The organism is Micromonospora sp. DT233 (genome assembly GCF_049841815.1).
In the GTDB taxonomy this organism is placed as follows: Bacteria; Actinomycetota; Actinomycetes; order Mycobacteriales; family Micromonosporaceae; genus Micromonospora.
The window spans coordinates 114,780-172,450 of record NZ_JBNCLB010000011.1 but is presented as its reverse complement, the minus strand read 5'-3'; the positions used below and the strand labels follow the sequence as shown (position 1 = coordinate 172,450).

The 57,671-nt window shown below is 73.4% G+C and carries 22 protein-coding genes (2 of these 22 cut by a window edge); 19 read left to right on the top strand and 3 right to left on the bottom strand.

Annotation, left to right across the window (positions count from 1 at the left end):
* Nucleotides 1-1,001, top strand: partial view of a glycoside hydrolase domain-containing protein gene (locus ACLQ2V_RS21810; protein ID WP_425720400.1) — the 3' portion only. The gene continues 697 nt to the left of window position 1, outside the view; only the last 1,001 of its 1,698 coding nucleotides appear in the window; the start codon falls outside the window, past its left edge; the stop codon is at nucleotides 999-1,001.
* 53 nt (nucleotides 1,002-1,054) lie between these two features.
* Nucleotides 1,055-2,134: an N-acetylmuramoyl-L-alanine amidase gene (locus ACLQ2V_RS21805; protein ID WP_425720399.1), complete on the top strand. Its 1,080-nt coding sequence runs from the start codon at nucleotides 1,055-1,057 to the stop codon at nucleotides 2,132-2,134.
* 99 nt (nucleotides 2,135-2,233) lie between these two features.
* On the opposite strand, the gene ACLQ2V_RS21800 is transcribed toward ACLQ2V_RS21805, so the two are convergent.
* Complete coding sequence (locus tag ACLQ2V_RS21800; protein WP_425720398.1) at nucleotides 2,234-4,870, bottom strand: Hsp70 family protein; 2,637 nt, start codon at nucleotides 4,868-4,870, stop codon at nucleotides 2,234-2,236.
* A gap of 106 nt (nucleotides 4,871-4,976) precedes the next feature.
* Here ACLQ2V_RS21800 and ACLQ2V_RS21795 point away from each other — a divergent pair, with 106 nt between their 5' ends.
* Nucleotides 4,977-5,642 (top strand): response regulator transcription factor, encoded by a 666-nt coding sequence (locus ACLQ2V_RS21795; protein WP_425720397.1) that lies wholly within the window; start codon nucleotides 4,977-4,979, stop codon nucleotides 5,640-5,642.
* Between the two features lie 4 nt (nucleotides 5,643-5,646).
* Nucleotides 5,647-8,049, top strand: coding sequence for a hypothetical protein (locus tag ACLQ2V_RS21790; RefSeq protein WP_425720396.1), 2,403 nt, complete (start codon nucleotides 5,647-5,649; stop codon nucleotides 8,047-8,049).
* A gap of 41 nt (nucleotides 8,050-8,090) precedes the next feature.
* On the opposite strand, the gene ACLQ2V_RS21785 is transcribed toward ACLQ2V_RS21790, so the two are convergent.
* Together ACLQ2V_RS21785 and ACLQ2V_RS21780 are read right to left on the bottom strand one after the other, a co-directional pair.
* On the bottom strand, nucleotides 8,091-9,149 hold the full coding sequence (locus ACLQ2V_RS21785) for a sensor histidine kinase (protein WP_425720395.1): 1,059 nt from the start codon (nucleotides 9,147-9,149) through the stop codon (nucleotides 8,091-8,093).
* Between the two features lie 72 nt (nucleotides 9,150-9,221).
* Entirely contained in the window at nucleotides 9,222-9,788 is a 567-nt protein-coding gene (locus ACLQ2V_RS21780) for a sigma-70 family RNA polymerase sigma factor (RefSeq protein ID WP_425720394.1), read from the bottom strand.
* A gap of 240 nt (nucleotides 9,789-10,028) precedes the next feature.
* Between ACLQ2V_RS21780 and ACLQ2V_RS21775 the strand changes: the two genes are divergently transcribed.
* The 15 genes from ACLQ2V_RS21775 to ACLQ2V_RS21705 all read left to right on the top strand — a co-directional run.
* The gene (locus ACLQ2V_RS21775; protein WP_425720393.1) at nucleotides 10,029-11,504 is read left to right on the top strand and encodes a glycosyltransferase family 2 protein; all 1,476 of its coding nucleotides are present in this window, start codon (nucleotides 10,029-10,031) and stop codon (nucleotides 11,502-11,504) included.
* Nucleotides 11,505-11,586: 82 nt separating this feature from the next.
* Nucleotides 11,587-12,822 carry a hypothetical protein gene (locus tag ACLQ2V_RS21770; protein WP_425720392.1) on the top strand — a complete coding sequence of 412 codons (1,236 nt, stop codon included), beginning with the start codon at nucleotides 11,587-11,589 and terminating at the stop codon, nucleotides 12,820-12,822.
* Between the two features lie 119 nt (nucleotides 12,823-12,941).
* Nucleotides 12,942-15,161 (top strand): hypothetical protein, encoded by a 2,220-nt coding sequence (locus ACLQ2V_RS21765; RefSeq protein ID WP_425720391.1) that lies wholly within the window; start codon nucleotides 12,942-12,944, stop codon nucleotides 15,159-15,161.
* A gap of 12 nt (nucleotides 15,162-15,173) precedes the next feature.
* A complete protein-coding gene (locus tag ACLQ2V_RS21760; protein WP_425720390.1) occupies nucleotides 15,174-18,767 on the top strand; it encodes an AAA family ATPase in 3,594 nt (1,197 codons plus the stop codon).
* A gap of 177 nt (nucleotides 18,768-18,944) precedes the next feature.
* The gene (gene eccCa / locus ACLQ2V_RS21755; protein ID WP_425720389.1) at nucleotides 18,945-22,913 is read left to right on the top strand and encodes a type VII secretion protein EccCa; all 3,969 of its coding nucleotides are present in this window, start codon (nucleotides 18,945-18,947) and stop codon (nucleotides 22,911-22,913) included.
* Nucleotides 22,910-24,850, top strand: a complete 1,941-nt coding sequence (locus tag ACLQ2V_RS21750; RefSeq protein WP_425720388.1) for a hypothetical protein — start codon at nucleotides 22,910-22,912, stop codon at nucleotides 24,848-24,850. Before eccCa ends, ACLQ2V_RS21750 begins: the two co-directional genes overlap by 4 nt.
* Before the next feature lie 60 nt (nucleotides 24,851-24,910).
* Nucleotides 24,911-26,314, top strand: a complete 1,404-nt coding sequence (gene eccD / locus ACLQ2V_RS21745) for a type VII secretion integral membrane protein EccD (protein ID WP_425720387.1) — start codon at nucleotides 24,911-24,913, stop codon at nucleotides 26,312-26,314.
* Between the two features lies 1 nt (nucleotide 26,315).
* Nucleotides 26,316-27,695: a type VII secretion protein EccB gene (eccB, locus tag ACLQ2V_RS21740; protein WP_425720386.1), complete on the top strand. Its 1,380-nt coding sequence runs from the start codon at nucleotides 26,316-26,318 to the stop codon at nucleotides 27,693-27,695.
* A 96-nt stretch (nucleotides 27,696-27,791) separates the two neighbouring features.
* Nucleotides 27,792-28,103, top strand: a complete 312-nt coding sequence (locus tag ACLQ2V_RS21735; protein ID WP_425720385.1) for a WXG100 family type VII secretion target — start codon at nucleotides 27,792-27,794, stop codon at nucleotides 28,101-28,103.
* A 52-nt stretch (nucleotides 28,104-28,155) separates the two neighbouring features.
* Complete coding sequence (locus tag ACLQ2V_RS21730; protein ID WP_425720384.1) at nucleotides 28,156-28,446, top strand: WXG100 family type VII secretion target; 291 nt, start codon at nucleotides 28,156-28,158, stop codon at nucleotides 28,444-28,446.
* 86 nt (nucleotides 28,447-28,532) lie between these two features.
* Nucleotides 28,533-28,913 (top strand): hypothetical protein, encoded by a 381-nt coding sequence (locus tag ACLQ2V_RS21725; RefSeq protein ID WP_425720383.1) that lies wholly within the window; start codon nucleotides 28,533-28,535, stop codon nucleotides 28,911-28,913.
* A complete protein-coding gene (locus ACLQ2V_RS21720; protein WP_425720382.1) occupies nucleotides 28,913-31,594 on the top strand; it encodes a hypothetical protein in 2,682 nt (893 codons plus the stop codon). Before ACLQ2V_RS21725 ends, ACLQ2V_RS21720 begins: the two co-directional genes overlap by 1 nt.
* 66 nt (nucleotides 31,595-31,660) lie before the next feature.
* Nucleotides 31,661-32,086 carry a YbaB/EbfC family nucleoid-associated protein gene (locus ACLQ2V_RS21715; protein ID WP_425720381.1) on the top strand — a complete coding sequence of 142 codons (426 nt, stop codon included), beginning with the start codon at nucleotides 31,661-31,663 and terminating at the stop codon, nucleotides 32,084-32,086.
* On the top strand, nucleotides 32,083-32,418 hold the full coding sequence (locus ACLQ2V_RS21710; RefSeq protein WP_425720380.1) for a hypothetical protein: 336 nt from the start codon (nucleotides 32,083-32,085) through the stop codon (nucleotides 32,416-32,418). Before ACLQ2V_RS21715 ends, ACLQ2V_RS21710 begins: the two co-directional genes overlap by 4 nt.
* A gap of 48 nt (nucleotides 32,419-32,466) precedes the next feature.
* On the top strand, nucleotides 32,467-57,671 hold the 5' portion of the coding sequence (locus ACLQ2V_RS21705) for a hypothetical protein (RefSeq protein WP_425720379.1). Its footprint extends 3,922 nt past the window's final position; 25,205 of the gene's 29,127 nt are visible here — the first part of the coding sequence; its start codon is at nucleotides 32,467-32,469; its stop codon lies off the right edge, out of view.

Below are 57,671 nucleotides of genomic sequence, written 5' to 3'. Positions count from 1 at the left end.
CCAACCTGACCGCGACCTGGGTGACCAACCAGACCAACAACGGCTGGCACCTCACCCCGATCGAGCTCGACAACCAGGCGCCGTGCGGCACCCGCACGCCGAAGATGTCGTACGACCCGGCCACCGCCCGGTCGCAGGGGGCCACCCGGGCGACCGCCGCGGTGAACGCGGCCAAGGCGCTGGGCATCCCCGCCGGCAGCGCGATCTACAACGACATCGAGCAGTACCCGTCGAGCGCGTCCTGCACGGCGGCGGTGCTGTCGTACCTCTCCGGCTGGACCGAGCGGCTGCACACCCTGGGCTACCTCTCCGGCATGTACTCCAGCGGCTCCTCCGGCGTGAAGGACGTCTGCAACGCCTACAACGACACCCGCTACACCCGCCTCGACCACCTCTGGATCGGCTGGTGGAACGGCGTGGCCGACACCGACGCCGGCAGCTACTGCGCGGACGCCTACTACGCCAACCACCAGCGCATCCACCAGTACACCGGTGACACCAGCGAGACCTGGGGCGGCGTGCAGGTCTACATCGACCGCAACTACCTCGACGTCTCGACCAGCACCATCCCGGACCCGCCGCCGTCGCAGGGCTTCAGCGTGACGATCGACAACACCACCTCGGGGGCGTTCACCGCGAGCGCGAACTGGGGCACCTCGACGTACTCCAGCCAGCGCACCGGCCCCGACTACCGCTACGCCAGCCCCGCCGCCGTCAGCGACGTCGCCTGGTACGCCGCGAACCTGCCCACCACCGGCAGCTACGAGGTCTCGGTCTGGTACCCCGCCGTCGCCGGCTACAACACCTCGACCCCGTACGTCGTGGCCGCCACCGGCGGCACCCAGACCGTGCGGGTCAACCAGAGCGCCAACGGCGGCCGGTGGGTCTCCATCGGGGTCTTCACGCTGGCGGCGGGGGCCGGCAACAAGGTGGGCGTGAGCCGGTGGACCAGCACCACCGGCTACGTCATCGCCGACGCGGTCCGCATCACCCGGGTCTGAGCGCCCGGCACCGAGCCCGGCACACCCCTTACATCCGCAGTCGAAAGGCATCGATGTCCAGTTTCGGTAACTCCGCCATGCGCCGCCGTACCCTGCTCGCCGCCGCGACCGGCGCGCTGGCCGCGCCCCTGCTCCTGGGGGGCCCCGCGCAGGCCGCCCTGCCCAAGGTCTACATCGACCCCGGCCACGGCGGCACCGACCCCGGCGCGGGCGGCAACGGCCTGCAGGAGAAGAACCTCACCCTCGCCATCGCGCTCCAGGTCCGCGACATCCTGCTGGCCAACTACAGCGTCGAGGTACGGATGTCCCGTACCACCGACATTACCCGCAGCCTGGCCTACCGCACGGACGACGCCAACGCCTGGGGCGCGAGCATCTTCGTGAGCGTCCACATCAACTCCGGCGGCGGCACCGGCTTCGAGAGCTACCGGTACACCACGGCGGGATCGGGGGACATCGGCCTGCACAACGCCCTCCACCCGCGGATCATCGCCGCCATGCGGACGGTCGGCTCGGTGACCGACCGTGGGCAGAAGAGCGCCAACTTCCACGTGCTCCGCGAGACCACCATGCCGGCGGTCCTGACCGAGAACCTCTTCATCGACTCGGTCGCCGACAGCAACCTGCTCAAGCGCGCCGACTTCATCACCGCCGTCGCGCGCGCCCACGCCCAGGGCATCGCCGCCTACCTGGGGCTGGGCAGCACCACCCCGCCGCCGACGTCGTTCAGCACCATCGTGGACAACGCCACCGCGGGCCGCTTCACCGCGAGCGCCAACTGGTCCTCCTCGGCGTACTCGGGGCAGCGCTACGGCACCGAGTACCGCTTCGCCAACCCGGTGCTCTCCAGCGACGCCGCCTGGTTCAAGGTGAACATCCCGGCGTCGGGCAACCACCGCGTCGACGTGTGGTACCCGGCCGACGCCGGCTACAACAGCGCCGCCCCGCACGTGGTGGTCACCGCCGCCGGCACCCAGACGGTGAACGTGGACCAGCGCAGCGGCGGCGGGGCGTGGCGTTCGATCGGCACCTTCAACCTCGCCGCCGGCGACCGTGACCTGGTCGGCGTGAGCCGCTGGACCAACGCCGCCGGTTACGTCATCGCCGACGCGGTGCGGGTCACCCGGGTCTGAACCGCCCCGCCGTCCCGTGCTGAGCAGGGCGGTGCAGCGGCCCGGTGAACGAGGACGCCGACCCCGGTGCGGGGGGTCGGCGTCCTCGTCGTCGCCCGGTCAGCGCCGGAACATCATGTGGGTCGGCCACTTGTTGTCCGACGGGCACGGCAGGGTCTTCAGCTTCTTGTCCGACCCGGAGATGCTCAGGCACCGGTCGGTCTTCAGGTTGCGGTACGCGACCACCGCGCCGGAGGGTGCCGCCCCGCTGGCCGGGCGCGGGTAGGCCACCCGCTGCCAGGTCTGGAAGGGATTCGGGTTGGCGCACGGCAGGGTGTAGACGGAGCCGTCGTCGCCGCTGTCGAGGCAGAAGCCCGTCAGCTCGTCGAGGAGCCGGTACCAGCCGGGGCCGGGGACGGTGTCCCTGCTCAGCAGCTTCCCCTCCCGCCACCGCTGGCTGGACCCGCCGCTGCATCGGGCGGAGAAGGCATGCCCGCCCAGGGCCACCCCGTTGACCGCCACCGCCGGGTTGTCGTCGCTGTCCGCGCAGAGCCCGGTGGCCACGTTGCGCAGCACCCCGGTGGTGGGGGGAGCCGGCTTGCCCCGCGTCGGGGTCGGGCGGGCCGGGGCCGGGGGCGAGGGCGAGGGTGACTTCGACTTGGTCGGGCTCGCCGCGAACGGGGCGGGCCTGCTGGCGGAGGGCCGGCTGGGCTTCGGCGTGGTCGGGCGGGCGTCGTTCGAGCCCGCGGGGCCGGGCAGCGCGACGGTGGTGGCCGCGCCCTCGGGGATCCGGACCTCGAACTCGGAGATCGAGTAGCCGCCCGACCGGGCGGTGCCGTGCATCCGGACGTAGCGGCCGGTACCGGCGACGGTGAGGTGCTGGGTGCCGCCCTTGCCGGTCGTGGTGGACCAGACGCGGGTCCAGTTCGCGGCGTCGGCGGAGACTTGGACCTCGAACGCCGTCGCGTGGGCGTCCGCCCAGTGGATCGAGATGCCGCACACGTCGGCCCTGCTGCCCAGGTCGACCTGGAGCCACTGCGGGTCGCCGGGGCCGCTGCTCCAGCGGGTGGCGGGGTCACCGTCGACCACGTTGCCGGCCGGGAAGGCGAGGCCCTTCGTCGACGAGGCGGTCGCCGGGCGGTAGAGCGCCGCGTTCGTGCTGCCGCAGTCGTCGGAGCCCTCGCCCCAGAGCTGGGGCAGGGCCACGTAGGCCCCCGCCGCCAGCATGGCGAGGATCACCACGATCGCGGGGAGCAGGACGTAGCGCGAGCGTGTTCGACTCCGGGCCGTCGCCGGCACCACCGGGCCGGGCGTGGGCACGGTCGACTCGTCGGAGTCGTCGGCCGGTGCGGCGTGGGCCTTGAGGGCTCTCGACGGCAGCGCGCCGACGGCGGGTCGCTGCGGTGCGGGCGCGGCGGCTCGCTTGGGGGCGGGCGCGGGCGCGGCTCGCTTGGAGGTGGGCGCGGGGGCGGCTTGCTCGGGGGTGGGCGCGGGGGCGGCTTGCTCGGGGGTGGGCGCGGGGGCGGCTTGCTCGGGGGCGGGCGCGGCGGCGGCTTGCTCGGGGGCGGCAGCCGGCGCGGGAGCGGGAGCGGGGACGGCCGGGGCGGCCGGGGCGGCGGCGGCCGGGGCGCGGCGGGTCGCCAGGGCTTCCGCGCTGAGCATGGCGGCGCCCAGCGCGACCGCGTGCTTCGGATGGGTGTTGATCAGGATGGGCAGCCGCAGGGTGTCCCGCAGCACCTCGCCGACCAGCGGGATCTGCGAGGAGCCGCCGACGAGCAGGACGGCGGTGAGGTCCTGCGGGGTGATGCCGGCGTTGGTCAGGGTGCGCCGGAACGCCTCGACCGTGGCGTCCAGCGACGGCGTGATCGTCTTCTCGAAGGTTTCGCGGGTGATGGTCACGCGCCGGACGCCGTCGGGCAGGGCCACCGAGACGTCCGCCTGCAGCCGGGTGGAGAGCGCCTCCTTGGCCAGCACGCACTCGCGCTGGACCGCCGCCAGCAGCGCCGTGGTGCCCGGATCGGCCGGGTCCAGCCTGTTGATCGCGCCGCCCAACTGGCGGTTGACGTGGTCCAGGATCGCCTGGTCGAAGTCGGCGCCACCGAGCCATTCGATGCCCTCGGGGATGCCGACGATCTCCAGGCCACCCTTGCCGTTGCGCACGACCGCGCTGTCGAAGGTCCCCCCGCCCAGGTCGTAGACGGCCAGCAGGCCGTCGGCGGGCAGGGGGTGGGTGGAGCAGTAGTAGGTCGCCGCGGCCACCGGCTCGGTGACCGTCTGGATCGTCGGCTGGCCCGGCTCCGCGCCCTCGGGTCGCGGCAGGCCCGCCAGGGGCGGGATGGCGGCGAACTGCTCCCGCCGGTAGGGGCCCCAGACCGCCGGGTGGGTCAGCACGATGTGGTCGGGCGGCCCGCCCCGGTCCTGGGTCACGCTCTCCATGACCGAGCTGAGCAGCGCGGCCATCAGGGCGGTGGGGGAGTACGGCGCGCCGGCGAGGATCATCGGCGTGGGGTCGCCGAGGCGACGCTTGAACTCCCGGGCCACCCGGCTGGAGTCCTCCCGACCGAGGCGGTCGGCGGCCTCGCCGGTGAGCAGCCTGCCGTCCTCGTGCAGGTATGCGGCCGACGGGCTCACCACCGCCTGCCCGCCGAGCCGCACCATGTCCAGGGCTCCGGCCTGTGCCACCGCCGCGGCGGCGAAGCTCGTGCCCAAATCGACGCCGACCCCGTACATCCAGCCACCCTCGTCCAAGATCGTCACCGTGTTCCATAATCGAGCGCGCTCCCACCGATCAAGGCGCACCCTGCACGATACGTCGCTACGACGGTAGCTCCGCGGTGACGGGTGCCGATGCCAGGAGGTCAGCATGGAGGTCGCGGTCGCCGACGACGGCGCACTGTTCCGGGAAGGGCTGCAACTGCTGCTCTCCGCCGCCGGCCACGAGGTCGTCGGCTGCGTGGAGGACGGCGACCAACTGCTCGACCTGCTGGCCGATCACCCGGTCGACGTGGCCATCATGGACATCCGGATGCCACCGGGCCTCGACGGCGGGTTGGACACCGCCCAGCGGGTCCGCCGGGAACACCCCGACGTGGGCTTGCTGCTGCTCTCCCAGCATGCCGAGGCCCACTACCTCTACCGGCTGCTGGAGATCGGCACCGAGCGGATCGGCTATCGCCTCAAGGACCAGGTGGCCGGGGTCGCCGTGCTGGCCGACACGCTCGTGCGCATCACCGCCGGCGAGCTCGTGATCGAGCCGGCCCTGGCGGGGAAGCTGGTCGACCGGCCCAGCCCGCAGGCCCGCGACTCGCTGGCCGGCCTCACCGACCGGGAGCGCGCCGTGCTGCGGCTGATGGCCGAGGGCCGCTCCAACACCGGAATCGCCACGGAGCTGTTCCTTTCGGTCAAGTCGGTCGAGAAGCACATCGCCAGCATCTTTACCAAATTGAAGCTCTCCACCGAGCCCACGGCGCACCACCGCCGCGTCCTGGCCGTACTGGCGTACCTGCGGTCGGACCGGACGGCGGGTTAGGCGCGTGCCCGCCAGCCCGTCCGCGTACCCGCCTCGCAGCGACGGGCCGTTCGCCGTCCTGGCCCGGCTGATCCCGACCGACGAGCTGCCCGCCGTCGGCCTGGGCGGCGGTGCCGGGTCGCACGACGGTCCGGACGACGGTCTGGGCGGTTACCGGCTGGTGGTGTGGAAGCTGGTGCGGGACCTCGGCCGCGCCTACGGGGTGGGGTACGCGGCGCTGTGGGTGCCGGCCGGCGACGACGACGGCGGCCCCGGGTGGCACCCCGTCGTCGCCTGGCAGCGGGGGCCCCGGGAGGAGGGCCCGGCGTTGCCGGACCGGGCCGACGACCCCGACGAGTTGCTGGCCACCGCCGGCGTCGCCGCGACCGTGGACGTGCGCGACGGCGGGGCGCGGCACGGAATGCTGGTGCTGGCCGACCGGGAGCGGCCCGAGCCCTGGCCCGAGCCGGCGACCCTGCTGGGCGAGACGGCGGTCTGCGTCGGGCTGCTGCTGCGCCTGACCCGGCACCGCGCGGCGGCCACGGCCGCCCGGATCCGGGCCGACCGGGCGGCCCGGCAGGCCGACGTCGTACGGCTGGAGCTCTCGGCGGTCCAGGCCGTGGAGCGGGACCGGCTCGCCACGGCGGTGACCGCTACGCCGGACCGGCAGCTACGGCAGATCCTGGCCCGTGCCGACGCCCTGGGCGAGGCGCTGACCGCCGAGGCGCCCGAGGCGGAGGCGATCGCCGCCACCATCCGCGCCGGCCTGCACGAGATGATCGAGGGCTTCCGGACCGTGGTGCGCGGCGTGTATCCGCAGGTCCTGCGGGGCAGCGGGGTCGCCGCGGCGTTGGAGGAGATCGCCGCGGCGCTGGCGGTGCCGGTGGTCTTCCACGGCGAACTCGGCCGGCGTCAGGGCTGGGAGATCGAGTCCACCCTCTACCAGGCGGCCGCCTCGGCGGTGGTGGCGCTGAACGCCTCGGGCGGCGACGAGCCGATCTCCGTCGAGCTCTCCCGCGACGGCGACGTGCTGGTGATCCGGGCCTCTCGGGCCCGGGTCGACCCCGTCGGCGTCGCCGCCGTCCTGCGGGACGACTCCCGGCGGCTGGCGGCGCTCGGCGGGCGGCTCACGATCGACCGGGCCTCGGACGAGGCGGCGGCCGACCGGGCCTCGGACGAGGCGGCGGCCGTGGTGGACATCCGGCTGCCGGAGCGGTTCGGCCGGGGGCGGCCCGAGCCGGCGCGGCCCCCCGCATCGCAGCCGGCCGGGGCGGCCGCGCCGGCCGGGCCCTCGGGTGACGCCACCGCGAACGACGCCACCCCCGCCGCCTGCGTGCGCCACCTGCTCGCCCAGTTGGCCGAGCGCGGGGCGGCCTGCGCGCGGAGCGTGCCGGTGCGGGTCGCCCTCGCCCGCCAGGACCGCCGGGCCCGGGTGCTGGTGCTCGGGGCGCAGGCGGAGCAGCTGCTGCGGATGCTGTGCGACCTCCCCGAGGGCGACGACCGGGTGGCACCGGGGCCGTCGTGCGCGGTCCCCACCTGGTACGAGCACGGGCCGTACCGGCGGATCACGCTGGAGCCGGCGGGCGGCGGGCGCGGGGTCCGGCTCCCCGACGCCTCCGGGGTCGCCTGGCCGCAGGCCGTCGCCGGCCTGGACCGGCTCCTGGTCGAGGTCCCCTCCGACGCGCTGCGCGGGCTACGGCTGCTGCACCGCCGCGACCGCGTCGACGCCGACCTCGCGATGCGGCTGCGCCGCTGGTCGGAGGAGCCGTACGGGCTGCCCGACGCGGTCCTGCTGGCGCTGGGCGGCCCGGCCAGCACGGCGGAGTCGGAGTTGCTCACCGTGCTGCGGGCCCCCGACCGGGGCGACTTCTCACCGGTGGTGGTCTGCGCGATGCGCCAGGGCGCCGCCGGGAGCCCCGGGTCGCGGCAGTGGCTGGCGACGATGAGCGACGCGGTCGTCGACTGGCAGCCGACGCCCGAGGGCGTACGTGCCGTCGACGAGGCGTTGCGGCTGCGGCTGCCGGCGTCGAGCGGGGCGCTGGCCGCCCGCTGGGCCCTGCGCGCCCTGTTGGCCCGCCGTGCCGTCGGTGGCTGGGAGGACGAGTTCGCGCACGCGGTGGAGGCGGCCGTGGCGGGCGCGTACGAGGTGGCGGAGCTGGACCTGTTGCAGGCGTTGCAGGGGCGGGTCCGGCTGCCCCGGGGGCACGACGACGCCCTGCGGCTGCTCGGCGCGCACGGCCCGGACCCCCGGTCCCGCCTTGGCCTGCCCGGCGACGCCGACGCGGAGCAGGTGCGCCGGGCAGCGGGCCGGGCGCTGGCGGTGTGGCGGGCCCAGTCCCTGTCGCCCGAGTCGCGCCCGCAGGTGCGCGGCACCTGCGCGCTGCTGGTCCGCGCCTGCGAGCGGCTGCTGACCGACGGCGACGGCTGACCGGCGGCGACCGACCGGCGGCGACCGACCGGCCACTTGGCTCAGATCGTGACGAAACCGGTTACCCGGGTGCCCTCGCCCGGCCCGGACCGGACGCTCAGCGTGCCCCCGACGGACTCCAGCCGGGCGGCGAGGTAGCGCAGCGGCATCGGCCCGCCGGTGGCGAAACCCGGCCCGGTGTCGGCCACCTCGAAGCACAGGCCCTGCACGGTGGTGCGCAGCGTCAGGGTGACCTCGGCCCCCGGGGCGTGCTTGTGGGCGTTGCTGATCGCCTCCAGGCAGGCCAGGTAGACGGTGCTCTCCACCTCCGCCGGGTAGCGTCGGCCGGTCAGCAGCGGGTCGACGTCCAGGGCGACCGTCTCCAGCGGGTCCAGTCGGGACCGCAGCGCGGCCACCAGGCCGTGTTCGGCCAAGGGCCGCGACAGCAGCCCCGTCGCCGTGGTGTGCAGGACCTCCTCGGTGCTGGCGAGGAGCTGACGCAGCCGGTCGAGGTGGTGGACGGCCTCGGTCGTGCTGCCCGCCCCGAGCTGGTGCTCGACCATCGCCAGCGACATCTGCAGCGCCACCATGTGATGCTGGGCCCCGTCGTGCAGGTCGCGCTCCAGCTGGTAGCGCTGCCGCTCGATCTCCCCGGCGGCCCGCGACCGGGCGTCGGCCAGCAGGGCGATGCTGCCGCCGGTCAGCCTCCGGGCGTCGGCGGCGCGCAGCTGGGCATCGATGTCCGACAGCAGCAGGCCGGTGGCGGTGCGCAACTCGGGCCACCGGCGCAGCCGCTCGCCGGCCCGCGGCGGCGCTACGGTGACCTCGGCGAGGAAGCGCTCGTCGTCGTAGAGCCGGATCGACGCCCCGTCCCGGCGGGCCGCCCGGTCGGCGTCGGGACGGTCCCAGTGGTATTCCCGCACGTCCTCCCGGGCCGCCGGCGCGCCCGGGTCGTCGGCCGGCGGAAGAGCAAGCCACAGGTCGATGCTGACCGACTCGGCGTCCAGGCACTCGCCGAGCGCCCGGACCAGGGCCCTGGCCTGCACATCCGGCGGCGGGGGCCCCGGCAGGGCGTGCACCGCCTCCACCACCCGTGCCACGTCCTGGGGCGGGCCCGGCACGGGGGCGGCTTCTTCGACTCGCTCCGGCGGGCGGCGCACCAGGCCACTATAGGCAGCGGCCGTCCCCGCCGCTCAGGCGGCGACGAGGACCCGCTCGCCCCGGTCGGGCGGGTCGGCCAGGGCCGCCCGGACCGCGCGTACGGCGTAGTGCACCCGGCTCTTGACCGTCCCCACCGGGACGCCGAGCGCCGCGCTGACCTCGGCCGCGGTCCGACCCTTCAGGTACGTCTCCACCAGGGCGTCGCGGTGCTGCGGCCACAGCCCGTTGAGGACCTGCTCGACGAAGACGGCGTTCACCACGTCGGTCGTCAGGTCCGGCGCGGCCACCGCACCGGCGTTCTCGATCTCCACCTCGGTCGGGCGGGCCTTCTGCGCGCGGTACCCGTCCATCACCAGGTTGTGCACCACCCGGCGCAGCCAGCCCAGCACCGAACCACGGTCGTCGGTGAGCCGGTCGATGTGCGTCCACGCCCGCAGGAACGCCTCCTGCACGACGTCCTCGGCGCGTGCGGTGTCGCCTCCGGTGAGCTGCTGCGCGTACTTCAACAGGGACCGCTGGTAGGTGCCCATCAGGTCGTGGAGGCGACGGTCGCCGTCCCCGGCGCTCGCCCGTCGCGTGCTCTGCACTCGTTCGGTCATGCCCCCGACGATGCCGCCGACCAGCCCTCTTTCGATACAGGGCCGTCCCTGATCGGGTGGGGGGCCACCCCTGGAGGTGGGGAGGGTTATCCCTACCCTGCGCCCCGTCGCGCACTCCGCCGGGCGGACGGTGAACCCGGTGCCACCGCGCCACCGTGACCCAGGTGGACGACCGGAGAAGCACCGCGTCACGGCCGGCACCGCGCCGGCGGTCGCGACGCCCCGACCGAAGAGGTGGGCATGCAGGACACCGACCTACCCATCATGGGTACGCGGGACACCGACCTTCCCACCGTGGGCCCGCAGGAGGCCGATTTTCCCAGCGTGGGCATCGGGATCACGACGCACAACCGGGGCGTCGTGTTGCGCAGGGCGCTGGAGGCGATCCGTAAGCACGCGCCCTCCGGCGCCGCGATCGTCGTGGTCGACGACGCCAGCGCCGAGCCGGTGGAGGAGGCGACCTTCCGCTTCGACACCAACGTGGGCATCGCGCGGGCCAAGAACAAGTGCCTGGAGCTGCTGGTCGAGCAGGGCTGCACCCACCTGTTCCTCTTCGACGACGACTGCTGGCCGCTGGTCGACGGATGGGAACGGCCGTACGTGGAGAGCCCAGAGCCGCACCTGATGTACATGTTCATAGACACCCCGATGGGCCGGCTCACCGACTCCACGGAGATCTACCGCGACGAGCGGCACCGGGCGTACACCCATCCCCGGGGGTGCATGCTCTACTTCGAGCGGCGGGTGCTGGACCGCGTCGGCGGGTACGACACCCGGTACGGGCGGTGGGGCTACGAACACGTCGACATCTCCAACCGGATCTACAACGCCGGCCTGACCTCGTTCCGCTTCGCCGACGTGGTGGGCAGCGAGGAGCTCATCCACAGCTGCGACGAGCGCCGCAGCGTCGGCTCCAGCGTCTCCGACGCCGAGCGCTTCCACCTGGTACGGGCCCTCAAGACGCGCTCCGAGGCGAGCTACCGGTCGGCGGAGTACCGCGAGTTCCGTCCCCGGGCGGTGGGCGCGGCGGCGACGAACGGCGTGGTCCTGACCACGTACCTGACGGCGCAGCCTGACCCGCAGCGCGGCGTGACCTGGACGCCGGACTACCACCAGCTCGACGAGCTGCGCGAATCCGTCGAGCGGCACGGCCGCCGGCTGGTGGTGCTGCACGACTGCCTCGACGTCGCCGACACGGAGCTGGTGACGCACGTGCGGGTGCCCGCCGGCGGCGCGGGCGGCTCGCCGTACTTCCACCGCTGGCTCTGCTACTGGCGCTACCTGCGCGAACACCCCGAGATCGACCAGGTGTGGTGCGTCGACGGCACCGACGTGGAGCTGCTGCGCGACCCCTTCCCGGAGATGGACGACCGGCTGTACCTGGGCGACGAGGAGAAGCCGCTGTGCATCCCGTGGATGGTGTACCAGCACGGCGGCAGCCCCACCCTGTTGGAGTTCATGTCGGCCAACCGCGGCATGCACCTGCTCAACGCCGGGATCGCCGGTGGGCGGCGGGAGACCGTCCTGGAGTTCTGCCGCGACGTCTTCGACTTCTGCGTCTCCCACGCCCGCGAGGTCGGCAGGGTCGACATGGGCCCGTTCAACTACGTCGCCCGCACCTGGTACGCCGGGATGATCGTGCACGGGCGGCAGGTCAACACCATCTTCCAGAAGTACGACCGCACCAGCACCGAGTCGTGGTGGCGGCACAAGTAGCCGACGACATCCGCGCCCCGGTGAACCCTGCCGGTCGCCGGGGACGTGCCACAGATGGACCAGGGCGGGGGAGAGGAGGGAGGTGACCGTGGACGTGGAGCTGTCACCGGACACCGAGCGGGACGACGACCGTGACGAGGTGGCCGAGGGAAACCTGCACGTGCTGTTGCTGCGGCTCTCCGGAACCTTGCAGGACGGGCTGCTCACCGGCCTGCGCGACTGGCTCGCCGAGGGCCGTCGCGCGGAGGTCGCGCAGGCGGTGGCCTTCGAGGCGGTCTCGCAGCCGCTGCAACTGGCCGCCGACGAGATCGGGCTGCTGCGGGTCGAGCTGCTCCGGGGCGGCGGGGACCCGGAACTCGCGCTGGCGCTGGAGGAGCTGCGCGGCGAGCGGGCGCCGACCCCGTGGCAGTTCCTCTCGGCCCTGCCCGACGGCGAGGACGACCCCGACCTGGTGACCCGGCCGCTGGACCGTACCGCCGAGCCGTTGGCCAACCTCGACCCGGTGGAACGGGCGCTGGTGGCCGAGGCGGCGGGCCTTCCCGGCGTACGCGCGCTCTGGCAGGCGTGGCGGATGCCGCCGCCCGCGCGGCCGTGGCAGCAACCGGTGCGCGTCGCGGTGGTCAGCGTCGACGACGCCGTGGCGGCGATGCCCGCGCTGGCCGTCCGGCTGCGTCGGGTCATGGCCGACGCGGGCGACCCCGACGCCCAGGTGGAGGTCTGCTGGCCGGGGCTCGACGTGCCGTTCTACCAGACGTCGGCCCGCACCTGCGGGGCCCTGCTGTGGGCGTCACGGCCGGCGGTGCCGATCACGACCGCCCGGGTCTTCGACGGGGTGGACCCCGTCCGGGGCCCCTGGTTCACCACGAACCGCCCCGTGATCGCCGAGGGCGTCGAACGCGACCGGCTGCTCGACGCCCTGCGCTCGGCCGTGGTGATCACCTGGAGCAGCGCCGCGATGACCGACGTGCTCAGCCCCGAACGCGGCGACGTGGTGCCGCTGCACCTGCGCACCGACGGCTGCTGGGTCTGGAGCGACGCGAGCACCTACTACCTGGAGAACTACGGCCTGGCCCCCGATCCGGAGCTGACCGCGTACCTGAGCGGGTCGGCGCCCGGGGAGCCGCTGGACGAGATCTCCGTCCACCGCGTGCTCGTGCACCTCTTCGCCGGAACCTCCGGTGAGGCCGTGTGGCGGCCGCCGGACCCCGAGCCCGACGCCGACGCGGCGGATCCAACCGCCGCGTCGAATCCGTGGCGGTCGAAGGATCCGCCTGCGGTCGACCCGTGGGCCGGGGCGGAAGACCCGGTGCCTACGTGAGCCAGCTTCCCGCGAATGTGACCGTGCGACCGCCGGGCCGACCGCCCCTGCCGACGTCGTGGGGGCGTCCGAGGGTCAGGGCGGGTGCGGAGGCGGGCGCGAACGGTGCGGACCGCAGGGTGGGGCGGTACCTGCGGCAGGCGTCGCAGGCGGTGGGGGCCGCGCTGACCCGGATCCGGGCGGCGGACGCCGACTCCCGGCTGCCGGCGCTCGCCCCGGGGCCGTGGGAGACGCCGGGATCGGTCACTCCCGGCCCGGCCGGCTGGTTCAGCCTCGCGGTCGAGGCCGACGAGACCGGCTTCCGGCTCGACGGCCGGTCGCTCACCCCGGTCGAACTCGCCGCCCTGGTCTGGCGCTGCCCCCGCTGGCGGGGCCGGCCGGTGCTGCTGGTCACCCAGCCGGCCGCACCGGCCGCCGGCGCCGGGCCGGTGCTGCGCCAGTTCTCCGTCGAGCTGGGCGCGCCGGTCTACGCCTCGGACGCGGGAGTCCGCTTCACCTTCGGCCGCGCCCTGGCCGACCGGCTGTTCTGGTGCTGGAGACCCGGCGACGAGGACGACGAGCCGGAGCCGGTCGGCCCCGTGCTGCCCGCGCCGGGGCCACCCCGCGTGCGGCACCGCCCCGAGCGCGGAACGCTGCTGGAGGCGATCGTGGCCCCGCCGGCCGGCGGTCCCGATGCGATCCCGCTGGCCGTCGGCACCGACGCGAACCCGCTGCCGGGGGTGCAGCCCCTGACGATGGCCCCGTTCGAGCTTCCCGGCCTGAGTTTCGACATCCGTCCGGTGGCGTTGCCGGCGTTCGAGGCGCCCCGGCCGGACCTGACCGCCAAGCGCCCGTCGATCGCCGCCGACCCGATCGCCGCCGGGACCGCCGAGGCCGCCGACATCGACCCGCCGCCCCGCCCGGTGGCGATGTCCGATCTCGACCCGGTGGCGTCGTGGCCGCCGGCACCGGCCCGCCCGGCGGCGGTGCCCGGTGCCGAGCCGTTGGCGGCGCCGCCGCGTCCGGAGGCGGGTTTCCGCCCGGCCCCCGTGGCGGCGGAGCCTTCGCTTACCGCGACAGGGCCCGACCCGGCCGCGCCGCGGAGCAGGCAGCGGAGCGCCGCGTCCCCGGTGCCGTCCGCCACCGCCTCGCCCGGTCCTGCGGGAGCGATCCGCCTCGACCCGGCCGCGCTGCGGCTGCTCTCGCAGGTCGCACCGACCGGGACCGGGCCCGCCGAGCCGGTCGCACCGACCGGGTCCGGGCCCGCCGAGCCGGTCGCACCGACCGGGTCCGGGTCCACGCCGCAACGGCCGGTCGCACCGGCCGGGCCCGGGTCCACGCCGCAGCGGCCGGTGGGTGCGACGGGCATCGGGCCGACCGGCCCCGACCAGGCCGGGCCGAAGGCGACCACGGACCGGCCGGCCGGTGCGAACGGTGCCGGCCCCGCGCGGCACCGGCCGGTGGGTGCGACGGGGATCGGGTCGGCCGGCCGGGCGTCCGCCGGCGCGACCGGGCCGACGCCGGCCGAGCGCGGCCCGGCGGCGGCCCCCTGGGTGCCCGTGCGGGCCCGGACCGAGGACGGCGACCGCGAGCGGATGCGCGCGTCGCTGGGCTGGAAGTTCCAGTCGCACTCGCGCAGCGTGTCCCGGGCGCTGTCGCTGCATCCCGGCTTGCGCGGCGCGGCCGGCCCGCACGACGGTGTGGCGGGGCTCGTGGCGGTCCTGGCCCTGCTGGACACCGGCGGCGAGCGGGTCAACCGCGTCCTGCGCGGTGCGGGCCCGCCCGACGAGGAGACCCACCTGCTGGCCCGGTGCGCCTGCGCCGGGCTGGTGCAGCTTCCCGCCGTGGGCGCGCCGGTCTTCGGCGTGGCACCGGACGGGCTGGACGTAGGCACCCTGTACCGCCCCGGCGAGGTGGTGGTCGAGCCGGCGTTCACCCAGGTCTCGCTGAGCAGCGGTGCCGCCGACGCCGGACCGCTCTTCGCCATCTGGTCGGCCACCGCGCGCCGACTCGACCAACTGCGTACCCCGCAGGAGCAGGCGGCCCGCGGCGGGCAGGCGATGTTCGCCGCCGGCTGCCGCTTCGTGGTGCTCGGCGTCGAGGCGGCCGGACCGACCGGAGCGCCCTGCGTGCTGCTGCGCGAGCTGGTCTTCGACCGCCGCGACAGCGCGCTCGACGAGCGGGTGGTCGGCCGGCTGCGCGCCGCCCTCGCGGCCCGCCGCGAACAGGCGCGGGCCGCGACCCCACTGCCGTGGCCCCTGGGCGTCGACGCCGGGGGCCGCCGCTTCGCGACCGGGACCGACCCCACCGGCGTGCGCCGTCCCACGCCGGGACGTACCGACGGCCATGACGGCGCGTAGAGGAGTGCATCCGTGACCACCAGCGTGCTGTCGGTGTCGGCGAGGGACACCGGGTGCCTGACCGACATCTCCCGGGCCCTGGCCTCGGCGACGCCCGGCGACACCGTGGCGGTGCGCCCCGGCGTGTACCGCGAGGCCCCGCTCTTCCACCGGGACATCGTCCTGGTCGCCGAGGACGGCCCCGGCACCGTCACGATCGAGGTGCCGCCCGGCGGGGCGGTGCTGGTCGCCGGCGGGGAGGTCCTGTTCCGGGACATCGCCATCCGCGGCGGCGGCGAGCAGTTGCCGCTGGTGCAGGTCGCCGCCGGTCGGTTGCGGCTGGAGAACTGCTCGGTCGACGCCGCCGCGCCGGCCGCCATCCACGTGCGCGGCGGCGCGGTGGAGATGGCCGGGGGCGCCGTCAGCAACTCCGGGGGCGCGGGCGTCGTCTACGAGGCCGGGTCCGGTGGTTACACCGGCGTACGCCTGCACGACATCGCCCGCAGCGGCGTCATGACGGCCGGCGCCTGCGACCCCGTGTTCCGGGACTGCACCTTCACCGGGATCGGGGAGGTGGCGCTGCTGGCCGTCGGTGCGAGCACCCCCTGCCTGGAGGGGTGCCGCATCGACGAGGCCGGGCAGTACTCGATCGTCGCGCAGCAGCGCAGCCGCCCGCGGCTGACCCGTACCGTCGTGACGGGCGGCGAGGTGGGGCTGCTGGTCTGCGACGAGGCGACGCCGGTGGTGGACGGGTGCGAGTTCCTGGACGCCCGGGTGCACGCCGTGGTGACGATGGGCGAGGCCGCGCCCGCGCTCTCCGGGTCGCTGATCGCCCGTTCCCGAGGCCACGGCCTGCACTGCATGGGCAACTCCGCGCCGCGCCTGAACCGCTGCGAGATCCGCGACTGCGCCGCGCCCGGGGTGCTGGCCACCGACACGGCCGCACCGCAGCTGACCGGGGGCGCGATCATCGGCTGCGCCGACGCCGGCGTGTTCCTGACCGGCCGCTCCGGCGCGCGGCTGACCGGCGTCACCGTGCGGGACAGCCCCGTCGGCGTGGCCGTCGAGGAGGAGGCCGTCCCGCACCTGACCGGCCTGGCCATGGAGGCGATCCGGTACGGGCTGCACGCCACCGGCGGCGCCGGCCGGTTCGAGGACGGTCACGTCGCCGGTGCGAGCGCGGCGGGTGCCCGGGTCGCCGGCACGGCGGCGCCGGTGCTGTCGAACTCCCGGTTCATCGGCTGCCGCATCGGCGTGGAGGTGGCCGAGAACACCCGCCCCGAGCTGACCTCCCTGTCGGTGGAGGACTCCGGCGGCGCGGGCGTGCTCACCGGCGGGCCCTGCACGGTGACGGTGTCGCGCAGCCGGATCAGCGGCAACCGGGGGCCGGGGCTGCGCACCGGGGCCGGCAGCGCCCTCGACGCGACCGACTGCGAGATCGTGGGCAACCACGGGCCGGGGATCCTCGTGGAGACCGACCGGCCGGTGCGGCTGCGCGGCGGGGTGATCCGGGGCAACGGCGGCGTCGCGGTGGAGGCGCCCAGCCCGCGAGCCGCCGTGGAGGTCGTCGACGTCGACACCGGCCACAACGGCGTCCCGGTTGCGCAGCGGCCCGCCGCCCGACCGCCGGCCGCGCGCTCCGCCACCCCGGCCCCCGAGGTGGAGGCGGACGACGACGCGGAGCTGTGGTCGGGGTGGGGCGAGCCGGCACCCGAGGAGAGCCCAACGTCTGCGGCGCCGGCCACGGGCGGCGACCCGCGCCCGGCCCCGCCACGGGAACCGGCCGACGCCCGGCCGCCCACCGACTGGCCATCCGCAGGCGGGACCACCGGGGGCGGGGGAGCCGGGGGCGGGGGAGCCGGGGGCGGGGGAGCCGGTGGCGGTGCCGGTGGCGGTGCCGGTGGCGGCGGCGGGACCGGCGGCGGCGGGACCGGCGGCGGCGGGACCGGCGGCGGGTCGGCCGCCGACGCCGGGCCGGTCGACGAGGTGGCGGCCCTGCTGACCGAGCTGGAGGCCCTGGTCGGGCTGGCCGGGGTCAAGCGCGAGGTGGCCACCCTGGTCGGGCTCAACCAGATCGCCAAGCGGCGGCGGGAGGCCCGGCTGCACGTGCCGCCGATGTCGCGGCACCTGGTCTTCGCCGGGCCCCCCGGCACCGGCAAGACCACGGTGGCCCGGATCTTCGCCCGGATCCTGGCCACCCTCGGCGTGCTCTCCGGCGGTCAACTGGTGGAGGTGTCCCGCTCCGACCTGGTCGCCGAGCACGTCGGCGGCACGGCGGTCAAGACCACCGCGAAGTTCGAGGAGGCGCTCGGCGGGGTGCTCTTCATCGACGAGGCGTACACCCTGACGACGGGCGGCGGCCAGCACGACTTCGGCCGCGAGGCCGTCGACACGCTGGTGAAGCTGATGGAGGACCACCGCGACGAGGTGGTGGTGGTGGCCGCCGGGTACGCGCCGAACATGCGCACGTTCCTGGCCGCGAACCCCGGCCTGGAGTCGCGCTTCTCCCGGACCATCCAGTTCGACAGCTACTCCGACGACGAACTGGCGACCATCGTCGATCGGCTCTGCCGGACCCACCACTACGTGCTGGAGTACGAGACCCGCCAGGCCCTGGTGCGGCACTTCGGCGGGTTCCCCCGCACCGAGACGTTCGGCAACGCGCGGGTGGCCCGGCAGGTCTTCGAGGACATGCTGGGGCAGCAGGCGTACCGGCTGTCGAACAACCCGCAGACCCCGGACATCGAGCTGGCCCGCCTGCTGCCGGAGGACCTGGGCGACGCGGCGGTCGAGCAGACCGAGCCCGCCGGCCGCCGGCAGGCCGTCGACGAGCTGCTCGGGCGGCTCAACGCGATGGTCGGGCTGGACGCGGTCAAGCGGGAGGTGACCGACGTGATCGACCTGATCACCTCCACCGAGGCGCGCAGCCGGGCCGGCCTGCCCACCCCGACGATCTCCCGGCACCTGGTCTTCGCCGGCCCGCCCGGCACCGGCAAGACCAGCGTGGCCCGGCTCTACGGGCAGCTGCTCAACGCGATGGGCGTGCTGCGCACCGGGCAGCTCGTCGAGGTCTCCCGGGCCGACCTGGTCGGCCAGTACGTCGGGCACACCGCCGCCCGGACCACCGAGGTCTTCGACCGGGCCCGCGGCGGGGTGCTCTTCATCGACGAGGCGTACGCGCTGGCCGGTGAGGGCAACGACTTCGGCCGGGAGGCCATCGACACGCTGGTGAAGCTGATGGAGGACCACCGCGACGACGTGGTGGTGATCGCGGCCGGCTACACCGGCGACATGCGGCGCTTCCTGGCCAACAACGTCGGCCTGGCCTCGCGGTTCAGCCGGCAGATTCCGTTCGACTCGTACACCGCCTCGGAGCTGGTGTCGGTCGTGCAGACGCTGGCCCGCGACGGCGGCTTCGAGTTCAGCAACGACAGCATCCCGCTGCTGTACCGGCACTTCGACGCGCTGACCCGCGACGAGAGCTTCGGCAACGGCCGGTACGCCCGCCAACTGCTGGAGCGGGCCATCACCAAGCAGGCCAACCGGCTGCGCGCCGAGGCCGCGCCGACGATCGAGGACATGCGCCAGCTCTGCGCGGCGGACGTGCGGGCGGTGCTGGCCGGCTGAGACACCCCGACGCGACCCGGCGCCGACCGGCTGAGGCGCGCCGCCCGACCCGACGCGGGCGGCGCCGGCCCCGGTCGGCCGGCGCCGCCCGCGCCCGCGCGTGCCCCTCGCACCGGCGGACTTCGACGAATCGACCGGCGGGGTAAACCCTGCGGGCCCCTCAGCCGTGCTCCTAGTGTGAGCACCACACCTTTCCGGCGGCCGGCTCGCCGCAACGGACCCGAGCTCCCGCACGGCGAGATCGCCCTGCAGGAGCCGCCGGTGGTCCCGGAGGTCCAGGCCGCCGGGTTCCGCTCGGTCGCGATGATCCTGCCGACGCTGATGATGTCCGGCGGCATGATGTTCATGTTCTTCGGGCGCGACACGCTCAACAGCCCGCTCGGCATGGTCATGATCGTGATGATGGGCGGCGGCATGGTCGCCATGATCGTCATGCAGATGACGATGAGCTCCGGCAACCGCAAGGACCAGATCAACGGCGACCGCCGCGACTACTTCCGTTACCTGGCGCAGACCCGCCAGCAGGTCCGCACGTACGGGGAGAAGCAGCGCGACGCGCTGGCCTGGCGGCACCCGCACCCGGAGTCGCTCTGGTCGCTGGCGATGACCAGCCGGCTCTGGGAGCGCCGCCCGACCCACCCGGACTTCTCCGAGATCCGCATCGGCACCGGCTCGCAGCGCCTGGCGGTGCGCATCACGCCGGTGGAGAGCAAGCCGGTGGAGGACCTGGAGCCCGTCTGCGCCAAGGCCCTGCGCCGCTTCATCAAGGCGTACGCGACCCTGCCCGACCAGCCGGTGGCGCTCTGCCTGTCGGGCTTCGCGCACGTGCGCATCGGCGGCGACCGGGAGGTGGCGCTGGGCATGGTGCGCGCCATGCTCGCCCAGCTCGCCACCTTCCACGCCCCCGACGAGCTGCGCCTGGCGGTCTGCGTCGGCGACGAGCAGGCCCCGCAGTGGGAGTGGATGAAGTGGCTGCCGCACGCCAAGCATGCCACCGAGACCGACGCGGCCGGCCCGCTGCGGCTGAGCGGCGGCACGCTGGAGGAGGTGGAGCGGCTGCTGGGGGCCGACTTCGCGGCCCGCTCCCGGTACGACGACTCCGCCCAGCCCTCACGCGACGAGCCGTTCGTCGTGGTGGTCTGCGACGGCGGCGTCATCCCGCCGGGCGCCCGGCTCGTCGTCTCCGGCTACCGCAACGCGGTCCTGATCGACTTCGACGGGCGGGGCGGCTCGGGCGACGAGCAGATGCTCGACCTGGACGTCAGCGCCACGGACGTGCACATGGTGGAGCGCGACCACGTGGGTCGGGAGGTGCGCACCCGCCTCGCCGCGCCGGACGGCCTGGACCCGGTGCGCCTGCGGGCCCTGGCCCGGATCATGGCCCGGCACGGCACGAAGGTCACCGGTGAACAGCCCGCCAGCGGGCTGAACGCGGTGCTCGACCTGCCCGACCTGCTGGACATCACCGACCTGGACACCTTCGACCCCACCGAGCTGTGGCGCGGGCGGTCGCCCGCCGACCGGCTGCGGGTGCCGATCGGGGTGGCGGCGGACGGGTCCGCGATCGAGCTGGACATCAAGGAGTCCGCCGAGGGCGGGATGGGCCCGCACGGCATGCTGATCGGCGCGACCGGGTCGGGCAAGAGCGAGCTGCTGCGTACGCTGGTGCTGGCCCTGGCCGCCACCCACTCCTCGGAGACGCTCAACTTCGTGCTCGTCGACTTCAAGGGCGGCGCGACGTTCGTGGGCCTGGACCGGCTGCCGCACGTCTCCGCGCTGATCACCAACCTGGCCGACGAGGCCGCGCTGGTGGACCGGATGCAGGCCGCCGTGCACGGCGAGCTGGTGCGCCGCCAGGAGTTGCTGCGCCGGGCCGGCAGCTTCAGCTCGCTACGCGACTACGAGAAGGCCCGCGCCGACGGCATGGACCTCGACCCGCTGCCCACGCTCTTCGTCATCGTCGACGAGTTCAGCGAGCTGATCGCCGCCAACGCCGACTTCATCCAGCTCTTCGTCATGATCGGTCGCCTCGGCCGGTCGCTCGGGGTGCACCTGCTGCTGGCCTCCCAGCGGCTCGAGGACGGCCGAATCCACCAGCTGGAGGGGCACCTGTCGTACCGCATCGGGTTGCGCACCTTCTCCGCCATGGAGTCCCGGGCGGTCATCGGCGTGCCGGACGCCTACGAGCTGCCCGGCGACCCGGGCAACGGCTACCTGCGCTCCAGCGTCACCAGCATCACCCGCTTCAAGGCCGCGTACGTCTCCGGCCCGCACCGCATCCGCGGCGCCAAGCTGCACCAGGCGGTGATCGCCAGCCAGGTCGTCCCGTTCACGGCGCGCAGCCTGCCGGCGACGGCGCCGAAGCCGACGCCGGACCAGCCGGAGGAGCTGATCGACACCGGCACCACCGTGCTGCACGCGCTGGTGGAGCGCCTCGTCGACCAGGGGCCCCCCGCCCACCAGGTGTGGATGCCGCCGATGGAGCACGCGCCGACGCTCGACGACGTGCTCCCGCCGCTGCTGCCCGATCCCGAGCACGGGCTGCGCCCGGTCGACACCGGCCGGCAGACGTACCTGCGGGTGCCGCTGGGCCTGATCGACAAGCCGTTCGAGCAGATCCGCGACCTGCTCGTGGTGGACCTGGACGGCGTCGGCGGCCACGTCGGCATCGCCGGTGGGCCGCAGAGCGGCAAGAGCACCCTGCTGCGCTCGCTGCTGTGCGGGCTGGCCCTGACCCACTCCCCGCAGCAGTTGCAGTTCTACTGCATCGACTTCGGCGGCGGGGCGCTGGCCGGGCTCGCCGCCCTGCCGCACGTCGGCGGGGTGACCGGCCGGCACCAGCCGGAGCGGGTGCTGCGCACGGTGGCCGAGGTCCGGTCGATCCTGGTCGACCGGGAGCGCCGCTGCGCGGAGCTGGGCATCCACGGCCGGGACGCGTACCGGCAGGCCCAGGCGGCCGGGAAGATCCCGCAGGACCGCTTCGGCGACGTCTTCCTGGTGGTCGACGGATGGTTCACGCTGCGCCAGGAGTTCGAGGCGGCCGAGGAGGTGGCCCGCGACATCGCGGGGCGGGGGCTGAACTACGGCATCCACATCATCTGCTCGATGGGCCGCTGGTCCGAGCTGCACATGTCCATGCGGGACAAGGTCGGCACCCGGCTGGAGCTGCGCCTGGGCGACCCGGTGGAGTCCGGCATCGACCTGCGGGCGGCGGCGCAGGTGCCCCGCCGGCCCGGTCACGGCCTGACCGAGTCGAAGCTGCACTTCCTCGGCGCGCTGCCGCGCATCGACGGCGTGCAGTCGCCCGAAGGGCTGGACGCCGCCACCGAGGAGCTGGTGTCGGCGGTGGTGGAGAACTGGCCCGGCGAGCGGGCCGCCGAGGTGCGCACCCTGCCGGTGGCGCTGCCGGCGGCCGACCTGCCGACGCCCGAGGTGGGGCGCATCCCGATCGGGATCGACGAGGACCGGCTGGCCCCGGTGTGGCACGACTTCCGGACCATGCCCCACCTGACCGTGCTGGGGGACACCGAGAGCGGCAAGACCAACATGCTGCGCCTGGTGGCCCGCGCGATCGCGGCGAGCCACACCCCGGCGCAGGCCCGGATCATGGCCGTCGACTACCGGCGGCAGCTCTTCGACGACATCCCCGAGGCGTACCGGCTGGGCTACTCGGTCTCCGCCGACAGCACCCGCAACACCATGGGGGAGGCGCTCGCCGGGCTGGCGCAGCGGGTGCCCGGCCCGGACATCACCCCGGAGCAGCTGCGCGCCCGCGACTGGTGGCGCGGTCCCGAGCTGTTCGTCCTGGTCGACGACTACGAACTGCTCGCCGGACACGACAACCCGCTGGCCGGGTTGATCCCGCTGCTGCCCCAGGGCGGCGACATCGGCCTGCACGTGATCGTCGCGCGGGCCGCCGCCGGGGCGATGCGGCTGTCGATGGACCCGCTGCTTCGGCGCATCCAGGAGCTGAACACTCCGGACGTGGCGCTCTCCTGCCCGCCGAACGAGGGCCCGCTGCTGGGTAACACCAAGCCCCGGGCCCTGCCGCCGGGCCGGGCGCTGCTCTGCACCCGGCGCGGCGGCCGACTGATCCAGACCGCACTGGTGCCGGTGCCCGCCGCCCACACCGGCGCCGACCGATGACCCGCCCGGCGACCCGCCCCCGCCGACCGGCCGCACCGCCCGGCGCGGTGGTCACGGTGGCGTCCGGGCCGACGGTCGGCGCACCGCCCACCGCGCCGCAGCCCGCCGCGCCCCCTGCGGCGGAGACCACGGCGCAGGAGCTGGCCCGGCGGTTGCGCGCCGCGGCCTGCCTGCCGGGGCCGTCGGCCGTGCCCACCGCCTGGCCGTACGACCCGGCGCTGCTGGGCTGGCTGCGCGCGCTGACCTACCCCGGCCTCTACACCTGGGCGACCGAGGAAAACCTGGCCCGCCGCTGGATCGGCGGGGACATCTTCCACACCCGACAGGCGCCCGCCGCGCCGGGCTTCCTCACCGGCGTCGACCTGCGCCGCCTCCCGCCGCACCTGGTCGCGCCGCTGCTGCGGCGGATCAGCATGACCCGCCCCGCCCCGGACGCCGCCGACCTGACCCCCGAGGCCCTGGCCACGGAGCCCGGCCGGGTCAGCAGGCACGCCCGCACCGGGGCCGCCCGGCGCTGGGGGCAGCCGGCGCAGGCGCCGCCGCTGCCTGCGACCACCGTCATCCCGCACGTCGCGCACGGCATCTGGCTCGGCCGGGCGCTGCCGCCGGGCAACAGCTTCTGGGCCAACTACGGCACCGCCGCCGCCCACTACGCCGGCCAGGTCGACTTCGTGCTCTGGACCGACATCCCCCGCGCCCGCTTCGACGCGGCCCGGACGACCCCGCCCGCCCCGCCCGGCCGGCCCGATCCGCTGGCCCCGGCCCGGGACCTGCTGACCTGGGCCGACACCCACGGCATCCACCTGGTCAACGTCGCCGAGGTGTTCCACGCGGGCGCGCCGATGACCCTGCACACCCCGTACGCCCTGGAGCTGGGGCGACGCTCGCCGCAGTCCTTCGCGGCCGCCAGCGACCACCTCCGCGTCGAGGTGGTCCACCGCTTCGGCGGCCTCTACGCCGACGGGGACCTGATCCTCGTGCCCGAGCCCGAGGCCCCGCCGAAGGCCGAGGCAACGGCCGGCACGGACGACCGGGCCGCCCCGATGCCCGGGGCCGATCCGACAGCCGGCAGCGAGCCGAGCTCGGGCGGCGGGGCCGGCTACCGGCTGTTCCGGGGCCGGTGGCAGGGCCCGGCGGACGCCGACGGGCCGGCCCGGCTGCCGGAGCTGTTCGACCGGGTCGCCGCCGCGCCGCACGGCTTCACGCTGCACGCGCTCACCGACCGGATCGTCCTCAACGACCTCGTCCTGGCCCCGGCGGGGCACCCCGCGCTGGCCCTCTGGCTGGAGGGCGCACGCTACAACTACCTGCGCGACCAGCGGGCGATCTTCTCCCACGCCGACCCGGCGCAGGCCGGGCCGTGCCCCGTCGGGGAGCCGGCGGCCTGGACCTGGGCGGTCACCCCGGTCCGGACCGGCCGGCTGCACCACTGGCTGCTGGGGCGGCTGGGCATCACCGCCGCCGACCTGGTCAAGCCCGCACCCGCCGTACGCGGACACAGCGACCTGAGCTGGTTGCCGCCGGTGGCCGGCGAGCCGGCGGTGCCCTGCGACCAGGCGGATCCGCTGCCGACGCTGATGGCCTGCGTCGACCAGCTGCGCTGGCAGTTCCTGTCGCGTGGCGGCGACCTGGCCCTAACCGCCGTCGCCCCGCTGGTCCGAGGGCTGCCCGACCCGGACGCCGGGTGGACGGCGCTGCTGCTGGCCTTCCCGGAGCTCAGCGCCGATCTCGGGGCGGTCACCTCGGTCACCGACCGACGGCGCAACCACGACCGGAGCCTGGACGTCGTGGAGCTGCCGCCGGAGGCGGAGGCGCTGCTGGACCGGGCCGTCGAGCCCCGCTCCTGGTTCGGCTCGGCCGCCGGCACCGGCCGGGAGTGCTGGTTCCTGGGGGAGCGGACCGTCCCGGTCCGGCTGCGCAGCGCCACCACGCGATGACGTCGCCGGGCCGTCGACAGAGTCGGTGAACTCCACACGAGGGGCAGGCGTGCTAGAGATATGAGCCAGGATCGCGGGGACCTCTGTCGACTGCTGGTCGTCGGACCGACCAGCCAGGTCGACGTGAGCCTACCCACCCACATCCCGCTGGCCGACATGATGCCGGCCCTGCTGGGCGCGCTCGGGCCCGACCTCGCCGACCGGGGGCTGGAGCACAGCGGCTGGATCGCCCGCCGGCTCGGCGGGCCGGCGCTGGACGAGTCCCGCACCGTCGCCGACCTGGAACTGCTCGACGGGGAGATGGTCTACGTGCGCCCCCGCACCGACCAGATCCCCCCGCTGGCCTACGACGACCTCATCGACGGCGTCTCCGCCGGCCTCAAGAAGCGCGCCGGGCTGTGGCGTCCGCAGACCACCCGGACGGTCGCGCTGCTGCTCTTCGCCGCCTCGCTGGCCATCGGCCTGGTCACCATGCAGCTGTGGCGCGACCACGGCAGCCGTACGCTGCTGCTGGCCGTCTCGGCGCTGCTCTGCGCCGCCGGCGCGTACGGCGTGGCCCGCAAGCTGGCCGACCGGGCGCTGGCCGGCATCCTCGCCGCCGCCAGCGTGGGCGCGGCGGTGCTCGCCACGGTCGACGTGGTCGCACAGCGGCTCACGGAGGTCGACGCGGGTCCGGCGCTGGCCGGGCTGGCCTTCGTGGGGTCCACCGTCGGCACGGTCGTGGCCCTGGCGCTGTGGCTCCTGGTCGGCCCGCCCGCCGGCAGGTGGCCGGTCATCGTCGGGCTGACGTTCCTGTGGCTGCTCGGCACGGTCGCGGTCCTGCTGCGCGCGCAGGCCGGCCTCGACTGGACCTCGGTCGCCGCGGTCCTGGTCATGGTCACCACGGTGCTGCGGCTGGCCGTGCCGGCGGCCACGTTCAAGCTGGCCGGGTTCACCCTGCCGGAGATGCCGGTCGAGCCGGAGGAGCTGCAGAAGGACATCGACCCGCACCCGGCGGCGGACGTGCTCGACGGGGCGGCCCTGGCCGACCACTTCATGACCGCCCTCTACGTGGTGCTGGGGCTGGTCTCCGGGGCCGCGATGGCCTGGCTGGTGCTCGTGCCCGGCTGGTCCGCCCCGCTGGCCGCCTGGCTGGCCGCCGCCGCCCAGGTGCTGGTCACCCGGCCGATGACCAGCACCTGGCACCGGCTGGCGCTGGCCGGGCCGGCGCTGGCCGCGATGGCGCTCTGGTGCGTGACCGCGGTCACCGACCGGGGTTCCTCGGCCGCGACGTCGGCCGTCGTCTTCTGCGTGGCCCTGGCGCTGGTCTGCGCCCTGGCCGCCCGGGTGGCGGGCCGGCGGCGGTTCAACCCGATCTGGGGCCGGCTGGGCGACTGGACGCACACCCTCGCGGTCGCCGGGCTGGTGCCGGCGGCCGTGGTGACCATGGGTGTGATCGCGGTGATCCGGGCCCGGGTGGGTTGACATGGCCTCCCGTCGCGACCAGGTCGACGCGCAGCGGCACATGATGGCCCGGGTGACCGGGGCGCTGGTGCGCGCCGAACCGGAGACCTCCGAATCGCCGACCCGGCGGGACCGCACCGGCGCGTTCGCCGGGGCGATGCTCGGGGTCCTGCTGGTGGCCGGCATCGCGATCTGGGCGATCTTCCCGGGTTCGTCGGGTTCGACCCGCTGGCAGCAGTCGGGCGTGCTGGTGGTGGACGGCTCGACCGGCGCGCGGTACGTGCTGGCCGACGGCCGGCTCCGGCCGGTCAACGACCTCGCCACCGCCGCGCTGCTCGCCGGCAGCCGGCTCACCCCGACCACGGTGGACGCCGACCAGCTCGCCAAGCTCCCCCGGGGCGCGGCCGTCGGCACGCCGGCCGGGCCGCAGGTACTGCCGCCGCGGCGGATCAACCAGGGCGTGTGGCGCGCCTGCGACCAGGGCGCGGCGGGAACCGTGGTGGACGTCGACGTGCCCGCCGCCGGTGCGCCGCTCGAACCGGGACAGGCCCTGGCGGTCAGCGCGGGCGGCCGGACCCACCTGCTCTGGGGCGGGCGGCGGCTGCTGCTCGGCGAGCCCTGGGTGGCCGACGTGCTGGGCCTGGGGCTGGCCGTGCCGGTGCCGGTCGCGCAGTCCTGGCTGAACCTGATCCCGTCCGGCGGCACCGCCGGCCCGGCGGTCGTCCCCGGCGCCGGCAAGGCCGGGTCGCCGGTGGCCGGCCGGCCGACGTCGGTCGGCGACCTGTTCCGCGTCGACCTGGGTAACGGCGGCGTGGGCCACTACCTGATGACCACCGACGGGCTGGCGGCGCTGACCGCCACCGAGTACCTGCTGGAGCGGGCCCGCCCGAAGTCGGCGGGGGAGACCGTCATCTCCCCGGCGGACCTGGCCGCCGCCACTCGGCGCACCCCGGCCCGCCCGCTGACCACGCTGCCGGCGAACCCGCCGACGGCGCGGCCGATGCCGGCCGGCGCCTCGGTCTGCGTGGAGTTCACCGGCCGGCCCGACCAGGGGCCGATGGTGGTGCTGGCCGCCGCGCCCCCGGCCCCCGTACCGTCGCCTGCCGCGCCGAGCCCCGACGCGGCGGGCAAGACCAAGCCCGGCGCGGCGACGAAGCCCCGGGTGACCGTGCGGGTCGCCCCGGGCGGCGGCGCGCTGCTGCGACCGCCGGGGGAGATCCCCGCCTGGCCGGCGAAGCCGCCGCCGAACACCCTGGTCGACGAGCGGGGCATCGCGTACCAGATCGCCGTGGACGACCTCCGTTCGTTGGGGTACGCGCCCGAACAGGCGGTCGTGATGCCACCGGCACTGGTCGGCCTGCTGCCGACCGGCCCGGCCCTGGTCCGGCCGGGAGGGGGGTGACGCCGGCGGACCACGAATCGCTCCACCCATTCCGCCCAGCAGAACACACCGCAGCGGTGACGGCGACGTCGCCGCAGCACAGAGAGGGAGACGAACATGGCACAAGCGCCACTTATCGTTGATGAGCCAAGCACCACCGCCATGGTTAACGCGTTCGTCGCGTGCCAGAACGAGTGCGCCACCATCGCGGGGACCGTCCTGCGCATCCAGGGCGACCTTAACCAGAGCTGGAAGAGCGACACGGCGTCGAAGGCATTCCAGAACGCCATCAACGAGTGGATGGACGGTTTCCAGGGGGTTCGGCGGGGCCTCGACCTGCTCAACGACAACATGAACACCTACGCGAATCTCACCACCGCGATCGAAGACACGGTCACCGCGGAGGCCGGTAGCTGGGCCCGCGGCTGACCGCCGGACCGCCGCAATCCCAAACGACCGCCGAATGTGAAGGAGGCCGAGCATGGCCAATTACCAAGTCAACCCCGTTGTGGTTCTGGACCAGGCGGAGGGTCTGCTCAACGTGACCCGGCACCTGACGCAGTCGCTGGAGAACCTGCAGAACAAGGTGGAGCTTTTCAAGGCGGCCAACCAGGGCCAGGCGCCCGACGCCTACGCCGGCTCCCAGAAGATCTGGGAACAGGGCCAGATCAAGATGAACCAAACCATGACCAGAGGCGTGTTGAAGCTTCAAGCAATCGTCGCGGAGTACCAAAGGGGCGATAAGACGGGCGCTGGCATCTTCGGCGGTTGAGCTCGAAGGTCCGACGCGTCGCGGCCGGGTGTGCCCCGTAGGCACCGGCACACCCGGCCGCGACTTCCCCAGGGAGAGGAGCAGCGGTGAAGAACGAATCGATCGTCATACGCGAGGATTTCCTCAAGAACCTGCAGGTCACGTACGCCGGACAGGTCGACAGCATCGACAAGGTGTACGGCAAGTTCTACAAGTACGGCAACCTCGTGGAGTCCGAGGTCGACATGACCAAGCCGTTCAAGGTGCGGCTCGGCGGGGCGAACTTCTCCGAGGCGGTGGAGGCGGTGACCTCGCTCAACACCGTGCAGGCCGGGCTTGCCGCGCGCTTCAAGAGCGCGCGCGATGAGATCTACATCTTGGAGAACGGCGTCCTCTTCCTGATCAGCGACGCCGAGGCCGTCGAGGAGTTGAACACGCTCAGCGCGGAGCAGTTCGAGTACTTCATGCCCAAGTCGGCAGGCGCGTAATGACCAACATCGCGACGATCGAGGATGTTCTGGAGAACATCCTCGGTCTCGTGCTCGGCGGCGCCGCCGGGGCGTACAACCTGCCCAGCGGGTCGCAGAACGCCGGGTCGGCCAAGAGCGGGATCAAGGAGGAGTTTCGCCCGCGTAACGTCGGCGGTGGCGGCAGGTGGCTCATCGCGCAGACGTCCACGCTCAAGCACACCGGCGGTTGGTCGCCGGAGTACAACAAGGACGCCGTCACCTTCTACCGGTGGCGGGACGCGATCGGTGCCACGAAGCACATCAGGCGTGTCACCGTCTGGGTGGGTGTAGTCAACAGAGACAACAAGCAGGGGCAGGAGCACAACACCACCGATCCGAACGCGGTGGTCAACGCCAGCGCCAACCCGGTCATCGCCCTGGGCTCCGCCTGGGAGCGGATTCGCGACGAGATCCCCAAGGTGGCCGGGGTGGGCACCTCGTTCGACCCGGACTCGCTGGCGGCGGTCCGGCAGGTGCTGACCGCGCTGACCAAGCGGGCCACGGGCATCTCCGACACGCTGACGACCCAGCTCACGAACGTGAACGCCAAGGGCCCCGAGTTCCGGGGCTCCGCGGAGTCGGCCTGGTATCAGCGGGTGCGGGGCACCGACCGCTTCCTCAGCGACATCGACACCCAGAACGAGCGCTGGGACAAGTCGCTGGCTTCGATGGAGAAGGCGTCGAGAGATTTCATCCGCGTCCTGAACACCGCCATCACCAACTGGGGAAAGTTCGATCCGCCGGGCACCTGGCAGCACCCGTACCGGGTCATCGCCGCCATGTTCAACGGCAGCACGGTCCAGTACGGGCACACCGGAAACAACCCCTCGGGCGCCTGGGACATCGGCAGCCAGTACTCCAACGCCGCGAGCAAGTACGAAGAGGACGAGAGCGGCAATGTGACCGAGCCCTCGGTGCTCTGGACCCCGCCGAAGTGGGTGGGTTTCGAGCCGTTCGACGCGTTCGACCTCAACGGGTGGAACCGGCTCGACGTGCATCTACGCACGAAGTGGGTCGAGCGGCTCGTCAGCACCTTCAAGCCGGTGGTCACCGAGGCGGCGACGCTGGTGAAGACGTTCGCCGATGCGCGCAACCCGCTGCACATCAGCGACCCGGATCCCCTGCCGCCCCCGCCGATGCCCAACGACTCCGGGATGCCGAACGGCTTCCCGAACCTGGACCTCAGCAACCTGTTCCCGAACGACCTGTTCTCGAACGTGTTCCCGAACGACCTCTTCTCGAATGTCTTTCCGAACGACATGTTCTCGAACGTGTTCCCGAACGACCTCTTCTCGAACGTGTTTCCGAACGACATGTTCTCGAACGTGTTCCCGAACAACCTGTTCCCGAACGATCCGAATGGTGGGTTCTCGAAGCTGGACCCCACCACCTTGTTCGATCCCTCGCTCGCGAACATGGGTGGGTCGGATCCTTTTGCGAATGGTCCGGGTGGTCCGGGTGGCGGGTTCTCGAGTCTCGGTCTGGGGGATCCTTTTGCGAATGGTCCGGGTGGTCCGGGTGGCGGGTTCTCGAGTCTCGGTCTGGGGGATCCGTTTGCGAATGGTCCGGGTGGTCCGGGTGGCGGGTTCTCGAGTCTCGGTCTGGGGGATCCGTTCGCGAACGGGCCCGGTGGTGCGGGGTCGGACTTCGGTCTGACCGATCCGTCGAAAATCGGGGGAGAGGGCGCCGCGTCGAACCTCGGCCTGAGCGACCCGTTCGCCAACGAGTCGACCTTCACCCCCAGCTTCGGCGGGGGCGGGATCTCCGGCCTCGGCGGCCTCGGCTCCTCCCCGTCGTCGCTGGGCGACCTGACGCCGGAACAACTGCGTCAGCTGGACTCGGCGGGGCTGCTCGACAAGATCCCGCTCAGCCCCGAGGAGATGGAGTTCCTGCGTCAGAACGGCCTAGGGGTGCCGGAGGGCACGAGCCCGACGCTGGGGCAGCTCAGCCCGGAGCAACTCGGCGCGCTGCAGCGGGCCGGCATGCTCGACGACCTTCCGCTGACCGCGGGGCAGCGGGCCAATCTCGGCCTGCCCGGCACGTCGGGCGGCACGACCGAGCTGCCGAGCTGGCAGAACATCCCGGTGGACACCAGCAAGTTCCCGACGACCATCGACGGCGTGGACGTGTCGAAGGTCCCGAGCAAGTCCGGGGCGGACATGGCCATCGGCGACGTGAGCATCCCCGGTGCCGGGGCGCACCCGAGCATTCCCGGACTGGTGGTCGGCACCGGCGGCCTCTCCTCGGTGCCCGGCGTCTCCGGCACCCCTGGTGGCCTGAGTACCGCAGGGCTCAGTCTGGCCCCGGGCGGGGCGGGTGCCTCGGGCACCGGGACGGGGCTGAGTGGCGCGCCGGGCGCGGCCGGCAGCGCCGGCCTGGCGGGCGGCGCGGCCGGGATGGGGGGGATGGGCGGCGGTATGCCCTTCATGCCCCCCATGATGGGCGGCCCCGGCATGGGCGGCGGCCAGCAGGACCGGGACCGCCAGCGCAACACCTGGCTCAAGGAGGACGAGGAGGTCTGGGGCACCGACCCGGACTGCGCCCCCGCCGTGATCGGCCGCCGGCGCAAGCCCGGCAAGGCCGACGAGGACGAGTACCCGACGTCCGGCGACGAGTGGGCTCCGACGCAGGAGGAACGCCGTCCGTACCGGCGACGGTGAGTAGCCGGGGCGCCGGGTGAACCCGGCGCCCCGGCCCGGCCGTGGGGTTTACAGAGGAGGTGCCCGATGGAGGCAATTGGGGACGAGGAACTGCTGGCCGAGATGAGGTCGGCGCTGGAGCAGGTGCAGGCCACCTCCGATCGACTGCGTCAGCAGGTGCGGGAGGCGAAGACCACGGTTCGGGACAAGGACCGGCGGCTGTCGGCGACCGTCGGCGGGGAGGGCGAGCTCACGCAGCTCACTTTCCACGGCGATGCGTACCGCCAACTGGCACCGGCCGAGCTGGCGGAGCTCATCGTCAAGACGGTCGCCAAGGCGCGCGAGGCCGCCCAGCGCAAGTTGCTGGCCGGCACCGCCATGCTCACCGACGACCTGCCCCAACTGCATGACACCGCCCGCCGGGCGACCTCCGTCGACGAGCTGATCGAGGGAATCGTGAGCGCGGTCGGCGCCGCGGGCGACGTGCGGCCGGGTGGGGGGAGACGCGCGTGACGATCAGCCACGACGGGGACCAGCTCGCCAACCAGGTGCCGCTCCTGCATGCGTTCCAGGGGCTCATGATCGAAACCATCGACATGCTGATGAGGATCGCGGAGTGTCACTGGGCCAACGGCGCCCCCGCCGACGACGAGTTCACGATGGCGGCCCGCGCGAACATCCGCAAGATGTTCAGCGATTACGTGTTCCCGACGTACCTCATGCTCGGTGAGGCGGTCGGCCTGCAGGGCGACAAGCTCGGCCTGGTGAAAAAGATCGGCGAGAACACCGAGGGCGGCAACACCGAGATGGCCGGCGGGTGGGGCGAGGGAGGCCGGCACGGCTGAGATCCGACGGGCCCTAGCCGAAGCCGGGTAGAGAGGACACGCGTCACGATGGTCACGGCCAACAGCCCGATCCTCGAGCTCAGCGAGAGCACGCTCCGCGCCCTCGAGGTCTTCACGGGTAGCGGTAAGTTGCCACGCGCGACCGTGCCGCTGTTGTTGCGTGACGCGGCCACCTTGGACGCGTCGTCGGATCGGGTCGACACCGTGGTGGCACCGCATCTGAACCAGACGATCAAGGCGGTGGCCGCCACGGCGGACGGGAGGACCGCCGCCCGGTTCGTGGCGCAGACCGCGCCGTTCACGGCGACCAACCCGGCCGTCCTGCTCCAGGTGGCGGTTGTCCAGCGCGGTATCGCCGAGGCGATGCGGGGCTACGCCATCGAGATGGACTACTTCCGGCGACAGTCGTTGATCATGTTCGTCTTCATGCAGACGGAGTTGGCGATCGCCGCCGTCGAGGCGTTCTTCTCCCCGGCGACGGCGGCGGCGCGGGTGGTGGCGACGCGGTCGATCATCCAGACGGTGTTGCGCTCGTCGTTGGTGCGGATCGCGGCGCGCAGCACCGCGATCCAGCTGCTCTTCATGCCCGGCTCCGCGCTGCTGGCCCAGCTCACCCAGATCGCCCAGGAGATCCGGCGTGGGATGGACTGGTCGGTCATCGGCAAGCAGACCCTGTACGCGCTGGCGGCAGCCGCGGTTACCACCGCTGCCGTGCCGGGGATCGGCAAGGGAACGCAGGTCTTCGCGGATGGGCTGGGGAAGTTCGGCGTCGACAAGACGACCCGCCTGAACATCACCCAACTGACGATGCGGCCCGCCACCGAGATCAGCCTGGAGGTGGGCGCCGGGGTAGGCGCGAGCCTGATCGTCGACCAGAAGTACGACACCGATCAGGCCGACGAGGAAGCCATTTCCGGGGCGGTCGAGGCGGGCACCGGGATGGCGGCCGCCGGTCTGGGTCGTGCCGGGCGTCGGGGCGCTCAGGGTCTCGGGTTCATGCCGGACGTGCCCCGGGTGAATCTGCCGGGCGGCACGGGCTTCTCGGAGACGGGGGCACCGGTGCTGCCGGTGGATCCGGGCTCGTCGGTGCCGCCGCCGAAGTCGGACACGGCGGGTCACCTGACTCCCGACCCGCCGCCGGCGTCGGCCGGGGACACCGCCGGGCCGAAGGTGACGCCGCCGCTGACGGTCGGGGACATCGCCGGACCGAAGGTGACGCCGGTGTCGTTCACGCCGGTACCGCTCGCGCCGGTGCCGGCCTGGGTCGGCGACGCCGACCTCCGCGTCGAGGGGTGGCAGCAGTTCCAGCAGGGCCTGGTCGACCGGTACGACACCCTGCTCACGCAGGTGGCGCAGGCCCGGCAGTCGATCGCGGCGCTGCCGGTGCAGGTCGATGAGCTGTTCGCCCGATGGGTCCACTCCCGACTCGACACCCCGGCCGTCTCCGCGCTGCTGACCGACCTGGGCCTGCCCCGCAGTGCGCTCACCGAGCAGCACCTGGCCGCCGTCCGGGCGCAGGCGGTGGAGCGGGTCGTCGAGGTGGTGGCCCGTTCGGGGGCGACCCCGCAGCAGATCATGGCCGCCTTCCCGGGGGAGTTCGACCGGCAGGCGTTGCGCACGGCGGGGCAGCTCGCCGCGCAGGCACAGGTCGACCGGTACTTCGACGCCGCCGCACCGGTGTCGCCGGCGGTGCGGGAGCAGGTGGCCCAGCAGGTGCGCGCGCAGGTCGACCGGGGTCTCGGCGCGATCCTGGGCGGCTCCCCGCTGCTGACCCCGGTCGGCACGGTCGCCCCGCAGGTGCAGGCGGTCGTGAACGTGGTCCAGCAGGCCACCGGCGACCTTCCCGCCCAGGTGGCCTCCGTCGCCGCGACGCCGACGCCGCCTGCGCCGGTCGAGCAGCCCGGAACGTCGTCGGTCAAGGACGTGCCCCCGCTCACCCTGCCGCCCCCGCTCACGCCGCTCACGCCGCCGGCCTCACCCACCCTTCCGGCCGCGCCGACTGTGCCGGGCGGCCAGGTCCCGTCGAGTCCGCTCACTCCGCCGGCGTCACCCACCCTTCCGGCCGTGCCGGGCGCTCAGGTCCCGTCGAGTCCGCTCACCCCGCCGGCCTCGCCCACGGTTCCCGCCGTGCCGGGCGCTCAGGTCCCGTCGAGCCCGCTCACCCCGCCGGCCTCGCCCACCGTCCCCGCCACGCCGACCACCCCGACCACCCCGACCACCCCGACCGAGCCGGCGGATCAGGCGGCGTTCGAGGAGGAGGCGGCTCGGGCGGCCGAGGCGGCGCGCGCCCAGTTCACCGCGCTGGCCGAACGGCACGACGCCGACCCGGGCCCCGGGATCCTCGACGGCCCGATCGCCGACGGCAAGCTCGCCGAGGCGTTCCAGCGGGAGTGGTTGGACGGCTACCGGGCCACGTTCGCCCCGGACGCCACCGCGACGCAGCCGGATGCCGTGGACACCGGCGGCCGGGTGGAGGTCGACGCCGAGCGGTGGCGGCGGACCGGCGAGGCGTTCGACGTCAGTGGCTCCACCGTGACCCGGCCGGTCAACGGCGGTGAGCGGGTCGCGGTCCGGTACGCGCTGACTCCGCGCCCGGACGAGTGGGTGTTCGAGGTCCGGCTGCACCTGACCGGTCAGCCCGAGGCGGTTCTCGAAGGGGTTCGGCAGGCCACCCGGGAGGGGGTGCAGCGGCACCTGAACGATCCGGCGTACCGGTTGCCGTCGGTGGATCTGCCGATGCGCGTGGACGTGCGGTTCGTCGACGACCCCGGTCAGGCGCATGTCACGGTCCAGGTCGGAGCGCCAACCGACCGCACCGACCAGGCGCGGTGGGCGCAGGGGCAGCCGCCGGCGACGTATGCGCACGAGGTCCTGCACTTCCTCGGCGCACTCGACCACCGCGCCCCCCGGCAACGCCCGGGGGTTCCCCCGGCGGCGGACCCGAAGCCGTCGCTGATGGGCCACCACCACCCGGACGCGGAGTTGCCGGTCACCGAGGCCGACCTGCGGCAGATCGTGGACACGCTGTCCCCGCACTACGCCGGCGTGGTCGGCGGCCACGGCCCGGCCCAGCGGCCGGCCGGCGCGGCGAGCGCCGCGCAGGGCCCGAGCAGCGTGACCGCGTCCTGGGCCAGCGGCGTCGACACCCCGCCGGGCATGTCTGGTCAGGGGGAGGAGGTTCGGCCCCGCTCGGTTCGATCCATCGGCCATGAGATCGGCACCGGCGTCAGGATCGACGGTCTCTCGTATCCTGTTCACCACGTGCTCGGGGACGGCGATTGCTTCTACACCGCCGTCATCCAGGGCGCTGAACTGCAACGGGTCGATGGCGCCGTGACAGGTCAGGACATCGGTGTTCTGCGTGCGCGCGTGGCGGACCACATCGAGCGTGGCGACGACATGCTGAACGGGCCTGTCGACGGCGGCCCGGTCGACCCGGTCGACGCGGTGGTCCATGACGTGGCCGGCGACATGAGTGAGCGGGATCTCGCGGCGCTGCTTGGCTTGAAGTCCGCTCCGAATCTGACCGCCGACCAGCGGCGTCAGGTCGACGAGCAGCTGCGGAATGAGCAGTGGAGACAGCTTCGGGCAGAAATCGCTTCGACACTGCCGGCAGACGACGCCGGCACCCTGCGGGATTTCCCGGTGGCGGCTCTCGCGGAACTGCTGCCCGGCCACGAACTCCCGGTGTTGCAAGATGCCGATGTGCAGCGGGCCAGAGCCGAAGGCGTTCAGCGCCGCACCGCATTGATGCAGCTTCTGCATGAGCGTCTCAGCGGTTCGGACGATCAGGCGAACACCATCTGGCGAAGCCTCCTGAGCGGCAGCCGCAACGCGCGGCTGCTGGATGTTGCCCCGACTCCGGCGGTAGCCCGTGGAATCGGCACTCAGGCGCTCACCGCGCACGTGGTGCGCAATGCGGGCCTATGGCAAACCCGGTTCTACGACTCGGCACCGCAGGCGACCGCACGGGCTCTGAACATCGACATCGTCGTGGTCACTGACGACGGGGTCCAGCGGAGTACGAACCCGCAGGCCACGGGCGGCACCCTTTACGTGCACTACAACGGTGTCAATCACTACCAGACAATGGGGGCCGGTGTCCGACTGCCGGACAACGCGAGCGCGACCGCACCGCGATCCCCCGTTGAGGCGCTTCGTCCCGTTCAGACCGGCACAGAGCAGGCCGAGGAGACGCCGCGCGCGCCGGCATCCGGCCTGACAGCCGAGCTCCTCACTCTCGCAGCACGGCACGACGCCAGCAACCACCTGCTCGACCAGTTGCGTGGCATTTCGCCCGACGGCATCCGGGTCCTGGAAGCCCTGGTTGGCAACCAAAATGTGATCGATCCACCCGGCCCGTCCGGACCGCCCGCGACGGCGGGCCCAGTCAGCCAACCGCCCACCCCGCCGACCTTGCCGACCTCGCCCACCGGACTGGCGGCAGACGCCACGTCGCAGGCGACCGGTGCCTTCACCGAACGGCTGGTCACCGGTTCGCCGGATACGCAGTCGTTTGTCGGGCTGGACCGCTCCGGTCAGACCTCCCTCGAGTTGGCGGACGAAATCGCGGTAGGCGCCGCGGAATTGAGGGACCCGCCGGCAACCCCGGCGACCACCGCCTCCTGGGCCAACGGCGTCGACACCCCACCGGGCATGACCGGCCAGGACCAGAACCCGGCAACCACCCCGGCTTCGCCGATCGCGGTGCCGAGGGACGGCCACGGCGCGCTGTACGCCCTCATCGCCACCGATCCGCTCCTGGTCCGCGACCTGTTGAGCCGGAACGCGCCCTCCGGACAGCCCCGGAAACTGGACGCGGACCTGCGCAAGTTCCTCTCCGACCCGCACCGGGTGCGAATGGCCGTGGCCGGATTTGCCGGGCCGGGCGTGCCGTCGGCCTCCCCGCTCGGGCGGGTGGCCCGGCTGCTGCAGGCCCAGGTGCGGGACTATCTCGACGCCAACGCCGGTCATCTCGCGTTGGACGTGACTCAACAACGGATCCACTTCCGGGAGCAGATTGCGACGGAGGTGTCGACGCTGACCTACGAGCAGGTGCTGAGGCGGCTCGGCGAACTGACCGGGGGTAACACCACGATCGCCGGCTGGAGCGTTCCGGTGGCGAGCCTGAGCACGGAGGAGGACGCCCGGTCCGCCCTGATCGGCGTGCTGTCGTCCGCGTCGGGACGCCCGCTCGACGCCACCGAGCTGGTCCTCGTCCGGGCCGCCGTGGACGACTGGGCGAAGCCGGCGCGCACCCCGGCCAAGGAGTTCCTGCTTCCCCTGCTCGCACACGCGACGGGTCTCCGGTTCACCGTCATGCCGCCCGGCGCGGCGCCGGCGCCCGCCGGGGAGGCGCAGGCCGGTCCGTCGAGTGCGCAGCCGGCGGGCCGGCAGTACGGCCCGGCCGACGGCGACCCGGTGACGCTCTACCAGACCGTGACCGACCCGGCGCACCCGGACGTCCTCGGCTACGTCGCCGTACCCGCGAGGGTCCTGCCGGCAACCCCGGCGACCGCCGACGTGCCGGCGTCGAACACCACCGCCGCCGCGCCGACCCGGCCCGCCGACGGGACGCTGGTCGCCATGGCCAGCAAGCTGCCGGCGGAGCTGCGGTTGCAACGGGCGGTCGGCGGAGTCCGGCTGCACGACAGCGGTGTCCCGGCCGGGGGCATCAGCTCCCGGGTGCTGCCGCCGACGGGCACCCGCCCGGCCGTCCTGCTGGATTCCTCGGTGCTCGACCCGGCCGTACTCGGCAAGGCGCTGGGCGGCATGCGGGCGCAGGACGCCGCCACCGCCGTGCTGCACTGGCCTCAGGGGCAGCAGGTCACGGTGGCCCGTGCCCTGGAGACCATCGAGCAGGCGGTGGGGGAAAAGCACTCGGCGACGCTGTCGGTGCCCCGGGCGGCGTTGTCGGACGCGCCGGTGCCGCATCCCCGGATCATCCCGTTGGACGCCGACGGGAAGGTGACGTTCTTCGGCGGGCGTCCCGACCGATACCTGTTCCTGCCGGAGAGCAACGCCGCCACGGTGGCGCAGCCGACCCCGCACGGGCTCCCCCAGCTCGACCAGGGCGTCTACGACCTCGGTCACGGTTGGGTGGCCTGGGACGGCGGCACGCAGCTCTGGATCGGGCCGGCGAGCGCCCTGGCGGAGGCCCGTGCGGCGCTGCCGGAGGTGGGCCCGCTGGCGGGTGGCGTGCGCCGCACGGGCGACCCGGCGGTCTTCCTGGGCTGGCGGGGGGTGCAACTGCCCGCCGGCGTACGCAAGAAGGTCGGTGAGATCTTCGCGGCGATGCCGGAAGGTTCGGTGTCCGAGCGCCTGACGACCTCGCAGATGGGGTTGGACGCCCGTGGGTTCGACGTCGACGCGGTCACCGGGTTGCCCGACGGCGTGGGGTTGACGTTCGTGCCGGGCGGGGTGCTGGCCCACGCGGGGCCGGCGCCGCAGCCGGGCACGGCGGCGCTGCGCTGGTCGGACCTGGCGGACCCGGACCGGCCGAGGTTGGTGGTGGACGCCTCGGTGACCGATCCGGTGGCCGTGGTGGGGGCGCTGCAAGCGGCGCTCGGGCCGGGTCCGGCCGGGGCCTTGCAGGTGTTCCTGACACCGGAGCACGTGCCGGTCGACGGCGACGCGGACGCCCGGGTGGCGGAGCTGCGGAGTCGGTTCGGCGGCGTGGAGCTGGTGCTGCCGGTGTCGGCGTGGGGTCGGCCGTCGGCCGGGATCGCCGGGTTGGTGCCGGTCGACGCGCGGGGCCGGGAGACGTTGCCGGCCGCCGCGCAGGCATACCGGCTGCCCGCCACCGCCCCTGCTCCCGCCCCGGCCCCCGCTCCTGCCGTCCCGTCGGTCGCCGTTGTCGAGTCGGCGCTGTCGAAGCTGCGGCCGAACGGCTCCGGTGCGTTCTGGGCGGGCCAGGGCTGGACCGCCGAGCAGCGCGACGGGGTGATCCTCTTCGCCGAGGGCGGGACGGACCCCGGCAAGCTGCCCGACGGCGCCCTGACGCCCGAGGCGGGCGGGGTTACGGTGGTGGTGCAGTCCGCCAGCGGGCCGGTCCCACCCGAGGTCGGCGCGGCGATCGCGCACGTGCTCTCCGGCGTGCCCGAGGCCGACCGGCACGTGCGGGTGCACGGCAACGAGGCCAGTGCCGGACCCGAGACCCCCGAGGCCGACAAGCCAAAACCCGATCCCGATTCCGATCCGGAGGAGCCCGCCGATCCGGCCCCGCTGGTCCCCGACCTGCGGGCCCTGCCGCTCGCCGCACTCAAGGCCGAGCTGCCGGGCCTCGCGGGGATCGAGCAGGTGTTGCGGGACGAGGCGAAGAGCCGGGGCGCGGAGGTCACGGCGGACGAATGGGAGCTGCTGGCGCAGCGGCTGTTCGCGAACTACCCGGCACTGGTCGGCCCGGACGGCTACCTGCTCGAGCTGGGCAAGATGGAGCTGCGGATCCGGCTCAACCCCGACGATCCGCAGCTGGTCACCAATCCGGCGGGCTCGTACGACACCGTGGCCCCCGACGAGTCGCTCGACGACATCGAGCAGCGCAAGGGCGACGACGACGGCCGTTTCCACGCCAACCAGAACACCCGGGGCGACTTCCAGGTCGGCGCGCGGAGCCAGACCGTGGGCGGCATGCTGCGCTCGACCCGGGCGCGCTTCGCGGCGCTCTTCGACGTGCCGCTCGGCCCGACCTGGACCCCCTGGCTGAGGCTCACCGGGACGGCGAACCGGACGGACCAGAAGTCCACCCACATCATCGACGCCGAGAAGGGTCGGGTGCTCGACAGCCGTCAGGACTCGACGCTGTACTCGTACCGCCCGAATTGGTCGGTGGACGTCCGCGTGGACGACAACTGGGTGTGGCAACCGGTGACCGCGCCGCTGCCAGGGCCGGATGCCGACCGATTGGTCGTCGCGATCCCCGAACACCTGCTCGGGGAGACCGGCAAGCAGGTGACCGCGGACCTGCCGGCGGACGAGTCGGCGAAGAAGAGCATGCTCCCGCCGGTCTTCTTCACCAGCCACCTCACCGGTCTGGACGACCTCTACACGTCCATCCTCGACCGGCTCAAGGCCGACGGCTTCAACGTGGCGGTCCGCAGCCCGATCCGCCGGGAGCTGCAGCGAAAGCTGTGGAACCTCGACACCCACCTCGACGAGGCGATCAACAACCGGGCCGGCACGCCGGACGGTCAGCCAGGGCCGCTGGACACCCGGGGGTACCGGTTCACCCTGCACGGCAGCAACGAGAAGGCCGTGGCGGTCGTGCAGGTGTACGCCGAGCGCGGCACTTCCGAGCGCATGGGTCCGACCAGCGACAAGGCGCACATCGAGCGGGTCCGTACGGCGATCGTCGGCCACGGCGGGGACTTCAGCCTGGGGCAGTCCAGCGGAGTGAGCTTCGGCGGCGGCACCGGTGTCCCCCTGGTGGCCCCGGAGGACCTGAAGACGCCGGAGGGGTTCAAGGACAAGAAGAAGTTCTCGGTCTCCGCCAGCGCCGGGATGAGCTGGAACAGCAACGACGGCGGTGGTTTCGCCGAGCCGTCGCTGAACGTCATGGTGGGCCGCTACACGGGCATGACCGGCGGCCATGAAATCAAGTTGCGGCTGAGCGCGGACGTGGCGAGCGTGCTCAAGCCGTTGGACGCGCCGCAGCGGACCGCGCCGGTGGACGGTTCGGCGGTGGTGCGGTTGGCCGAGCCGGACGCCTTCGACCACGGATTCGGCGTGGACGCCGACGCCTTCAAGAAGGCCGCCGAGGGCACGACCCCGGCCGAGGGCACGACCCCGGCCGACGGGCCGCGACAGGTGCCGTACGCCGAGTGGCGTGGCCGCCTGCGCCAGACGGGCAAGCACGCGGAGGACCTCGGCGGCAACCGGCTGCCGCAGCATGTGCTGGAGGACGGCGGCCTGGGGCAGAGCCTGGTCGACGTGGACCCCCAGCTGGTGGCGGCCCTGCGGAGCGACCTGGAGAGCAAGCTCTCCGCCGAGGGCTTCCTGGTTGCGGACCCGGACCGGCCGTGGGCGCGGCTTGCGCCCGACCCGGCGCCCGCGCCCACCCAGGGCGGCTGGGGGTCCCTCGTCGTCTGGGCAACCGGGATGATCGAGCGAGTGAGCCGATTCGTCATGGGGTCCATCAGCCGCGAGGTCAACGCGCAGATCGACAACGGCGATCTGATCCGCAAGATGGTGGGCCACGAGGGCCTCGAATCGCACTTCGACACCCTCACCCAGGACGGGATGACCTTCACCCTGCGCAGCTGGCGGGACGGGAAGATGCGGACGGCGAACGTGACCGTCCGGGCGGAATCCCGATTCAGTGGCGCCCTCGACGCCGATGGCAACTCGGTGTACTACGACCGGATGACCGACGAGTACCACCTGGTCAACCTGAGCATGGGCATCGGCATCGCCGGTCAGGGCGCGGGCGGCAACCGGGGCTGGTCAGCGGACTTCGGGGTGTCGCTCGGCCTGACCGAGTCGGAGGACCCGTTGAAGTCGGTCGACTTGTTCGGCGGGTCGACGGGCCGTTCCGTCGGCGCCTCCGAGCGGGTCAGCCGGGTGGTGAACCGTCCCGAGCTGCTGGAGTACCCGGGCCGGGTGAAGCTGTTCAACCTGCCGTACGCATTCACCTACACGATCGACTACGACGGCATCGATTCCTCTGTCAACGCCGCCACCGAGGTGACGGACGCCGTCGGTGTGACCAGCAAGAAACGTGTCGAGTCGGATGAGTTCTTCGGCGAGGTGAAGGCCACGCTGCTGGGCTTCAACAGCGACCCGTCCACGTTCAGCCAGCCCGACCCCGAAGAGACGAAGCATCGGGTGCTCGACCAGGCCGTGGTGTACTTCCTCGACGGGAAAGGGTTGCACGCTGCGGCGAACCGGGTGCTCCCCGGCCAGCTCGGCGCCGGTAGGTCGATGGACGTCCCGGTGGCCGGCATGACCAACCAGATCGCCGTCCAGTCGCACGTGAAGGAGATGGTGCAGGGCGAGTACACCACCGACAACCTCTTCGACCCCGGCTTCGTCTACAACACCAACGCGGCCCTCTCGATCGACCTGCACAACATCCACGACACGCAGTTCGTCGGGGCGACGCTGGACAAGTACGTCAGCGGCCTGATCGAGCTGTACCAGGCCGAGACGGTGAACACCGCCAATTGGTCGTCCACGGGTTCCTTCAAGTTGCCCGGCGTCAGCCTGGGCTGGAAGGACGGCAAGGTCAGCTTCACCTACAGCGAGTCGGCGTCGGTGAAGTGGGGCGAGAGCGAATCCGCGGAGACCAAGCGCGCGGGCGGCGTGGAGATGATCAACCTCTCCTTCGGCCGGGCGTACGGTTTCCAGTCGAAGGTCGACTACGGGGTGCGCGGCGGGATCGACACGCAGGTCGGCTTCGCCGGGGGGAAGGCCACGGTCCCGGCAGCCGCCGAGTTGACCAACAAGACGATGCTGTTCCTGTTGCCGGAGCCGGAGGCGTTGGCGGAGTACGCGGCGGGTCGGGTGCCGATCAGCGACGCCCAGCTCACCGACGCGATGCTGCGCTGGTCGCGCGGGGACCTGGTGCTCAGCGGCAACACGGTGGCCGGTCTGCTGACCCGATGGCGGGCGGACGTGGCCGGCCGCGTCGCCCCCACCCCCACCACCGCTCCTGACGGCACTGCTCCTGACGGCACTGCTCCTGCCACCACCACTCCTGACGGCACCGCTCCTGCCGCCGCCGCTCCTCCCGATCCTTTCGCCGCTCCCGAACCCGCCGCCGGCCTCGACGCCTATCTGACCCTGCACGGAATCCAGCGGTGGGCGCAGACGCTCGCCACCCGGCACACCGACCTGAAGCAGCGCGGCGCGGTGCTCGACCCGGCGCGCCGAGCGGACTTCACCAGGGACTTCGGCATCCAACTGGATCCCGACGTCAACCCGTTCAAGGATCTGACCCCGCCGCAGTACCTGACCCGCACCGGGGACAAGACCCTGGGTCACGTCGGCATCAAGGACCTGACCCTGTTCTCGGGGCCGGAACCGCCGGGTGGCGGCGAGCGGCCCACGACGACCCTGCTCGGCGCGGTCCGCGAACAGGTCAGGAGCAGCTATCCCGCCCTGCTCGGCCGCGGCTACCGGGACTGGGCCGACGAGGGGAGTGACGTCGGGCTGCTGATGTTCTCCCCCGACGACCAGCGCGTCGTCGGCGCCCTGCCGGGCGGCATCGACTCGCTGCAGGCCGTGCTGGCGGGGCAGCGCTCCCACGCCCTGGTCAACGAGATGCTGCACCAGCACAACCCCGTCACGTTCTACTTCGCCCACCGAATGGGTGGCGTGCTGGCCGAGATCGTGGAGGTGAAGCTGTCGGCGCAGCTGAAGGGGCGGCCGCGCTTCACCGAATGGGTGGCCGAGTACGGCATCGAGTTCTACAAGATGGGCATCACGGCCTTCGGGAAGGTCATCGGCAAGTCCCTGGGCCTGAACCTCACGCCGGGCAGGGGCGGCTTCGGGATCGACGGCAAGCCGGTCTCCGGCAGCCTCTCGCTGTCGTTTGCCCCGCAACGGTCCCACCTGGTCAAGGAGGCCAACCAGAACACCGACTACGGGACGGCCTACGACTGGGGCGGTCACTTCCGCGCGATGAGTGACGCCGAGATCACCGTCGATGTCACGCCGCTGAAGATGGCGGGCCGGCCGCTCAACAACCTGGCCGTCGAGACGTGGGGCGCGCTGGTCGCCAAGTTCGCCGCAAAGCCGGTCACGGCGGCAACGTCCACCACCTACCCTGCGCAGCTCGACTTCAAGGTGCCCAAGGCGTTGGCGGAGGCCAAGAAGCCGTCGCCGGTGTCACCGACGCCCGCACCGGACCTGCGTCCGGTGTCGGCCCTACCCAGCGACTCCTACATCAGCGGGGTGCTGGCCGACGACCTCTACCCGGCCGGCCGGGAACTCATGGCCCGCCTGCTCGACGCGGAGGCCAATGACCCGGCCTACCGGGGCAACACCGCGCTGACGGGGCTGTTGTCGCGCAGCAACCTCGACAGCCACCTGCGGCACGCGTTGCCCAAGGATGGCTATCTGCTCGGCTCGCACCTGTTCACCGCCGGCAAGTCGAACAGCCGCGTCGCCATGCGGCTGTACACCACGCTGCACTCGCTGGACGTCGTCGGCGAGATCCCCAAGGGCACCGGCACGGGCAAGTACGCGAAGTTCCAGTCCACCACCACCGCCATCCAGTCGCGTACCAACTGGCGGCCCAACCTCGACGGTGAGATCACCTACGGCCCCAAGGACATGGGCAAGACCAACGTCGGCCCCCAGGAGGACACGACCGCCAAGGTCAAGTTCGCCACGGGCGGCAACCGCACCGCGCCGACGAACCAGGGCGTCGCGTACGAGGACAGCAAGCGCAGCGAGACCCACCTGAAGACCCAGGGCCCGGTCTACCTGGTCCGGCTCCGTGGCCGGTTCAAGCTCAGCGGGATCGCGCACGGGCACGACCCGGTCACGGGCGGGCGGGGCGTGTCCTCGTTCGATGCCGACCAGTTCGGCACCACCCCCGGCACCACCCCCGGCACCACCCCCGGCACCACCCCCGGCAAGGCCGAGACCGAGTTCCTTCCCGGCGTGGTCTACGTCGAGATGAACGCCGACGAGGTCCGCGAGATGCGGCGACGGATGAAGCAGCCGCGTGAGTGGGATCTCGATGGGGCGGGACAGTGGCCGGCGCCGGCCTCGGATGCGTACTCGGCGGGGTTGGAGCGGTTGTTGGTGCGTACGACCCCGGCGGCGATGGCGCAGGCGCCGGTGGCGGGTCGGCGGGTGCAGGCCGGCGACTTCGATCCCGGTCAGGCGGCGGAGCATGCGGCGTTGCTCATCCGCGACGAGTTGAACAATCGCTACCAGCCGGTCGAGCCGATCCGGCTCACCTCGGATCCGGCGCAGCGGGCCCGGCAGGGGTTGGAGACCGTCTTGGGGTGGGCGGTGGACCGGCTGGGGTCGCTGCCAGCGGCGCAAGGCATCGCCGCCGGGCATGCCGCGCTGCTCCTCGAACAGGGCGGGCACCCGGGGCCGAACACTGCGCTGCCGTCGGACGCGGTGACGCGGTACGAGGCGCGGGCGCAGGAGATCATCGCGCAGGTGCTGCGGGCCGATCCGCGTTCCTCGGCGTCCGCGCCGCCGACCGAGGAACTGGAGATGTTGCGTCAGGACCCGATCACCGTGGCGCAGGGCGTGGCGTTCAACCTCAACACCCACGTCGATCTGGAGATCACCGACGGCCCCGGGGCGGGGCGGTACCGGATCAACCCGCTGGGTCTGGCCGTGCAACTACGGCCGGACCCGCTCTCCGGCACGTTCATCCCGGTGACCTCGAACCACGTCGTGCAGGCCCTCGACGGCGCCCTGGTGCGGCGGGCCGACGCGGCCGGCATCGACCGGGACACGCGGATCCAGGTATACGAGGAGTTGCTCGGGCAGACGTCGTTGCAGTCGACCGCGCAGGCGCAGCTCCCCGCCGCGCTGGAACAGCGGATCCACCAGGCGCGCGCGGACGCCGACGACCAGGCCCGCCAGTGGCTGCGCGGAACCCTGCCCCCCGGGACGGGAACGCCTCCGAGCACCCTGGAGCCGGCGGGCGACACGCCGGGGGGCCGGGCCGGACGGGCGCGGCGGCTGCTCGGCGGGGACCTGCCGGCCGGCTGGGGGACGGTCGGCCCGCTCTCCGCAGTGCCGGACGAGCTGCGGCCGGGCACCGGCGTCTGGGTCGCCCGCGAGCAGGGTGCCCTGGCGGCGCGGCTCGACGTCGACGGCAGTTTCCGGGTGCGGGATCCGCTCGTTGCGGCGGCGGCCGAGATCCGGATGACCGCCGGTGAGTTCCACACCGCCGTCGCCGGAGCCCGGTCAGTCACCCTTGTCGAGCCCGACGTGGCGACGAGCTGGCTGCTGCACGACGGGGCATGGGCGCAGTCGCGGCAGTTCGCCGAGGAGAACCTGGAGGTGCTGCGCGCCGACGAGACCGTCGCGGAGCTGGCCCGGGAGCAGACTCCGGCGGCATCGTCGCAGGATCAGCCGGCCTCGTCCCGCGCGTCGACGCCGGCGCTGAACCTGCACCGTGCCCTGCTGGAGGCGATCCGGCTCGACCAACTGGACTCGGCCTACCGGTACCTGCAGGAGACCGACCCGGATGCGCGGCACGCCATCCTCGTCGCGGCGGCACGGGACACGCCGTCCCCGGCGGCTCTGCGCGCGTTGGCGCAATTCGCCGAGGCCGCCGAGGCCGCCGTGCCCACCGACCCGCAGCGGGCCGCCTCCTTCGACGCGAACATGCTGCGGGCGGTCGCGGCCGTCCGCGACCCGGGCATCGGCCCCGTGGCGACGTTCCGGTCCATCGCGGCCACGGTGGATCTCACCGCCCCCGCGGCCCTGCGGCAGAACTGGGAGAGGGAGGTCCTGAACGACCTCCGCGTCCAGGTGCCCGACGAGCAGGTCGGGGACGTCACCTTGCTGATCGCGGCCCTGGACGTCTTCAACCGGGCCGAGTACCAGTTCACGACTCTCGACTCCTTGATCCACGGGCACAGCTTCGATTTTGAGGCGGCGACCGAGCTGGACGAGGCGGCGGCCGGGCTGACCGCCGCGGATCTGGCCGAACGCTGGAAGGACCTCACCCCCGAGGGCCGACTGGTCGATGCTCTGCAGTCGCAGTCGCAGTCGCAGGTGCCGGCCGCCACGGGGCCCTCGCCGGCCGGGCCCTCGCCGGCCGGGCCGTCCACCGTCCCGCACCACCCGCTGCCGTCGCGCTTCGACGCGCTCGACGGCTGGCAGCGGATCACCGACTGGGGGCGGTCGCGGACCCACCTGGACACCCACGGCCAGGAACTGCTCTCCGACCGGGTCGAGGCGGAACTGCGCACGCGGATCCGGAGGCACCCCGACGACACCGACCTCGCCACCCTGGACGCGATCTTCACCCTGGCCCGACTCGGCCACCTCGACGACGCGTACCGGTATCTGCTCGCCCCCGCCGACCCGAGCTCGTCGGGCACGGCCGCAGCCGGGCCGTCCACGGCCCCGGGCGTGCCGGTCGGGCGGGGACAGTTGCTGACGGATCTGCTCGCCAGCCTGGACCTGGCCACCCCCTCGGCCTTGGCCGCGCTGGCGACCCTGGCCGGCTCCGTGCCGGGCCGGGTCGCCGACATCGACGCGGGGATCCTGCGCGTGGTCAGCGACCGGCTCGGCGGGCTGACCGTCGACGACGGCACCGTGACTGACCTGGCGAATCAGGCGCGCGGGCGCTTCTCCACGGCGCATCGGCAGCGGTGGGCCGAAGCGATCCGGCGGCTCGCCGACGCCGTGCCCGCCCCCCGTGGGACCGCGCTGAGCGCCGCGCGGGGGGCGGCGCTGCGCGACTTCGCCGACCGGCTCTACACGCCGCAGCCGGCGTCGGCGACCACCGAACCCGGCGCGGGCGGCACCGACCGGCAGACCAAGCGGCAGCGAGAGCAGCAGGCCACCCGGGACCTCCGACAGGTCGAGGCCGCGCTCGACCGGGCGCGGGCGCGGCACGGGGAGGTCGCGCAGGCGTACGCGGCGGCGCGGGAGCGGGTGAGCACGGCGGAGGCGGGGCTGCGGGAGTCGGATGTGGCGCTGCGCGACGCGCAGCAAGAGTACGACGCCGCCGACACCGCGCGCACCGATCGCGCGAACGACCTGTCGGCGGCCCACGCGGAGCTGACGACCCGGCAGCAGGAGTTCGACGACCAGCAGCGGGGGACCGGCGGGACGGCGAGGGCCGACACCGAGCCGGCCGGCGGCTCTCGGCCGGGCGGGCGGCCGCCGGTCGACGACGCTCTCCGCGAGGCTCAGGAGGCGCTCGCGCGGGCGCAGCAGCAGGTGGAGACGGCGCAGGCCGCGTTGACCAGGGCCGAGACGCGGTTGACGGCGGCCGGCACGGCGCGGGTTGATCGCCGGGACGACGTGGCGCAGGCGCGCGAGGAACTGCGGCAGGCCCGGGAGGACCTCCGGGTCCGGCAGGTGTCGCGGGACAACCACGATCGGGCCGTCGTCGCGCTCGAACAGGAACGGGACACTCGCGAGACGGTGCTGAGCAGGGAGCAGGCCAGCATCGAGCTGCCGGCGCCGCCGCGTACGTCCCAGGTCCCCGGCATCGACCTGGACGCGCGGCTGGCCGCCATCGCCGGCTCCGGACACGGCCAGTCGGCGGTCGTCGCCGAGTTGACCCGCGAGCTGCGCCAGCGACACGGCGACGCGCTGCCGGAGTCGCTGCTGCTGACCGCCAACCACCGCACGCGGCACCCCCACATCGACGACGCGGCGGCGGACGCGCGGGCGGTGCTGTCGGTGGACCGGGTCCGGCTGGCGCGTGACCTCGCCCGGAGCCTGCAGGTGCCGGTCGAGCTGCACGTCGGCGGGTCGGCGCGGCCGTACCTGGCCTATCCCGGTGGGGAGGTGGTGCGCCTGAACCCCGATCGTCGTCCGGAGACCGTCGACGAGGCCATCACCCAGTTGCCGCAGTCGGTCCAGGACGAGCTGACCGCGCACCGGCACCGGCCGGAGGTGAGCGCTCTGCTGGAGGTCCTGCACGAAGCGCAGACCGAGTCGTTGCAGGACTTCGGCGCGGGCGTGACCGCGCTGCTGGACCGCGTGCACCGCCACCAGGCGGTGCTCGCGCACCGGTGGGCCGCCCAGGCCGATCCGTCGATGAACGACCCCGACGTGTGGGCGTTGGCCGGCGGGCTGAGCACCGACATCTTGCCGGTGGCCGCCGATACCCCGTCCGTGCTGCCGGTGGACCCGGCTCGCCCGGCGAGTGTCGCGGCGGCGTGGCTGGCGGAGCCGACGTCGCGGGCCCGCGCCGAGCTGATGGCCGGACTGCTGGGCGCGGGTCGCGCGGCGGGGACGCCGTCGCCGGTGCCGACCCGGCGACCGCCGACCGATCCGCAGCCGGGCACGCGGGTCGTGGCCGTCGCCGGCGGCGCGGTGGCGGTCGGCGTGGTGCCGCCCGAGGGCGGGCTGCGGTGGTACGCGCCGGCCAGCGGCAGGTTGCACGACGGTGAGCTGCGGGACCTCGCCGACTGGGCGACGTCGCGGGCCGGCGACGGCGGGGGACGCGACGACGTCTGGTACGTCGAGGTGCCGCCGACGGACGGCACCGGCCCGGCCTTGGGTGCCCCCACGACGCTGCGCATCCGCACCACCCCGCCGCCGGTCACCCAGGTCCCTGCCGGCCTCGCGCTGCTCGACCCCGACCAGGGTGCCAACCTGGCCGTGGCCCTCAAGAGTCCGCCGCGCCCCGGCGAGTACCTGGTCTTCGCCCACGGCACCGCCGAGGGGGCGATCGTGGAGGGCGAGCTCGTCACCCCCGCGCAGCTCGCCGCCCGGATCAACGAGGATCCCCGCTCGCACGGCCGGCAGATCGTGCTGGTCATCTGCGAGATCGGCCGGGGCACCTACGATGTGCAACTCGCTGCGCAGCCCGGCATCACCGGGGTCATCGCGCCGGACCGCACCGCGTGGGCCACCGCCGGCGGCCACGTGCTCACCGCGGCGGCGACGCACACCGCCAACGGCCTTCCCCGCCTCGACCTGACCCGGCCCGGCGCCTGGCGGCAGACCACCGGCAGCCAGCCCCCGGTGCCCGTGCCCGAGACGGGTGCCGAACTCTTCGCTCCGCCCGCCGCCGGGACGCCGCTGGACGCCACCGAGACGCCGGTGGAAAGCGCGGTCGCCTTCGCGCCGTCGCACGACGGGCGGCCCACCGGCGTACCCGACCCGCTGCTGACCATGAAGGCGGCCGGGCTGCCGCCGGAGGCGCGGTTGCGACAGGCGGTCGGTGCGACGTTGCTGCACCGCGACGGGGCCGATGTCCAGGCGAGCGCTTCCTACGTGCCGCCGCCGACCGGCACCGCCCCGGCCATCCTGCTGGACTCCTCGATGCTCGACCCGACGGAGCTGGACAAGGCGCTGGCGGGCCTGCGGTCGCAGGACGCCGCCACGGCGGTGTTGCACTGGCCGCAGGACCAGCGGGTCGGTGTGGTGGACGCGTTGGCGACCATCGAGCGGGCGGTGGGGGAGAAGCACTCGGCGGTGCTGTCGGTGCCCCGGTCGGCGTTGTCCGACGTGCCGGTGCGGCACGCGCGGATCGTGCCGTTGGACGCCGACGGGAACGTGACCTTCTTCGGTGGGCGTCCCGACCGTTACCTCTTCCTGCCGGAGTCGGCCCCGGACGCGGTGGCGCGCCCGACCCCGCACGGGCTGCCCGAGCTCTCCACGGACGTCTACGAGCTGCCCGACGACTGGGTGGCCTGGGACGAGGGCTCCCACCTGTGGATCGGGCCGGCGGACGCCCTGGCGGCGGCCCGTGCGGCGCTGCCGGAGGTCGGCTCCCTGCCGGGCGGCGGCGGCCTCACGGGGGAACCGGCGGTCTTCCTGGGCTGGCGCGGGGCGCCGATGCCCGCCGCCGTGCGGGACCGGGTGGGTGAGATCTTCGCGGCGATGCCGGAGGGCGCGGTGTCGGGGCGGCTGACGACCTCGGGACTGGGGTGGGACGCCCACGGGCTCGACGTGGATGCGGTGGAGGGCCTGCCGGACGGGGTGGAGTTGACCGTCGTCCCCGGTGGGGTGCTGGCGCACGCGGGGCCGGTGCCGGCGCAGGGCGCGGGGCTGCGGTGGTCGGACCTGGTGGATCCGGGGCGACCGCGGTTGGTGGTGGACGCGTCGGTGCCGGACCCGGCGGCGGTGGTGGCGGCGGTGACCACGGCGTTGGGACCGGACGCGGCGTTGCAGGTCTTCGTGACGCCCGAGCCGGGCGCGACGGTCGAGCAGTTGCGGGGCCGGTTCGGCGGGGTGGAGCTGGTGGTGCCGGCGGCGGCGCTGGGCCGGTCACCGGCGGGGGCGCCGGGAGCGGTTCCGCTGGACGCGCGGGGTCGGGAGACGTTCCCGGCCGCCGCGTACGCCTACCGGCTGACCACCGGCCCGGCCCCGGTCTCGCAGCTGTCGTTGCGAGGCGCCGAGCGGACCGCCGGCAGCGGGCTCACGGTGGGCCGGAACTGGACCGTCGAGCAGCGTGCCGGGGTGATCCTCTTCGCCGAGGGCGGGACGAGCCCCGATGCCTTGCCGCCGGGCGCCCTGGCGGTGCCGTCGAGCGGGGTGGCGGTGGTGGTGCAGTCGGCCGGCGGGTCGATGCCGGCGGAGGTCGGCGCGGCGGTCGAGGATCTGCTCTCCGGGGTGCCCGAGGCCGACCGGCACGTCCGGGTGTACGGCAACGAGGCGAGCGCCGGCCCCAAGAAGGCCGACGTCGATTCCGAGTCCGACGCGTCCACCGGTTCGCGGTCGGACGCCGATTCCGAGTCCGGCGCGTCCACCGGTTCGCGGCCGACCGTCGTGCCCGACCTGCGGATGCTGCCGTTCAGCGGGCTCAAGGCGGAACTGCCGGAGACCGTGCGGATCGAAGCGACGCTGAAGGCCGAGGCGCAGCGCCGGGGAATCGAGGTGCCGCCGCAGGAATGGAGCTCGCTGCCGGAGCGGCTCTTCGCGAACTACTCGGCGATGGTCGGCTCGGACGGCTACCTGCTCGAGCTGGGCGACATGGAGGTGCGGATCCGGCTCAAGCCCGACGATCCGCAACTGGTCGACAATCCGGCGGGATCGTACGACACGGTCGCCGTCGACGAGTCGTTGGACGACATCGAGCAGCGCAAGGGCAACGACGACGGTCGCTTCCACGCCAGCCAGTTCACCCAGGGTGTCTTCCAGATCGGCGCGCACAGCCAGAACGCGAGCACCACGATGCGCGCGACCCGCATGCGCGGCGCGGCGACCTTCGACGTGAAGCTCGGCCCGACCTGGCACTTCGGGCCGAGAGCCACCGCCACCATCAACCGGGCCGACCAGAAGTCCAGCTACCTGATCGACGCGGAGAAGGGCCGGGTGCTCGACAACCGCCTGGACTCGACGCTGTACTCGTACGAGCCGGGGTGGTCGCTGGAGACCCGCGAGGGCGACGACTGGACGTGGCATCAGGTGGCGGTGCCGCCCTCGCCGCCGGGGCAGCCGGCCGACCGGTTGGTCGTGGCGGTTCCGGACCACCTGCTGGGGAAGCCCGCCGCGCAGGTGGTCGCGGACCTGCCGGCGAACCGGTCGGCCCGGGGAAGCCAACTGCCGGCGACCTTCTTCGCCAGCAACATGACCGGGTTGGACGCCCTCTACACGTCCATCCTCGACCGGCTCAGGGCCGACGGCTTCAACGTGGCGGTCCGCAGCCCGATCCGGCAGGAACTGCGGCAGCAACTGTGGAACCTCGACACCCACCTCGACGAGGCGATGAACAACCGGGCCGGCACCCCGGCCGGTCAGCCGCAACCCCTGGACGAACGGGGCTACCGGATCACCCTGCACGAGGACGGCGAGACGGCGGCCATCATCCAGGTGTACGCCGAGCGCGGCGACTCCGTCCGCATGGGCCCGACCAGCGACTTGGCGCACATCGAGAAGGTGCGTACCGCGATCGTGGGGCACGGCGGCGAGTTCACCCTGGGCCAGTCGACCGGGGCGAGCTTCGGCGGCAGCGCGGACCTGCCCTGGGGCAACCTCTCGACGCCGGAGGGGTACAAGGGCAAGCCGGGCACCTCGATTTCCGCCTCCGGCGGGATCACCTGGAACAGCAACGACGGCGGTGGCTTCACCGATCCGTCGCTGAACGTCATGGTGTCCCGCTACACCGGCATGACCGGCGGCCACGACATCCAGTTCCGGCTCAGCGCCGACGTGTCGACCATGGCCAATCCGCTGGACGCGCCGGTGCGTACTCCGTCGGTCGACGGGTCGGCCGTGGTGCGGCTGGCCGAACCGGACGCCTTCGAGTACGGCTTCAGCGTCGACGCCGACGCCTTCCGCGCCCCCGACGCCGACACGGCCGACACCGGCACGACCGAGGCCGACGCACCCGACGCCGGCACGGCCGGTGTCGATCGGCCCCGGCGGGTGTCGTACGAAGGGTGGCGGGACCGGCTGCGCAACACGGGCAAGCACCCGGAGGATCTCGGCGGCAACAAGGTGCCGCAGCACGTGCTGGAGGGTCGCGGCCTGGGGCAGAGCCTGGTCGACGTGGACGTCCAGGCGGTGACGGCGCTGCGGGGCGACCTGGAGGGCAAGCTGACCGCGGACGGTTTCCTGGTCGCGGACCGGGACCGGCCGTGGGCACTGAAGGCGACGGCCCAGCCGCCCGCCGCCCCGGCGGAGGGCCTGATGGCCAAGGCGACCGCCGCGGTCAAGAGCCTGGCCGAGCTGTTCCGCAGTTCCGTCAGCCGCGAGATCAACGCCGCGCTCGACAACGCCTACCTGGTCCGCAAGATGGTCTCCCACGAGGGTCTCGAGTCGCACTTCGACACCCTCACCCAGGACGGGATGAGCTTCACCCTGCACAGTTGGCGGGACGGCAAGATGCGGACCGCGACCGTGACCGTGCGCGCGAAGTCGTTGATCAAGACGATGACCGACGCCAGGGGCAACCTGATCGAGGCCGAGCTCGACGGCGCGGGCAACCTGGTCCCGGCCGCACCCGATGCCGACGGCAACTCGGTGTACTACGACCGGATGACCGACGAGTACCACGTGGTCAACCTCAGCATGGGCATCGGCGTCGTCGGCCAGGGGGCCAGCGGCAACCGGGGTTGGGCGCTGGACTTCGGGCTGACCAAGTCCCTGCCGCCGTCGGCGGATCCGGCCAAGTCCGTCGACATCACCGGCGTGTCGGTGAACCGCTCGGTCGGTGCCGGCGAGCGGGTCAGCCGGGTGGTGAACCGTCCCGAGCTGCTGGAGTACCCGGGCCGGGTGAAGCTCTTCGACCTGCCGTACGAGTTGAGCTACACGATCGACTACAGCGGCGTCGACACCCCGGCCGACGCGATCGGTGCCGCCGTCGACACCGTGGCGGGTGCCGTCGGCGTACGGACCGAGGGTCGGCAGTTCCAGTCGACCCCGGTGCCGAGCACCGTGCGCGCCGCGTTGCTGGAGTTCAACAGCGACGAGTCCACGTTCAGTGCCCCCGACCCTGCCCCGACGGACCGGCGGGTGCTCGACCAGGCGGTGGTGTACTTCCTCGACGCGCAGGGGTTGCGGGCCGAGGCGGAGCGGCTGCTGCCGGGTCAGCTCGACACCGGTAGGCCGATGGCCGCGCCGGTGGCCAGCATGACCAACCTGATCGCCGTCAAGTCGCACCTGAAGGAGATGACGCACGGCGAGTACAGCACCGACAGCCTTCTCGACCCCGGCTTCGTCTACAACACCAACGCGGCGCTCTCGATCGACCTGCACAACATCCACGACACCCAGTTCGTCGGGGCGACGCAGGACAAGTACGTCACCGGTCTGATCGACTTCCTGCAGACGGAGATCGTGAACACCGCGAACTGGTCGGGGGGATTCTCCGTCAAGTTGCCCGGCATCAGCCTGGGCAAGAAGGCCGGCAAGACGAGCATCAGCTTCAGCGAGTCGGCGTCGGTGAAGTGGGGCCAGAGCGCCGCCGAAGAATCCAAGCGCGCCGGCGGCGTGGAAATGATCAAGCTGTCCTTCGGTCGCGCGTACGGTTTCCGGTCGAAGGTCGACTACGGCCTGGTCGGCGGCATCGACACGCAGATCGGCTTCGTCGGGGCCAAGTCCACGGTCCCCGCCCCGGGCACGGTGCAGGACCGGACGATGCTGTTCCTGCTGCCGGAGCCGGAGGCGTTGGCGCAGTACGCCGCGGGTCGGGTGCCGATCAGCGACGCCCAGCTCACCGACGCGATGCTGCGCTGGTCGCGCGGGGATCTGACGCTCAGCGGCAACACGGTGGCCGGCTTGCTGACCCGTTGGCGGGCGGACGTGACCGCCCGCGTCGCCCCCACCGCCCCCGCTCCCACCGGACTCGACACCTTCCTGGCGCTGCGCAGGATGCAGCGGTGGGCGCAGTCTCTGGCCACCCGGCACACCGACGTGGAGAAGCGCGGCGCGGTGCTCGACCCGGCGCGCCGGGCGGACTTCACCAGGGAATTCGGGATCCCCCTGGACCCCAGCGTCAACCCGTTCAAGGACCTGACCCCGCCGCCGTACCTGACCCGCACCGGTGCGCGGACCCTGGGTCATGTCGGCGTCAACGACGTGACCGTGTTCACGGGACCGGCGCCGGCGGACGGCGGCGAGCGCCCCCGCACCACGCTTCTCGACGCGGTCCGCCGGGAGGTCGACCGGGTCGTCCCCGACCTGCTCGGCCGCAGCCACCAGAACTGGGCCGCGCAGGGTTCCGAGGTCGGGCTGCTGATGTTCTCGCCCGAGGACCGGCGGGTCATCGGGACGCTGCCGGGCGGCATCGACTCGCTTCAGGCGGTGCTGGCGGGGCAGCGGGGGCACACCCTGCTCAACGACATGCTGCATCAGCACAACCCCGTGACGTTCTACTTCGCGCACCGGTTGGGCGGCGTGCTGGCCGAGATCGTGGAGGTGAAGCTGTCGGCCACGCTGAAGGGACGGCCGCGCTTCACCGACTGGGTCAACGAGTACGGCATCGAGAACTACAAGATGGCCATCAGCGCACTCGCGGCCATCCTGGGCAGGTCCCTGGGCATGAGCCTGACGCCGGCCAAGGTGGGCTTCAGCTCCGACGGCAAGCCGGTCTCGGGCAACGTCTCCCTGTCGTTCGCCCCGCAGCGGTCCCGTACGGTCAAGGACGCCCTGCAGAGCACCGACTACAACACCGTCTACGACTGGAGCGGCCACTACCGCGCGATCAACGACGCCGAGTTCAACGTCCAGGTCACGCCACTGAAGATGGCGGGCCGGCCGATCAACAACCTGGTCCTCGACACCTGGGACGCGGTGAGCGCGCTCTTCGCCGGACAGGCGGCGCCCCCGCCGACGCCGCCCGGCAGGTACGACGGGCAGGTCGATCTCCAGGTGCCGCAGGCGCTGGCGACGGCCAAGCCGCCGTCGCCGGGGTCGCTGCCGGCCGAGCAGGACCTGCGTCCGATGCCGATGCTGCCCAGCGACAGCTACGTCAGCGGGGTGCTGGCCGACGATCTCTACCCGGCCGCCCGGGCGCTGCTGGGCCGGACGCTCGACTGGCAGGCCGACGACCCGGCCTACCGGGGCAGCACCGCCCTGATGGGGCTGCTGTCGCGCAGCAACCTCGACATCCACCTGCGGCATGCGCTGGGCAGGGAGGGGGACCTGCTCGGTTCGCACCTGTTCACCGCCGGCAAGTCCAACAGCCGGGTCGCCCTGCGGCTGGAGGCGTCACTGCACGCCCTGGACGTCGTCAGCGAGATCGTCAAGGGCACCGGCACCGGAAAGTACGCGAAGTTCCAGGTCACCACCGCGGCCAGCCAGGGGCGGGCCAACATCCGGGCGACCATCGACGGCGAGACCTCGCTGGGCGTGAAGGAGTTGGGCGAGACCGGTGTCGGCGCCCAGGAGAACACGAACGTCAACGCCACTTTCGCCACGGGCGGCTACCGCAGCGCGCCGATGAACCAGGGCGCCACCGCCGACGTCAGCAAGCGCAGCGAGAGCCACCTGAAGACCCAGGGCCCGGTCTACCTGGTGCGGATGCGGGGCCGGTTCAAGCTCAGCGCGGTCCCGCACCAGCACAGCCCGTTCACCAAGGATCGGAACCTGGCCCCGTTCGGGCCGGACAAGTTCCGCTCCGGCACCGACATGACCGACGCCCTTCCCGGCGTGGTCTACGTCGAGATGCTCGCCGACGAGGTCCGTGAGCTGAGGCGGCGGATGGACGAGCCCCGCCGGTGGGAGGCGGACGTGCCGGGCAAGTGGCCGGCGCCGGCCTCGGATGCGTACTCGGCGGGGTTGGAGCGGTTGTTGGTGCGCACGAGCCCGGCGGCGATGGCGCAGGCGCCGGTGGCGGGTCGGCGGGTGCAGGCCGGCGACTTCGATCCGGGTCAGGCGGCGGAGCACGCGGCGTTGCTCATCCGCGACGAGCTGGGTAACCGCTTTCAGCCGGTCGCGCCGATCCGGCTCACCGCGGACCCGGCGCAGCTGGCGCGGCAGGGGTTGGAGACCGTGCTGCGGTGGGCGGTGGACCGGCTGGGGTCGCTGCCGCCGGCGCAGCAGATCACCGCCGGGTATGTGGGGCTGCTCCTTGAGCAGGGAGGGCTTCCGGGGCAGAACCAAGTATTGCCGGCGGATGCGGTGACGCGGTACGAGGCGCGGGCGCAGGCGGTCATCGCGCAGGTGTTGCGGGCGGATCCGCGTGCCTCGGCGGC

What these genes read in the sequence shown, in the direction of transcription:
- ACLQ2V_RS21795 (WP_425720397.1), top strand. Translation starts at nt 4,977, where the DNA reads ATGGAGGTCGCGGTCGCCGACGACGGCGCACTGTTCCGGGAAGGGCTG.
- eccB (WP_425720386.1), top strand. Translation starts at nt 26,316, where the DNA reads ATGGCCTCCCGTCGCGACCAGGTCGACGCGCAGCGGCACATGATGGCC.
- ACLQ2V_RS21720 (WP_425720382.1), top strand. Translation starts at nt 28,913, where the DNA reads ATGACCAACATCGCGACGATCGAGGATGTTCTGGAGAACATCCTCGGT.
- ACLQ2V_RS21715 (WP_425720381.1), top strand. Translation starts at nt 31,661, where the DNA reads ATGGAGGCAATTGGGGACGAGGAACTGCTGGCCGAGATGAGGTCGGCG.
- ACLQ2V_RS21750 (WP_425720388.1), top strand. Translation starts at nt 22,910, where the DNA reads ATGACCCGCCCGGCGACCCGCCCCCGCCGACCGGCCGCACCGCCCGGC.
- ACLQ2V_RS21775 (WP_425720393.1), top strand. Translation starts at nt 10,029, where the DNA reads ATGCAGGACACCGACCTACCCATCATGGGTACGCGGGACACCGACCTT.
- ACLQ2V_RS21730 (WP_425720384.1), top strand. Translation starts at nt 28,156, where the DNA reads ATGGCCAATTACCAAGTCAACCCCGTTGTGGTTCTGGACCAGGCGGAG.
- ACLQ2V_RS21805 (WP_425720399.1), top strand. Translation starts at nt 1,055, where the DNA reads ATGTCCAGTTTCGGTAACTCCGCCATGCGCCGCCGTACCCTGCTCGCC.
- ACLQ2V_RS21735 (WP_425720385.1), top strand. Translation starts at nt 27,792, where the DNA reads ATGGCACAAGCGCCACTTATCGTTGATGAGCCAAGCACCACCGCCATG.
- ACLQ2V_RS21780 (WP_425720394.1), bottom strand. Translation starts at nt 9,788, where the DNA reads ATGACCGAACGAGTGCAGAGCACGCGACGGGCGAGCGCCGGGGACGGC.
- eccD (WP_425720387.1), top strand. Translation starts at nt 24,911, where the DNA reads ATGAGCCAGGATCGCGGGGACCTCTGTCGACTGCTGGTCGTCGGACCG.